This is a genomic window from Bradyrhizobium sp. CIR48 (assembly GCF_014198315.1).
Taxonomy (GTDB): Bacteria; Pseudomonadota; Alphaproteobacteria; order Rhizobiales; family Xanthobacteraceae; genus Bradyrhizobium.
The window spans coordinates 111016-166905 of the sequence record NZ_JACIHG010000009.1 but is presented as its reverse complement, the minus strand read 5'-3'; the positions used below and the strand labels follow the sequence as shown (position 1 = coordinate 166905).

Here is a 55890-nt window from a genome sequence, read left to right as displayed (position 1 = left end):
GCCCGGCGCGATCTCCTGATCGCGGCGGAAGCCAAGCGCCTGACCGCACATCCCTATGGGCCCGTGATCGCAGCGGGCTCGACCGGCTCGATGCCGGCCACCGCGAAATTCCTGCACGCGGTCGCCTCGTTGCCGCATGGCGCAGTGGTGCTGCCGGGCCTCGACACCGATCTCGACGACGACGCCTGGCGCAGCATCGGCGGCGTGCGCGACTCGCTCGGCAAGTTCGCGGAGCATCCGGCGTCGAACCATCCGCAATACGCGATGAACGCACTGCTGGATCGTTTTGGCATCAAGCGCAGCGACGTCGAGATCCTCCAGCCGCCGGCGGACGGCGGCCGCGATCTGCTCGCATCGGAATCGATGCGGCCGTCGGCCAAGACGGAAGTCTGGCACGATCGGCTGAAGCAGCCGGACGTCGCGGCGAAGATCGCCGGTGGCATGAAGAATCTCGCTGTCGTCGAAGCACCCAATCCTGAAATGGAAGCGCTCGCCATTGCCATCGCCATGCGCGAAGCACGGCATCTCGACAAATCGGCAGCGCTGGTGACGCCGGACCGCGCGCTGGCGCGGCGGGTGATGGCCGCGCTGACCCGATGGGATCTCGCCTTCGATGATTCCGGCGGCGACGTGCTGATGGAAACATCCGCCGGCGTCTTTGCGCGTCTCACGGCGGAAGCCGCGACCAAGGGACTGGAGCCACCGACGCTGCTGGCGATGCTGAAGCATCCGCTGTGCCGGCTCGGCCGGCTGCCTGGCGCATGGAAGGCGGCGATCGAAGATCTCGAGCTTGCAGTCCTGCGCGGCACGCGCCCGCCCGCGGGCACCGGCGGCCTGCTGCGCGAATTCAACCGCTTTCGCGACGAGCTGACAAAGCTGTGGCGCAGCGAGGTCTCCGCGCTTCACAAGGCCGAGCCCCGTGCGCGTCTCAAGGTCGAAAATATCGACCGCATCCAGACGCTGATCGACACCTTGCAGAAGGCGCTGGCGCCGATCGAGAATCTGGTGTCGGCCAAGCCATATGACTTTGCCGAACTCGCGCACCGGCATCGCGAGATCATGATCGAGCTGTCGCGCGACGAGCAGGGCATCCCGCTCGCCTTCGAGGAGCGCGAAGGCCTCGCGCTCGCCGGCGCCTTCGACGATCTCCTGCGCGGCGGCACGATCAGCGGATTGATGGTGACGCTGCCTGATTATGCCGACGTCTTCCAGACCGCTTTCAGCGATCGCGCCGTGAGGCGGCGAGACAAGCCGGGCGCGCGGCTGCAGATCTACGGCCCGCTGGAATCGCGCCTGATGCAGGCTGACCGCATCATCGTCGGCGGCCTGATCGAAGGCGTCTGGCCACCGGCTCCGCGCATCGACCCCTGGCTCAGCCGGCCGATGCGGCACGAGCTCGGTCTCGATCTGCCGGAGCGCCGCATCGGCCTCTCCGCCCACGATTTTGCTCAGCTGCTCGGCGGCGACGAGGTGATCCTCACCCATTCCGCCAAGGCCGGCGGCGCACCTGCGGTGGCTTCGCGCTTCCTTCATCGGCTGGAGGCGGTTGCGGGCGACGATCATTGGAAGGCGGCCGTTCGCGCCGGCGAGAAATATGTGCAGTTCGCGGGCGCGCTCGACCAACCGGACGAGGTCAGGCCGATCAAGCAGCCGGAGCCGCGGCCGCCGCGCGCGACGCGGCCCCTCAGGATGTCGGTGACCGCGATCGAAGACTGGCTGCGCGATCCCTACACGATCTACGCCAAACACATTTTGCGGCTCGATGCGCTCGATCCCGTCGACATGCCGCTGTCGGCCGCCGATCGTGGCTCGGCGATCCACGATGCGATCGGCGAGTTCACCGAGAGCTATGCGGCGAAGTTGCCCGACGATCCCGCCCGCGTGCTGCGCACGATCGGCGAGAAACATTTCGCGCCGCTGATGGAGCGGCCTGAGGCGCGGGCGCTGTGGTGGCCGCGTTTCCAGCGCATCGCGCGCTGGTTCGGCGAATGGGAGACCGCGCGCCGCGACGCGATCGAGGCCATCGTCGCGGAGACCCGCGGCGAGATTTCAATCATGCTCGACAGCGCGCGCAGCTTCCGCCTTTCCGCGCGCGCCGACCGCATCGAGCGGCGCCAGGGCGGCGGTTACGCCATCCTCGACTACAAGACCGGTCAGCCGCCGACCGGCAAGCAGGTCCGCATGGGCCTGTCGCCGCAGCTCACGCTGGAGGCCGCGATCCTGCGCGAGGGTGGCTTTCCCGATATCGACGCCGGCGCGTCGGTGAGCCAGCTCGTCTATGTGCGCCTGAGCGGCAACAATCCGCCGGGCGAGGAGCGCATCCTCGAGCTCAAGTACAAACCCGGCGATGAGCCGCAGCCGCCGGACACAGCAGCCGCCGAAGCGCGCGCCAAGCTTGAAGCCCTGATCCGTGCCTTCGACGACGAAAACCAGCCCTACACCTCGCTGAACCTGCCGATGTGGTCCAACCGCTACGGCACCTATGACGATCTCGCCCGGATCAAGGAATGGTCTGCGGCCGGCGGTTTGGGGATCGAGGAATGGTGAAGCTGCCACGCCCCATTCCCGACGAGGTGCGCGCGCGGCAGGCGCGTGCGTCCGATCCGACCGCGTCGGCGTTCGTGTCGGCCAATGCCGGCTCGGGCAAGACCCATGTGCTGGTGCAGCGGGTGATCCGCCTGCTGCTGTCGGGCGTGCCCCCGGAAAAGATCCTCTGCATCACCTTTACCAAAGCCGCCGCCGCCAACATGGCCGAGCGCGTGTTCACCACGCTTGGTCATTGGGTGACGCTGGATGATACCGGGCTCGACGCAGCGATCCGCGCTGTCGGCATTCCGCATCCCAGCGCGAAAATTCGGCGCAACGCGCGAAAACTGTTCGCCTGCGCGCTGGAAACGCCGGGCGGGCTGAAGGTGCAGACCATCCACGCGTTGTGCACGCGCCTGCTCCAGCAATTTCCGTTCGAGGCCAACGTGCCCGCGCGCTTTGCCGTGATCGACGAGCGCGACCAGACCGACATGATGGAGCGCGCCAATCTGAAGGTGCTGCTGGAGGCAGCCCGCGATCCCGAGAGCGTCACCGGCCGCGCATTGCTGACCGCAATGGCGAGCGCCGCCGACGTCACCTTCAAGGAGGTCGTGCGCGAGGCGTGCCTGAGCCGCGATCACTTCATGGCCTGGACGGATGAGGCCGGCAACGCCGAAGCCGCGGCGGCACAGATGGCGGCGGCGCTGGGCGTTGATGCGAGCGACCGCATCGAGGACGTCGAGACGGAGATTCTCGATGGACCCTATCTGCCGCGATCGCGCTGGGACGACATCGCCTTTGCGCTGGAGGACGGCAGCAAGTCCGACAACGACCAGGCCAGCCGGCTCCGCGAGGCCAAGGCGTTCTCCGGCAGCGCGCAGGTCGATGCCTATCTCTGCGTCTTCCTCACCGACGAAAAGCTGCCGCGCAAGGCCGTGCTGACCAAGAAATTTGGCGACCACAATCCGTCCGTCGCCCGCCTGTTCGAGTATGAGGCGCAGCGCATCAGCGGCTTGATCGAGAAGCGCCGCGCCGTGACCATGCGCGACCGCACTGCGGCCCTGCTGCATATCGCGACCGCGGCTGCCGCCAACTACCGCCGCGAGAAGCAGGAGCGCGGTCTGCTCGACTACGACGATCTCATCGACAAGACGCTGGCGATGCTGAACCGCGTCTCGTCGGGCTGGGTGCATTACAAGCTCGACCGCGGCGTCGATCACGTCCTGATCGACGAAGCCCAGGACACCAGCCCGCGACAATGGGACATCGTCGCGCACATCATCTCCGAATTTACCGCCGGCGAAGGCGCACGCGAAGGGCTGAACCGCACGGTGTTCGCGGTCGGCGACGAGAAGCAGTCGATCTTCTCGTTCCAGGGTGCAGCCCCGCACGAATTCGATGCGCGCCGGCGAGAGCTGCACCGCAAGTTCACCGCCGCCGGGCTGAAGTTCGACCCCGTGGCCTTCACCTATTCGTTCCGCTCGGGCGCCGCGATCCTGCACTCGGTCGACCACGTCTTCCGCGAGCAGGAGATCTACAAGAGCATCCATTCGGTCGAGATCGGCCATCCCCTGCACAACGCGCTCGCCGATGCAGGCCCTAGCGTGATCGAGCTGTGGGATCTGGCTGTCGCCGACGACCGCCAGGAGATCGAAGGCTGGCGCGCGCCGTTCGACGGCGTCGCTGTCACCAGCCCAGAAGTCAAGCTGGCGCGCCGCATCCAGGCCGAGATCAAGCGGCTGGTCGAGAGTGGCACGCTGACCGGGCACGAGGGCGAGCGCCGACCGCTGCGCTATGGCGACATGCTGATCCTGGTGCGCCGCCGCGGCAATGCCTTCGATGCCGTGATCCAGGCGCTGAAGCACGCTGGCGTTCCGGTGGCCGGCGCCGACAGGCTCAAGCTGACCGAGCACATCGCGATCATCGACCTGATGAACCTCGCTGATGCCCTGCTGCTGCCGCAGGACGATCTGGCGCTGGCGGTGGCGCTGAAGAGCCCGCTGTTCGGCCTCGATGACGACGATCTGTTCCAGCTTGCCCACGACCGCAAGGGATCGCTGCGCCGCGCACTCGGCGAGCATGCGAAGGGAAGCGAGAAGTTTGCGGCCGTGCTGCGGCGTCTGGAAGCCTGCGAGATTCGCGCGCGCGAGGAGACGCCGTTCGCCTTCTACGCCTGGCTGTTAGGGGGCGACGGTGGCCGCGCCCGTATTCTGCGCCGGCTCGGCTTTGAAGCCAACGACGCGCTCGACGAATTCCTGGAGCTGGCGCTGAGCTGTGAGCGCAAGGCGCCGGCGTCGCTGCAAGGCTTCATGGCCTGGCTGCGCTCGGCCGACACCGAGGTGAAGCGCGACATGGAGATCTCGCGCGACGAGGTGCGGGTGATGACCGTGCACGGCGCCAAGGGCCTGGAGGCCTCGGTCGTGTTCATGGTCGACACCACATCGTCGCCCGCGGACTCGCAGCGGGTCCGGCTGATCCACGTGCCGCGCGGCAATGGCGGCGAGGTCGTGGTCTGGGCTGGCCGCAAGGCGGACGATCCAAAGCCGGTCGCCGACGCGCGCAAGGCCATGCTCGAGGAGACCGAGGACGAGTATCGCCGCCTGCTCTACGTCGCGATGACGCGCGCGGCCGACCGCCTGATCGTCGGCGGTTGCATGCCCGGCAACATGAAGACGGTGCGCAAGCTGAGCTGGTACGACCTGGTCGACACTGGTCTCGCCGGCTCGGGCCTGGACAAGCAGACGATCGAGACGCCGCTCGGCAAGGTGACCCGATTCGCCCGACCGGAGGACGTCGCCGCGCTGGGCACGCCTGCGGCAGCAGTGGACCAGACGATCACATTGCCGGACTGGCTGCGAACACCGGCGCCGCACGAGACCGTTGACGACGATCTGGTGCGTCCGTCCGGCCAGTCAGCTGAGGAAGGCCGCAGCGTGCGGACAGGCGAATCGGTGCAATCGCGCGCGCTGGCGCTGCAGCGCGGCACGCTGGTGCACCGGCTGCTGCAATCCCTACCTGATATCGCTGCGGAGCGCCGGCGCGAGGCCGCGCTCGGCTTCATGGCGCGCAATGCCTCCGACTGGACCGAGGCCGACCGCGCCGCGTTGGCCGACAAGGTGCTGGCTTTGATCACTCAACCGCGCTTTGCGCCGGTGTTTGCCGCCGGCAGCCGGGCCGAGGTGGCCATCGCCGGCCGGCTAGAGCGGCCGGGCCGTGCGCCAGCGCTGGTGTCGGGGCAGATCGACCGGCTGGTCGTTCGTCCAGAGGAGGTTTTGATCGTCGATTTCAAGACCAACCAGGCGGCGCCCAAGAACGCGGCCGCAGCGCCCGCCGCCTATGTCCGGCAGCTTGCGCTGTACCGGGCGGTGCTGGCACAGCTTTATCCCCAAAAGCCTATCCGCGCCGTCCTGCTCTGGACAGAGGCCCTTGAATATATGGAGATTTCAGCCCCCGCGCTGGACGCGGCGCTGGCATCCCTTCATCTCGGTGTGAGCATCCTTGACCCGGCAAGGAGCCGTTCATAGGTTGACCCCATGATCCCGGGCGCGATTCCCATGCGCGCCGATTCTTTCAACGAGTGAGGTACTCCAATGGCCGTTAGCAAGGTTTCCGACGCCGATTTCGAAGCCGAAGTGCTCAAGGCGAACGGCCCCGTGGTCGTCGATTTCTGGGCCGAGTGGTGCGGCCCCTGCCGCATGATCGCGCCCGCTCTCGACGAGATCGCCGGCGCGATGGGCGACAAGGTCAAGATCGTCAAGCTGAACGTCGACGAGAGCCCGAAGACGGCGTCGAAGTACGGCGTGATGTCGATCCCGACCCTGATGATCTTCAAGGGTGGCGAGATGGCCTCCCGCCAGGTCGGCGCAGCGCCGAAGGCGAAGCTGCAGCAGTGGATCACCTCCGCGGTCTGATCCGCCTCGCACAAGTTTATTTTCGACAACGGCCGGCGAAATGCCGGCCGTTTGCGTTGACGGGACGTGTTCAGCGTATGACGAGTCCCGGCCCTTGCCTGCCCCTCCCACAAAGCGCGCGCGAAGATCGACCTCTCTCGTTGCCATGGAGGCGCGGTCGGTCGACGAAATTCCACGCGGCAAGGAATGGCAATACGAGCCGAAATGGGATGGCTTTCGCTGCCTGCTGTCGCGCGACGGCGGCCATGTCGATCTGCGCTCCAAATCCGGCGAGGATCTCGCCCGCTATTTCCCGGAAGTGGTCGCTGCCGCGCTGAAGCTGAAGGCCGACCGCTTCACGCTCGACGGCGAGATCGTCGTACCGCACGGCAAGAGCTTCTCATTCGACGCGCTGCTGCAACGCATTCACCCGGCTGCCAGCCGCGTGACGAAGCTCTCGCAGGAGACACCGGCGCTCTATCTCACCTTCGATCTTCTCGCGACTGCCCGGGAGAAGCAGCTTGCCAGCAAACCGCTCAGCGAACGCCGACCAGTACTGGAGGCTTTTGCGAAGGCCAATCTGACGGGGAGCCTCTTCCGCCTGTCACCGGCGACGACGAGCTACGCCACCGCGAAAAAATGGCTGGCGCAATCCGGCGGCGGCTCGGACGGCGTCATCGCCAAGCGCGTCGACCTGCCCTATCAGGCCGGCAATCGCGACGGCATGCAGAAGATCAAGAAATTCCGCAGCGCCGATTGCGTGGTCGGCGGCTTCCGCTACGCCACCAACAAGATCGCCGGGCGAAAGGTGGTCGGCTCGCTGCTGCTCGGGCTCTACGACGATGGTGGCTTGCTGCACCATGTCGGCTTCACATCCGCGATCAAGGCAGACCAGAAGCCCGCGCTGACCGACCGGGTGGAGGCGCTGATCGCAGAGCCCGGCTTCACCGGCAACGCGCCGGGCGGGCCGAGCCGCTGGTCCACCGAGCGCTCGGCAATATGGTGTCCGCTCAAACCGAAGCTGGTGATCGAAGTCTGCTACGACCATTTCAGCGGCGAACGCTTCCGCCACGGCACCTCGATTCTGCGCTGGCGCCCCGACAAGGCGCCGCGGCAATGCAGCTTCGAGCAGTTGAAGCAGAAGGCCGCGGATCCGATGAAGCTGCTGAAGTGAGCAGCCCGTGCCGTCTTAATTGATCCATCCCGTCGCCAGCGCGTTCGCCAGCTCCGGCTGGCCGTTGCGGCGCGCCAACGCCGCCATGGCCTCGTGATCATACGCGACGTGGCGGAATGTCACCTGCCAGGCACCATTAGCCAGTTCGAGAAACGCATAACGCGCATGCGGCGTGCCGGCTTCCACCACATGCGGATAAGGACGCTTGTCGCGATACCCGGGACTGCCGACGCTGCCGGGATTGACGATCAGCCGGCCATCGCGAAGTCGTACCGCGCGGGCGAGATGGGTGTGGGCGCAGAGGATCAGGGACTGACTGACGCCCAGTGCGAATTGCTCGATCCGGTCGAGCGGCGACAGCGCCACCGTGCCGTCGGGATGCACGGTATCAAGCCAATAGACTTCGTCGTTCTCGGGCGTCGCGTGGCAGAGGAACACCTGCTCGCGAAACACCCGCGTCATCGGCTGCGCGCGGAGCCAGTCCAGTTGCGCTGTATCAAGCGCTGCGTGGGCGGGACGATCCCACGAGCCCATTTTCTCCGGCGGACGATCCAGCAGGTAGCGGTCATGATTGCCGAGCACGTGCACGGCGTCGAGCTGCATCAGGATCTCGATGGTGCGGCGCGCATCGAGCGGCCCGCTCAGCATGTCGCCGAGATTGACGATGTCAGTGATGCCGTGGGCCCGGATGTCGGCGAGCACCGCCTCCAGCGCGAGATAGTTTCCGTGGACGTCGGCGATGGCGGCAAAGCGCATTGAAGCCTCATGCAGGAGGCGTGCCGTTGATCGCCAGCACGTGGCCGGCCAGATACAGCGAGCCTGATATCAGGATGCGCGGCGGCACCTCGTAGGCGAGCTTCGACAGGCCACGCAGTGCGGCTTCGACGCCCGAGACGGTCTCGACGCGCATGCCGAGGCTGCGCGCGGCGTCGGCGAGGCGATCGACCGGCATCGCGTTCTCGGTGTCGGGGATCGGCACCGCAATGATGTGACGGGTGAGACCGGCGAAATTGGCGAGGAAGCCCTGTGCATCCTTGTTGGCCATCATGCCGGCGATGACGACCAGCGGCCGCGACACCCGCTCCTCGAGATCGCCAAGCGCGGCGGCTGCCACACGGCCGCCTTCGGCATTGTGCCCGCCATCGAGCCAGATCTCCGAGCCCTGCGGTCCGAGAGCGAGCAGCTCGCCCGAGGTGATGCGCTGCATCCGCGCCGGCCATTCGGCACCGACGATGCCGGCCTCAAACGCCGCCTGATTGATCCCAAAGTTCGGAATCGCCCGCAGCGTCGCGATCGCAAGGCCGGCATTGTCGAACTGGTGGCGGCCGAACAACCGCGGCGCGGTGAGATCCATCAGGCCGCGATCGTCGGAATAGACCAGGCGGCCGTGCTCGACATTGACGTGCCAGCTCTCGTTCGCCGCAAACAGCGGCGCGCGCATGCGCCTGGCCTGCGCCTCGATCACCGCCATGGCTTCGCCCGCCTGCTCCGCGGAGATCACTGGCACGCCGCGCTTGATGATCGCCGCCTTCTCGCCCGCGATCAAAGTCAGGGTGTCCCCGAGAAAATCCATGTGGTCCATGCTGACGGGCGTGATCACGCAGGCCGCGGGCGTATCGACCACATTGGTCGAATCGAGCCGGCCGCCGAGGCCGACTTCGAGCAGCACCACGTCGGCCGGGTTCTGTGCAAACAGATGGAAGGCAGCCGCTGTTTTCAGCTCGAACAATGTCGCGGCTTCGCCGGCATTGACGCGCTCGACCTCTTCCAGGGCCGCGCGCAACTCGTCGTCACCGACCAGCACGCCGCCGCCAACGCGGCCGAGTCGGAAGCACTCGTTGATCCTGACGAGATAGGGCGAGGTGTAGGCGTGGACGCGCAGGCCTGCGGCCTCCAGCGTCGCGCGCAGGTAGGCGAGCGTCGATCCCTTGCCATTGGTGCCGGCGATGTGGATCACCGGCGGCAGCTTGCGTTCGGGGTGGCCGAGCCGTTCGAGCAGGCGGTGCATCCGCTCGAGCCCGAGATCGATGCGCTTCTGATGCAGGACCGACAGCCGCCCGATCAATTCACCGAGCGGCGTCTTCGCGCTGTCAGAGGACGCGTTCACGCGTGCGGCGCAGCCGGCGCCGTCTCGGCGGCCGATACGATCTGTGCCGGGCTGAGTACCGGCTGCATCGGCTTCGACGCGGTCTCCAGCGCCGGCGCCTTGGTCAGCAGGCGGCAGAGCCGCGCCAGGGTCGGACGCAGCTCGTGGCGATGCACGACCATGTCGACCATGCCGTGCTCTTTCAGATACTCGGCGCGCTGGAAACCTTCAGGCAGCTTCTCGCGGATGGTCTGCTCGATCACGCGGGCGCCGGCAAAGCCGATCAGCGCGCCGGGCTCGGCGATCTGCACGTCGCCGAGCATCGCATAGGACGCGGTGACACCGCCGGTGGTCGGGTTGGTCAGCACGACAATATAGGGCTGCTTGGCCTCACGCAGCATCTGCACCGCGACCGTCGTACGCGGCATCTGCATCAGCGACAAGATGCCTTCCTGCATGCGTGCGCCGCCGGATGCGGCGAACACGATGAACGGCGACCTCTTCTCGACTGCGAGCTCGAGCCCGCGGACGATGGCTTCGCCCGCGGCCATGCCGAGCGAACCGCCCATGAAATCGAAATCCTGCACGGCGACGACCACGGCGGAGCCTTCGAGCTTGCCGTAACCGACCTTGATCGCATCATTCAGATTCGTTCGGGCGCGCGCGTCCTTGATGCGGTCGACGTATTTCTTCTCATCGCGGAACTTGAGCGGGTCGGGCGTGACGTCGGGCAACGCGACGTCGAACCAGGTCTCGTTGTCGAAGATCGACTTCAAGCGCGCCACCGCGCCCATGCGCATGTGGTAGTTCGAACCGGGGATGACGAACTGGTTGGCCTCGACGTCCTTGTAGAACACGAGCTGCCCGGAATCCGGGCACTTGATCCACAGATTCTCCGGCGTCTCCCGCCGCAGCATGTTGCGGATCTTCGGCCGGACCACGTTGGTAAGCCAGTTCATGGTTTGCTCCGATGTGCGATGCCGCCTCGCGGATCGCCTGAAGGGATATATGGCGACCAGGCCGTTGCCCGGCAAGCCGCCGTGTCGTCCGCCTTAGAGCATGATCCGGAAAAGTGTGAAGCGGTTTTCCGACAAGATCATGCTCAAACTCAAGAGCTAAAGCGGAATTATGGCCTATTCCGCCGCCTGCTGCGCGCCCTTGACGCCTTGGGCCAGGGCGGCCGTCAGCTCGGCCACGGCGTTAACGGTTTTGCCGGTCGCCCGTCCCTCGGCGTCGAGGCTGTTCTTGAGCGCATCGACCAGCGCGGTGCCGACCACCGAACCATTGGCCTTCTCGGCAATGGCGCGCGCCGCCTCCGGCGTGCGGATGCCAAAACCAACGCATATCGGCAGCTTGGTATGCCGCTTGATGCGCGCGACGGCTTCACCGACGGCATTCGCGTCCGCCGCCGCTGCACCGGTGATGCCGGCAATCGAGACGTAATAGACAAAGCCGGATGTATTCGCGAGCACCGCCGGGAGGCGCTCGTCGTCGGTGGTCGGGGTCGCCAGGCGAATGAAGTTCAGGCCCGCCTTCAGCGCGGGAATGCAGAGCTCGTCGTCTTCCTCCGGCGGCAAATCGACGATGATGAGACCGTCGACGCCGGCCGTCTTGGCGTCAGCCAAAAACTTGTCGACGCCGTAAATGTAGATCGGATTGTAATAGCCCATCAGCACCAGCGGCGTGATGTTGTCGTCCTTGCGGAAGTCGCGCACCAGATTGAGCGTCTTCTTCAAGGTCATGCCTGCCTTGAGCGCACGCAGACCTGCAGCCTGGATCGAAGGACCATCGGCCATCGGATCGGTGAAGGGAATGCCGAGCTCGATGACGTCGGCGCCTGCCTTGGGCAGCGCCCTGACGATCTCGAGCGACGTCGCGAGATCGGGATCACCGGCCATCACATAGGTCACAAAGGCCGCGCGGCCCTCTTTCTTCAATTCGGCGAAACGGGTGTCGATACGCGTGGTCACTTCTTGCCCCTCAGGATATCGCCGACCTGCGGGACGTCCTTGTCGCCGCGGCCGGAGAGGTTGACGACCATCAGGTGATCTCTCGGCCGCTTCGGCGCGAGCTCCATCACCTTGGCGATGGCGTGCGCGGGCTCGAGCGCGGGGATGATGCCTTCGAGGCGCGACAGCAGCTGGAACGCGGCGAGCGCCTCGTCATCAGTCGCGGAGAGATAGTTCACGCGGCCGATCTCGTGCAGCCAGGAATGCTCGGGGCCGATGCCGGGATAGTCGAGGCCGGCCGAGATCGAGTGCGCATCCTGGATCTGGCCGTCGGCATCCATCAAGAGATAGGTGCGGTTGCCGTGCAGCACACCGGGACGGCCGCCCGCGATCGACGCCGCATGCAATTGCGTCAGGCCATGGCCCGCGGCTTCGACGCCGAATATCTCGACGGAGGGATCATCGAGGAACGGGTGAAACAGGCCCATCGCGTTGGAGCCGCCGCCGATGCAGGCGACCAGCGAATCCGGCAGGCGACCCTCGACTTCCTGCATCTGCGCCTTGGTCTCGTTGCCGATGATCGACTGGAAGTCACGCACCAGCGTCGGATAGGGATGCGGGCCGGCCACCGTGCCGATGCAGTAGAAGGTGTTGTGCACGTTGGTGACCCAGTCGCGCAGGGCCTCGTTCATGGCGTCCTTCAGCGTGCGCGTGCCCGACTGCACCGGGACCACCGTCGCACCCAGCATCTCCATGCGGATCACGTTGGGCTGCTGCCGCTCAACGTCGACGGCGCCCATATAGACCACGCATTCGAGCCCGAAGCGTGCGCACAGCGTCGCGGTGGCGACGCCGTGCTGGCCCGCGCCGGTCTCGGCGATGATGCGCTTCTTGCCCATGCGCCGCGCCAGCATGATCTGGCCGAGCACGTTGTTCACCTTGTGCGAACCGGTGTGGTTGAGCTCTTCGCGCTTCAGGTAAATCTTGGCGCCGCCGAGATGCTCGGTCAGGCGCTCGGCGAAATAGAGCGGCGAGGGCCGGCCGACATAATGCGTGAGGTAGCCGTTCATCTCGGCCTGGAAGGCCGGATCGGCCTTGGCCTCGGTGTAGGCCTTCTCCAGATCGAGGATCAGCGGCATCAGGGTTTCGGCGACAAAGCGGCCGCCGAAGATGCCGAAATGGCCGCGATCGTCAGGACCGCTGCGATAGGAATTGGGTTTGGCGACGTTCATCGAACACTCAACTCTTGGCTGGACTCTTGACGGGGCTCTTGGCTGGCGCGCGCGGCGCGAATGAAGGCCTTGATCATCTCGGGATCCTTGACCCCAGGGGCGCTCTCGACGCCGGAGGAGACGTCGACGCCGCCGGCGCGGGTGACGCGGAGAGCTTCCGCGAGGTTATCGGCATGAAGCCCGCCCGAGACCATGTAGGGTAGCTTCAGGTCGAGGTTTTCGAGCAGGTGCCAGTCGAAGGGCTCCCCGAGGCCGCCGGGCCGGGTCGCATCCTTCGGCGCGCGGGCATCGAACAGGATGCGGTCGGCGATCGCGGCATAGCCGGGCAACACGGCGAGATCCGCCGCGGTCGCGACCGGGACCGCCTTCATCACCGGGCGGCCGAACCGCTGCTTGATGTCGCGCAGCCGCGCCACGCTCTCCTTGCCGTGCAGCTGGAAAATGTCCGGCGACAGCGCGTCCATGATGTTGTCGAGCGTCGCATCGTCGGCATCGACCGTGAGCGCCACCTTGAGCGCACGCCCCTTCACCTGGCGGCCGAGATCGCGACCAAGCTCCAGGGACAGGTGCCGCGGCGAAGGCGGGAAGAACACGAATCCCACCATATCCGCACCCGCCTCGAGCGCCGTTTGAAGCGTCTCGCGCGTGGACAGGCCGCAGATCTTGACGAGCAGGGACATGGTCTCAAAGCAAATGGAGGCCGCAAGGTGCGGCCGGAAAACAGGGTTTTCGGTCGGGGCCGCTTCTACAACGTCGCGCGCTGCTTGTCTCGCCCGATGGGCCCGTAAAGCCCGACCCCGGAGGGAACGGGCAGGCGCTGCGAGCCGGGCTTTGCCGCGGCCGCCTGGGCCCGCAAATCGGCCAGTTCGGCCCTGGCGACCCGTGAATCCGCCTCGTGCCGGCGCGCCGCGCGGCGCCAGTGCCGCTGGCCGAGCCAGACGGCGGAGCCGCCGGCGAAGACGCCGAGGGCGGCGACCAGGATCAGGAGCAGGAACAGCGGCAGCGTGACCGACAATGACGGGTCGTTCGCAATGAACGGGTCGAACGAGACCGTGACGAAGTGCCGGTTGGCAACGGCGAAGGCCACCAGGATCAGGCCCAGCGGAATCACGATCAGCGCGGTCAGGAACTTTCGCATCGCGATCGCTCGTCTTGAATCAAGCTTGCGGCCGCATCATGCGGCTATCAGGTTAAACCCCGACGACGACAGCCTCAGTCGGGCGCGCCGGGATCCGGATGGTCGCGGTTCAGCCGCTCGCGCATTTCCTTGCCGGTCTTGAAGAACGGAACGCTCTTCTGATCGACGGGCACATGCGCGCCGGTGCGTGGATTGCGCCCGGCGCGTGCGGGGCGGTGCTTGACCGAGAAGGCACCGAAGCCGCGCAACTCGACGCGGTCACCGCGCGCGAGGGCCGCTACGATCTCTTCGAGAATCGCATTCACAATGTTCTCGACATCCCGCTGGTACAGATGCGGGTTGTGCTCGGCGATACGCTGAACAAGTTCGGATTTGATCATCGAGAGATAGGACCCGGAAGCGTGCGGATGACCATTTCCGTGAAAATACCTTGATCTGTCAAGACGCTAAATCAAGGTTGAGCGTCGTGAAAATGCGTGACAAATGCCGAAAAAGCGGGCTGGCCCGACGCCCGTCAGACGGGAAAACCCTCAGGCGCTCGCCCAACCCCCTCAATTTGAGGCGGCCGGTTGCCACAGGGCCAGCATTCCATCCATTCCGAACCGATCGACCGCCTGCGCGACGCCGGTTTGCCCGATTTGATGCGCAATCGAGCCCAAACCAAGCGCTTCCAGCGTGACGGCGGCCGCCGTCTTGAGGAATGGCAGATCGCCAAAGCGCGGCTGGAGCTTGTAGTCGCGCACGGAGAGCCCCTTCTTGACACCCTTCTGCTCGACCAGCCAGGTCACCGCCGTCTTCTCGTCACCGATCTGATCGATCAGCTTGAGATCGATCGCCTGGCGCCCGGTGAAGACGCGGCCATCAGCCACTTTCTCGAGCTGCGTGTCATCCATGCCACGCCGCTCCTTCACCAATCCCCTGAACCAGGCATAGGAATCCCTCACCAGCGCATCGAGCGCGGCCCGTGCTTCCGGGCTGGTCGGCTCAAAACCGTTGGGCGCAGCCTTCAGCGGCGACGACTTCACCTCCTCGACCTTGACGCCGATGGTCTTCAGGAGCTCGCTGACGTTGGGATATTGGAACAGCACACCGATCGACCCGACCAGCGAGCTCTGCTGCGCGATGATGTGGTCGCTGGCAATCGCCGTGATGTAGCCCCCGGACGCAGCCAGGCCCTCAACCACCACGACGAGCGGCTTCTTCGCCTTCAGCCGGACAAGCGAATCGTAGAGCTGCTCGGAGCCGGCGGTGGTGCCGCCCGGCGAGTTGATGTGAATGATGACGGCGGCGGCCTGCGAATTCTCCAGCCGCTCCAGCGCCTGCGTGCGATCGGAATCGCTGCGGATCAGGCCCTCGATCTGGACCCGCGCGATCGAGCCGGCGGATGCGAACGTGCCCCGCGTACCCGGTGTCACGACCAGCGCAAAGCCCGCAATCGCCGCAATCGCGATCAGCGCAGCCACCACGCGCCAGAACGTTAGCTTGCGGCGGATCCTGCGGCGATCGACGATGATGTCCGAATCGAGCGACATCTAGATATCTCCAAATGAAAGGCCGGACGCGTTGTGCCCTCACAGCGTGACCAACGCCCTATCTGGATACATCAATTGCGGCGCAATTTGAAGAAAACAAGGCTGTGAGCGCGGTGGGGCCCGGTACCCCGCCACACCCTCGCTGTCGTCCCTGCGAACGCAGAGACCCATAACCACAGGGAGAAGTTGTCGTGCAAAGCTCGCACTCCGGGTCTTCGCCAAACTCAATCCGGTGGTCTGCGCTGAGACTTGTCCGGGACGACAGCGGAGCTTGTGGAGACAGCAAACAAAAAAGCCCCGGCTCACGCCGGGGCTTTGATGCAGCGAAACGAACGTCTCGCTTACTTGCTGTCGCGGTTCTTGAGCGCGGTGCCGAGGATGTCGCCGAGCGTTGCTCCCGAATCGGAGGAGCCGTACTGCGCGATGGCTTCCTTTTCTTCGGCGACCTCGAGCGCCTTGATCGACACCTGGACCTTGCGGGCCTTCTTGTCGAACTGGATCACGCGGGCATCGACCTTCTCACCGACGGCAAAGCGTTCGGCGCGCTGGTCGTTGCGGTCACGGGCGAGCTCGGAGCGCTTGATGAAGGTCGAGAAGTCGGTACCGGTGATCTTCACCTCGATGCCGCTTTCCTTCACTTCGAGCACTTCGCAGGTCACGACCGCGCCCTTCTTGACATCGCCCGGCTCGGCGAAGGGGTCGCCTTCGAGCTGCTTGATGCCGAGCGAGATACGCTCCTTCTCGACGTCCACATCGAGCACCACGGCCTTCACCATGTCGCCCTTCTTGTAGTTGTCGATCACCTGCTCGCCCGGAAGCTTCCAGTCGAGGTCGGAGAGATGGACCATGCCGTCGACGTCGCCCTCGAGACCCAGGAACAGACCGAACTCGGTCTTGTTCTTGACCTCGCCCTCGACGGTCGAACCGGTCGGGTGACCTTCAACGAAGACCTCCCAGGGGTTGCGCATGGTCTGCTTGAGGCCGAGCGAGATGCGGCGCTTGACGGAATCGACTTCCAGCACCTGCACTTCGACTTCCTGCGAGGTCGAAACGATCTTGCCGGGGTGCATGTTCTTCTTGGTCCACGACATCTCCGAGACGTGGATCAGGCCTTCGATGCCCGGCTCGAGCTCGACGAACGCACCGTAGTCGGTGATGTTGGTGACGCGGCCGGTGAAGCGGGCACCCAGCGGGTACTTGGCTTCGATGCCCTGCCACGGATCGTCCAGCAGCTGCTTCATGCCCAGCGAGATGCGGTGCGTCTCGTGGTTGATCTTGATGATCTTGACCTTCACGGTCTGGCCGATCGAGAGCACCTCGGTCGGGTGGTTGACGCGGCGCCACGCGATGTCGGTGACGTGCAGCAGGCCGTCGATGCCGCCGAGATCAACGAACGCACCGTAATCGGTGATGTTCTTGACCACGCCGTCGATGACCTGACCCTCTTCGAGGTTCTGCACCAGCTCCTGACGCTGCTCGGCGCGGGTCTCTTCGAGAACCGTGCGGCGAGACACGACGATGTTGCCGCGGCGGCGATCCATCTTCAGGATCTGGAACGGCTGCGAGTTGTTCATCAGCGGCGCAACGTCGCGGATCGGACGGATGTCGACCTGCGAGCGCGGCAGGAAGGCCACGGCACCGTCGAGGTCGACGGTGAAGCCGCCCTTGACCTGGTTGAAGATGACGCCGTTGACCTTCTCGTTGTTCTGGAACGCCTTCTCGAGCTTGCCCCAGCTCTCCTCGCGGCGGGCCTTGTCGCGCGACAGCACGGCTTCGCCGAGCGCGTTCTCGATGCGATCGAGGAACACTTCAACCTCGTCGCCGACCTTCAGTTCACTGTCACGGCCGGGGCCGGAAAATTCGCGCAGGGCGACGCGGCCCTCGGTCTTCAGGCCGACGTCGATGACGGCCATGTCCTTTTCAATTGCAACAACCTTGCCCTTGACGACGGAGCTCTCCTGCAGGTTGCCACCTGCGAAGGACTCGTCGAGCATCGCGGCGAAATCGTCGCGCGACGGGCTATAGGTATCAGCAGAAGTCGAAGCCATTTGTTCTCCAGTTGCGGATGTCGTGCCGGCCGTTGGGTTCATGGGCGCATCGCACGCGCAGTGTCGGAAGGTCCGCAAGACCTTCGAGCGACCGCTCGCTGCTCCGGCCTGAGAGGCGGAACAGCGGAAGCGGGCCGGCTGAGGCCCGCGCGTTCGATACGTGGAAATCTTGTGTCCGGAGCCTGGATCGCGTCGGCCCCAAACAGGGGACCGAGGTATCGACCTCAAAGAGCGGGAGCGGGCACTTCCTCCAATGACGGCGGCGGCTTAACCCCGCGACCGGCCCGCTCGGACGGCCTCGATAATGTCGATGGCGGCCCGGACGCCGCCTTCTATATCCAGTTGGGAGTTATCTAGCAAGTAAGCATCGGCGGCCGGTTTCAGGGGGGCAATCGGCCGGTTCTTGTCTCGTTCGTCGCGCTGGATGATGTCGGCCAGCACGGCGGCCTCGTCGGCCTCCTCGCCCCTCGCCTTGGCCTCCATGGTCCGGCGGCGGGCCCGGACTTTTGGGTCGGCGACGACGAAAATCTTCACGTCGGCATGCGGGCAGATCACGGTTCCAATGTCCCGGCCGTCCAGCACCGCTCCAGGTGGATCGGCGGCGAATTGCCGCTGAAAATTGACCAGGACCTCGCGAACCCTCGGGATCGCCGAGACGATGGAGGCGCCCTCTCCGGCCTTCTGGGTCTTCAGGGCCGGATTGCCGAACTTCTCGGGATCGAGTTCCAGCGCCGCGGCGACCGCAGCCGCCTCGTCCCGGAGATCGTGACCGGACTGCATCAGGGCATAGGCCACCGCGCGATAGATCACGCCGGTATCGAGATGACGGTAGCCGTAATGGTGGGCGAGACGCTTGCCGAGCGTCCCCTTGCCCGAGGCCGCGGGTCCGTCGATGGCGATGATCATGAAAACTCGGCCCCTAGCGAACGCATCATCGGAATGAAGTCCGGGAAACTGGTGGCGATGAAGGTGGTATCGTCGACGGTCACCGGCTGATCGGAGGCGCAGCCCATCACCAAGGCAGACATCGCGATGCGATGGTCCATGTGGGTCGCGACTGTGCCGCCACCGGGGACGTGACCGCGGCCTTCGACGATCAGATCATCGCCGGAGACCTCGACCTTCACGCCATTGACGCGGAGCATGGCGGCCGTGGCCTCAAGGCGATCCGATTCCTTGACGCGCAGCTCCTGCAGGCCGCGCATGATCGTCGTGCCCTCGGCGAAGGCGGCTGCCACCGCCAGCACGAGATATTCATCGATCATCGAGGGCGCGCGCTCCGGCGGCACCACGACGCCGCGCAGCTTCGAGGCGCGCACGCGCAGCTTCGCCATCGGCTCGCCGGCGTCCCCGCGAACTTCGCTCTCCTCGATCGAGGCGCCCATTTCGCGCAGTGTGGTGAACAGGCCGGTGCGCAGCGGATTGGTCATGACATCCGACAGGGTGACATCGGAGCCCTCGACGATCAGCGCTGCGACCACCGGGAAGGCCGCCGAGGAGGGATCGGCCGGCACCACCACATTGGCGCCGTGCAGCTCGGGCTGGCCTTTGAGCGTGATACGGCGGCCGTGCACGCCCTCCCGTGCCGAGGTGATGTCGGCACCAAAATGCTTCAGCATCAATTCGGTGTGGTCGCGGCTGGCCTCGGTCTCGATAACCGTCGTGGTGCCAGGGGCGGCGAGGCCCGCCAGCAGCACCGCCGATTTGATCTGGGCCGAGGCGACGGGGGTCTTGTAAGTGATCGGCAGTGGATCGCGCGCGCCCTGGAGGGTCAGGGGCAGACGGCCGCCTTCACTGCCGGAGATAACCTTGGCGCCCATCTTTTCCAGGGGATCGAGGATCCGGCGCATCGGGCGGCTGCGCAGCGAGGCGTCACCGTCGAAAACCGCCGAGATCGGGCAGCCGGCGACGGCGCCCATCACCAGCCGGCAGCCGGTGCCGGAGTTCCCGAAATCCAGCGCTTCCTTGGGCTGGGCGAAGCCCGCGACGCCGACGCCCTGCACTTTCCAGGCAAAATCGCCGGTCCGCTCCACGGTGGCGCCCAGCGCCTGCATCGATTTGGCGGTGTTGAGGACGTCCTCGCCCTCCAGCAGGCCCGAAATCCTGGTCTCGCCGACAGCGAGCGCGCCGAGGATGAGGGCACGGTGGGAGATCGATTTGTCCCCGGGCACCCGTACTTTCCCGGTCAGGGGCCCGCTGGCGCGTGCCTGGAGCGGCCTCGTTTGGTCGGAATGGGTCACGATTGTGTCCTTGGATGCGCCCTCGAGGGGGCTGGGGGCAGGTACCACATGGTCTGCGCCCCGTCACGGGCATGTCGTTCTCCCGTAATGCGCTATTGACAGCGGGCCGCCAACTAGCCAAGTGAAACACCGCTTTTCAGACATTCCCAGGATTCCTGCCGTGGCCAAGTCCGAACTCGGAACCAAACGTATTTGCCCAACCACGGGCAAGAAGTTCTATGACCTCAACAAGAATCCGGTGATCTCGCCCTATACCGGCGAAGTCGTGCCGATCGCCCCGGTCGCGCCCGCGCGCATGCCCCGCGGCGCCGAAGCCCGGCACGCAGCGACGGCGGACGCCACGCCTGAGCCGGCAGAAGTCGAGGAGGTCTCGCTCGAGGAGGCCGACGCCGAGGAGAACACCGGCAAGGTCAAGGCCGCCGTGCCCGAATCCGAGGACGATATCGAGGTCGATGAGACCCTCGATGACGACGATGACGATGATTCGACCTTCATTGCCGACGAAGAAGAGGGCGATGAGGACGTGACCGACATCATTGGTGATGTCGGAGGTGATGAAGAGACTTGAGATCAGCCCTGATCTGTGAAAAAGGGTGCACCGCGCGAGTCACCAGGACTCGCCGGTGCGGGTGATCCACCAGGATCCCCGCAAGGACTAAAGGGGCCATAGCTCAGCTGGGAGAGCGCTTGCATGGCATGCAAGAGGTCGGCGGTTCGATCCCGCCTGGCTCCACCAGCCTTCGCTCGCTTCGCGAGCTTCGGCTAGGCAAGCCTGGGGAAGTCTCTCGTAGCGAAGTGAGCGAAGGCTGCCCCGCCATAGCCCGAAGGGCGTCGGCGGGCTCAAGCTGATATCCACGCTGCATCGAAGCAACACGCTAAACGTGCCTTGAAGCTGCTATCCTACCCTCCGGGGAGGAAGCAGAATGAAATACGTCTATATCCTCGAAAGTCTCGATTCCGAGCACTTCTATGTCGGCATCACGGATGATTTGCGGGCACGCTTGGCGAAGCACAACGCAGGCGAAGTACCGCACACCTCCAAATTTGGACCTTGGCGAGTTAGGACCTATTCGCCTTCGACGACGCTGCACGCGCTGTTGCGTTCGAGCGATATCTGAAATCTGGCTCAGGACGCGCTTTCGCAAAGAAGCATTTCTGATCGCCGAACCCCCTACTCCCCGATCACCGCATTCAGCCGGTCCCGTAGCGCGACGATCTCGTCCTTCATCGACACCAGTTCCGACACCGAGCAGTCCGACGCCGCCAGGATCGACTGCGGCACGCTGCGGGCTTTTTCCTTCAGTGCATGGCCCTGCGCCGTCAGCGCGATCAGGACCTGACGCTCGTCTTCGCTCGAGCGGGTGCGCTTGACGAGATGGGCGGCCTCGAGCCGCTTGAGCAGCGGCGTCAGCGTGCCCGAATCCAGGAACAGCCGCTCGCCGATGTCCTTGACCGGCACGTCGTCGCGCTCCCACAGCACCAGCATCACCAGATATTGCGGATAGGTCAGGCCGAGCCGATCCAGCAGCGGCTTGTAGACGCGGTTGAAGGCGTGCGCGGCCGAATAGACCGCGAAGCAGATCTGGTTGTCGAGGCGTTGCGGATCGAGGGTCGATAGCTTCCGGGGCATGGAGAATCTCACGGGATTTCCTCCCATTCTGGGGCCGGCGGGCGGCATATTCAATTGCGAACAATTAAATGTGAGCCATGCTAATTTCAATTGCGCGCAATCAAATTGTTTGCGATACAGAGCGCACCCCAACCGGAAGACCCGAGGAGACGACAATGTCCGTGAATGTCCTCTACAAGACCAGCGCCAAGGCCACCGGCGGCCGTGATGGCCATGCTGCAACGCTCGACGGCGCGCTCGACGTCAAGCTCACCACGCCGAAGGAGCTCGGCGGCGGCGGCGGCGCCGGCAACAATCCCGAGCAGCTGTTCGCGGCCGGCTATGCCGCCTGCTTCATCGGCGCGATGAAGTTCGTGTCGTCGCAGGGCGGGCCGAAGGTTCCGGCCGATGCCTCCGTCACCTCGACCGTCGGCATCGGCCCGCGCTCCGAGGGCGGCTTCGGTCTCGACATCGATCTCGCCGTCTCGCTGCCGGGCCTCGCCCGCGCGGAAGCCGAGGCGCTGGTCGAGAAGGCGCACCAGGTGTGCCCGTACTCCAATGCCACGCGCGGCAATGTCGACGTTCGCCTGACGGTCGTCTGATCGCGACGGCGGATTGGCTGGCCCGGGATCCCCCTCGGGCCGGCCGCTTCCGTTGATCTGCCAATCCTGATTTGCCACGCCGCGGCATGCGGCCGGCAGTGCATACGCCCCTACGCAACAGGCCATTGCTGGCTTGTGCGAACCTCGCTAGGCCTGTGACCAAATATCGACACAGGGGAAGCGAAGGCATGAGTTCTGAAGCCGCCAGTTCTGAAGCCGCATTGGGCGCAATGAGCGGATTGCGCGTCATCGATCTCACGCGCGTGCTCGGCGGTCCCTACTGCACCCAGATCCTCGCCGACCACGGCGCCGACGTGATCAAGGTCGAGCCGCCCGCGGGCGACGAGGTGCGTGAATGGGGCCCTCCCTTCCACGAGGAGGACGCGGCCTATTTCGTCGGCATCAACCGCAACAAGCGCTCGATCGGCCTCGACCTCGCCTCCGAGGGCGGACGTGCCGTGCTGCTCAAGATGCTTGAGACAGCCGACGTCCTGATTGAGAATTTCAAGCCGGGCACGCTGGAGAAATGGGGCATCGGCAACGACGTGCTCAGCAAGAAATTTCCGCGCCTCGTGCATTGCCGGATCTGCGGCTTCGGCGCCGACGGCCCGCGCGGCGGCAATCCCGGCTATGACGCCATCATCCAGGCCATGACCGGCATGATCGCCGCGACCGGCTCGCCCGAGAGCGGACCGATGCGGATCGGCGTGCCCTTGGTCGACATCACCACCGGACTTTATGCCGCGATCGGCATCCTGATGGCGCTGTCGGAGCGGCAGCGTTCCGGCAAGGGCCAATTCCTGGAGACGACGCTGTACGAGACCGGCCTTGCCATCATGCATCCGCACACCGCGAATTATTTCATGCATGGCAAGCCGCCGAGCCTCACCGGCAACGAGCATCCGAACCTCGTGCCTTACGCGATCTTCCCGACCAAGACCGACAACATCTTTATCGGCGTCGGCAATGACGGCACCTTCCGCAAGCTCGCCAAGGAGATCGGCAAGCCCGAGCTCGGCACCGATTCGCGCTTCGCCCGCAACAAGGACCGCATCGCCAACCGCGAGGCGCTGCGCGCCGAGCTTGCTGCCGTGTTCAGCCAGCACGAGGCCGAGCCGCTGTGCAATCGCCTGCTCGCCGCGGGCCTGCCCGCAGGGCCCGTGCAGAAGATCGACCAGGCGTTGACCAACCCGCACACGATCGCCCGCGGCGATATTCTCGAGAAGGACTGGTACAAGGGCGTCGCATCGCCGATCCGGCTCGACCGCAGCAAGCCGAGCCTGCGCCGGCTGCCGCCGAAATTCAGCCAGCACTCCCAGGAGGTGCTGGGCGAGTTCGGCTACTCCAAGGCCGAGATCGACGCGATGGTCGAGAAGGGCACCGTCTGCGGTCCCGAGCGCAAGCGCTAGAGGCGACCACCTCCGTCCAACGAATGATGCCGCACTGCGGCGCGGGGCACGATAGTGCACCGCGAACGGAGGAGGCTGCCCGCTCCGTCTTCGCCTATTTGCCGGCTTCCCTTTTCCAGCGCTTGCCGCTTTCGTTTCGGCCGCTTACACAGTCATGTGAACGTCATATGGCGCTGCTAGCGCAAGCGCTTCTTTTGACGGCCAAGGGAGGTTTACTTGATGGCTCTTCGACACTTTGGGGCGGCTGCCGCATTTGCACTCACGGTTGGCATGACGGCCTCGCCGGCGCTGGCCGTGACGGAAATCCAGTGGTGGCACGCGATGACCGGCGCCAACAACGACGTCATCGTCAAGCTCGCCAACGACTTCAACGCGTCGCAGAGCGACTTCAAGGTCGTTCCGACCTACAAGGGCAATTACGCCGACACCATGAACGCGGGCATCGCGGCGTTCCGTGCCGGCAACGCGCCGCACATCATGCAGGTGTTCGAGGTCGGCACCGCCACCATGATGGCTGCGACCGGCGCCGTGAAGCCCGTCTACAAGCTGATGGCCGAGGCCGGCGAGAAGTTCGATCCCAAGATCTACCTGCCCGCCATCACCGGCTACTACTCGACCTCGAAGGGCGAGATGCTGTCGTTCCCCTTCAACTCGTCGTCCACCGTCATGTGGGTCAATCTCGACGAGCTGAAGAAGGCCAATGTCGCGATCCCGAAGACCTGGCCCGAAACGTTCGAGGCAGCCAAGAAGCTGAAGGCTGCCGGTCATGACACCTGCGGCTTCTCCGGCTCGTGGGTCACCTGGGTCAATCTCGAGCAGCTCTCCGCCTGGCACAACGTGCCGCTCGCCAGCAAGGCCAACGGCCTCGACGGCTTCGACACCAAGCTCGAGTTCAACGGGCCGCTCCAGGTCAAGCATCTCGAAAACCTGGTCGAGCTCCAGAAGACCAAGGTCTACGACTATGCCGGCCGCACCAACACCGGCGAAGGCCGCTTCACCTCGGGCGAATGCCCGATCTACCTGACCTCGTCGGCCTTCTTCGGCAACGTCAAGGCCCAGGCCAAGTTCAACTTCACCGCTGTGCCGATGCCGTATTATCCGGAGGCAAAGGGTGCGCCGCAGAACTCGATCATCGGCGGCGCTTCGCTCTGGGTCATGGGCGGCAAGCCGGCCGACGAATACAAGGGCGTCGCAAAATTCCTGACCTTCCTCTCGGACACCGATCGTCAGGTCTACATCCACAAGGCCTCGGGCTATCTGCCGATCACCAAGGCGGCCTATGAGAAGGCCAAGGCCGAGGGCTTCTACAAGGACCAGCCCTATCTCGAGACCCCGCTGCTCGAGCTGACCAACAAGGAGCCGACCGAGAACTCGCGCGGTCTGCGCCTCGGCAACATGGTCCAGCTGCGTGACGTCTGGTCGGAAGAGATCGAGCAGGCGCTGGCCGGCAAGAAGACAGCCAAGCAGGCGCTGGATGCCGCCGTCGAGCGCGGCAACACGATGCTGCGGCAGTTCGAAAAGACCGCCGTCAAGTGAGGCGATGACGGCAGGCCGGTCCCCCGGCCTGCCGCTTTCGGCGGGCACCATGCAAAAGCAAGCCATTTTCCAATCCAAGCTATTGCCTTACGTGCTGGTTGCGCCGCAGCTCGCGATCGTCCTGCTATTCTTCTACTGGCCGGCCCTGCAGGCGGTGATCCAGTCCTTCCTGCTCCAGGACGCCTTCGGCCTGTCGACGAGCTTCGTCTGGTTCGAGAACTATCTCGATCTGTTCAGGGAGCCCGCCTATTTCGAGGCGATCCTCCGCACCTTCTTCTTCTCGTTCGCCATCGCGGTCTCGTCGTTGTCCTTTGCGCTGCTGCTCGCCGTCATGGCAGACAAGCCCCTGCGCGGCTCGATGCTCTACCGCACCCTCTTGATCTGGCCCTATGCGGTGGCGCCACCGGTCGTCGGCGTGCTCTGGATCTTCATGCTGCATCCCTCGCTGGGCGTTATCGCGCGCTACCTGCGCGCGCTCGGGATCGACTGGAATCCGCTGCTCGACGGTGACCAGGCGGCAACGCTGATCATCCTCGCCGCCGCCTGGAAGCAGATCTCCTACAATTTCCTGTTCTTCCTCGCCGGCCTGCAGAGCATCCCAAGAAGCGTGCTCGAAGCCGCCGCGATCGACGGTGCGCGCCCGATGCGCCGGTTCTGGACCGTGACCTTCCCGCTGCTGTCGCCGACCATCTTCTTCCTGCTGGTCGTCAACATCGTCTACGCCTTCTTCGACACGTTCGGCATCATCGACACCATGACCCGCGGCGGACCCGGCAAGTCGACGGAAACGCTGGTCTACAAGGTCTATTCCGACGGCCTGCTCGGCGGCAATCTCGGCAGCTCCGCGGCGCAATCGGTGATCCTGATGGTCATGGTCATCGTGCTGACGGGCATCCAGTTCCGCTTCGTCGAACGCAAGGTGACCTACTGATGGTCGAGGAAGAGGGCTTTCGGCGCTACGTCGCGCACATCATTCTCTGGATCGGGATCGCGATCGTCGCCTTCCCGGTCTACATCGCGTTCGTCGCCTCGACCCAGGACAACGCGCTGATCGCGAACGGGCAGATGTCGCTGCTGCCGGGCGGTCATTTCTTCGAGACCTATTATCAAACCATCTTCGTCGGCACGAGCGGCTCGACCCGCGAGCCTGTCGGCAACATGATGCTGAACTCGCTGGTGATGGCGCTGCTGATCGCGGTCGGCAAGATCGCGATCTCGATCATCTCGGCCTATGCGATCGTGTATTTCCGCTTTCCGTTCCGGATGCCGATCTTCTGGATCATCTTCATCACCCTGATGCTGCCGGTCGAGGTCCGAATCTATCCGACCTACAAGATCGTCGCCGATCTGCACATGCTCGACAGCTACGCGGGCCTCGCGCTGCCGCTGATCGCCTCGGCCACCGCGACGCTGCTGTTCCGACAGTTCTTCATGACGGTGCCGGACGAGCTCCTGGAAGCCTCCCGCATCGATGGCGCCGGCCCCTTGCGCTTCTTCTGGGATACACTGCTGCCGCTGTCGCGCACCAACATGGCGGCGCTGTTCGTGATCCTGTTCATCCTCGGCTGGAATCAATATCTCTGGCCGCTGCTCATCACCACCCGCGACGACATGCAGACCATCCAGGTCGGCATCCGCAAGATGATCACCACCACCGACGCGCTGACCGAATGGCCGATCGTGATGGCGACCGCCATGCTGGCCATGCTGCCGCCGGTGTTCGTCGTCGTCGCCATGCAGAAATTGTTCGTGCGCGGCCTGGTCGAGACGGAAAAGTGAAGATGGCGAATGGTGAATGGCGAGTAGCGAATGGGGTCGCTGCGTCAGCCTTGCGTGTCAACCAATCCCCATTCGCCATTCCCTACTCGCTACTCGCCGGTGCAATCCATGGCTAACGTCACCCTGCGCAACGTCCGCAAGACCTATCTCGGCGGCTTCGAGGCCATCAAGGGCGTCAACGTCGATGTCGGCGACGGACAGTTCTGCGTGCTGGTCGGCCCCTCCGGCTGCGGCAAGTCCACCTTGCTGCGCATGGTCGCGGGCCTCGAGACCGTCACCGGCGGCGAGATCGACATCGGCGGCCGCGTGGTCAACCAGGTCGAGCCCGCCGATCGCGACATCGCGATGGTGTTCCAGAACTACGCGCTCTATCCGCATATGAGCGTCTACAACAACATGGCCTACGGCCTGCGCAACCGCGGCATGGCGGAAGCCGAGATCAAGACCCGCGTCGAGGAAGCCGCGCGCGTGCTCGAGCTGTCACCGATGCTGGAACGCAAGCCGCGCCAGCTCTCCGGCGGCCAGCGCCAGCGCGTCGCCATGGGCCGCGCCATCGTGCGCCAGCCGAAGGTGTTTTTGTTCGACGAGCCGCTGTCGAATCTCGATGCGAAACTGCGCATCGCGATGCGGGTCGAAATCCGCAAATTGCAGCGCCGGCTCAACACCACGTCGATCTACGTCACCCACGACCAGCTCGAAGCCATGACGCTCGCCGACGTTCTCGTCGTGATGAATGGCGGCCAGGTCGAGCAGGTCGGCAATCCCCTCGCGATCTACGAAAAGCCGGCGACCACCTTCGTCGCCTCCTTCATCGGGGCACCGCCGATGAATTTGATGTCGACGCGCCCCGAGGAGATCAGATCGCAGCTCGCCGGCAGCGCGGCGGCGGACGCCGGCATCCTCGGCATCCGCCCGGAAGACTTCGTCATCACCGACCAGACCCCGGCCGGCGGCGTCGCATTGCCGCTGACGGTGGAAGCGATCGAGCGCGTCGGCGCCGAGACCTTCGTCTATGGCTCGCGCGAGCAGGAAGAGCAGCGTGTCGCCGCCACGCCGGGCGAGCTGCCGCCCGGCGAGATCATCGTCCGCATTCCCGGAACCGAGGCCCCAGCGATCGGCGCGAAAATCCGGGTGGCGGCGGTGCGGACGAAGCTGCATTTGTTCAGCGGCGACGGGCGGACGCGGCTGGAGGCCTGATCCGTTCCGAGGGGCCGGAAACCACAAAACGCAAAAACAACCCCATGCACAGTAGAAGGGGGTCTGTTTTTGTTGAGATAAATCGCCAGCTGAATTCGTCATGCCCGGGCTCGTCCCAGTCATGACGGCTGGAGATGGCCAATCCACAGCTCCCCGGCTACCTGCTTGAACCAGCACGGGAACATGCCCATATTGCTGATCAAGGGGCGCCTCTACGGGCCCTGATGCACCAAAGTCGCTTCTGCGAGGACTTTGTAAACTATGTCTCGTGTTCCCACGTTATCCAGTCCGTTCCTTCTGGGCTTCGACGAGATTGAGCGCGTGCTCGATCGCGTCGTCAAAGGCGCCGACGGCTATCCTCCCTACAATATCGAGAGGTGTGGCGGCGCGGACGGCCAGCCCGAGCGGTTGCGTATCACGCTGGCGGTCGCCGGATTTACGCGCGACCAACTCGATGTAACCATTGAGGAAAACCAGCTCGTGATCCGCGGGCGGCAGCAGGACGACAAGTCCCGGCAATACATCCATCGCGGCATCGCCGCGCGCCACTTCCAGCGCACCTTCGTGCTGGCGGAGGGGATGCTGGTGCTGGGTGCGGATCTGAAGAACGGGTTGTTGTCGATCGATCTGGCCCGGCCTGAACCGGAGAGGATCGTTAAGACAATCGCTATCAATGAGCACGAATAATGGAACGAGTAGCGGACTCGACCGCTTAGTGTTCCAGAGGAGTCGAGACCATGAGTGAAGGTCACGTTGCGTTCGAATACGAAGCCAAGAACGTCTCACCCGAGACCCTGGCAACCCTTGGCGAAGGCCATATCGCCTATGTGAAGCAGATCCGCTCCGAGGACGTGCCGGGCCTGTTTCCCGAAGCACCGAAAATCGCGCCGGGCTTAAAACTCTTCGCGCTCCACGCTGCCGACGGCACGCCGATCATGCTGACCGACAGCCGCGAAGCCGCGATCGCCAATGCCTGGAGCAACGAGCTGCAAGCCGTCAGCGTGCACTGAGCGCACGTCGCACGAACAGAGTTTCCAGCGGGCATGCCTTCTTGCGAAGGCGTGCCCGTTTTCATTTTGACACGATGACGCTCCTCGCAATGACGGTGCGTGAGGCCGCAGTGGGCTCGACTCTCGATCCCGAACGCGCGCTTCAACGCACCGCCGGGATCAACGCCCGCAGGATGTCCGGCTTCCAGGTTTGACGCGCGCTGTCGAAGGCCGCGAAATCATGGTCGAACTGCCAATAGGCCCATGCCCAGCCAAGCCGATCCGCAGTCCGCGCCACGAACGACAGATATCGCGTCCGGGCGTCCGTCGGAGCGCGCTCGTACACGCCGAACTCGCCGAGATAGATCGGGCGCTTTTCCTTTTCGGACCAGATACGAATCTTGTCGAAATCGGCGAGTGCCTTCCGTTCGTCCTCCGGAGTGCCCCAATCGAGTGGCCCGAGCCGCGAAAACGTTGGGGACCACGGCGCACCCTGATGCGTGAAACGTATCGGCGCGTAATAGTGAAACGTCACGATGAGATTTCTGTCATCTGATGGCAGGGCCAGTTCCTCGACCGGCATGTCATCGACGTTGAAAACGGCAGCAATGACCGTCCGTCCGGGGTTGCTGGTGCGGATGATGCCGAGACACTCGTTCAGAAGGGCGTTCCAGCTGGTCGACGTCATCTGCCCGCCGGGCTCATTGAGGACCTCGAAGACAAGCTTCGGATATCTTCCGGCATAGCGCCCGGCGATTTGCGTCCAGAATGCCTTCAGCTTCTCGGCGCATCCGGACACGTCGCGCTGGCAAGTATCCGTATCGTGCTCGTCCAGAATGGGGATGAGCTTCCGGGCGAGCACCTCTTCGATCACGGCATCAAGCCGTTTCAAGACGATTTCATCGAGCAGATTCCCTTCGCCCATGAACTTGAAGCCGAAGAAATTGATCCGAACGTGCGAGAACCCGGCCTTTCGGATGGCCGTGAGGTTGTCCAGACGAAATGGCGCGTTCCGACCTCCTTCCCAGATGCCGTCGTAGCCGAGGATGTTGATGCCGCGCCCCAACTCTCCTGGGGAGCGCGCGGTGCCCTGCTTGGCTGCGTCGGCCCGAGAGCAGATCGCGAGCATGGCGATCGCCAAGGTGAGACAGAAGGTCACCAACCAGCGGGCGCAGATGGCATTCATGCTGCTTTCTCCATCATCGCAGCAGGGATTGCTGCGGCACCGGCCTGCACACCGCGAAGAAGAACGCGACGAGAAGTACCGACGTGAACATCGTCGAGCGGAGGAACATCGTCTCCGTGAAATTCGATTGAAAGCTCAGGACGACAAATCCGATGATGAGAGCGCAATGGGAACGATCGATCGACCGGGTGGCGATCAAGTACAAGACCTTTTCCGAAAACAGATAGACGCTCGCGACGAACAGCAAATATCCCAGAAATCCCGTTTCAATCGCCACCGCGATGTAACCGCTATGATAATTGTCGAGCACCCAGCCATGGTTCTGGTTGAAGTAGTCGTAAATCGAAGGGCGCGTCCAGAATCCGTTGATGCCAAAGCCCAGCAGGGGCGCGTCGTTGAAATGGCTGATGGCGTACTGCCAAATGAAAGTCCGCTCGGTCAAGTCGATGGTCGATTCGCCGCCGAGATGAAAGGAATCGTACCCCGTCAGATAGAAATACAGAAACAGCAGGGCGGCCAGAATGCACATGATGAATGGCAGCACCGCATAGACTCTCATGCAGCGGATCGACCACATCGAGGTGACGAGCAGCCCACACGCGGCAACGGCAACGGCGCCGGCACCACGGGATTCCGAGGCGATGACGCACGTCGACGCCAGGAGAAACGTCGCGAGAAAAGCGATCCATCCCTGCCCGGTCATCTTCTGATAGCAGGCAAAGAACATCAGATATGCGCTGATGAAACCGAGCGTCTGCTTCGATTCGTAGATTCCCTGCCACTGGCCATTGTGCATCCAGCTCTGGTCGACGCCGATCTCGGGCACGAAGACGGCACACAAGGCCGAGGCGGCGACCAGAATGAAGAACCCGAGTGCCGTCGATCCGACGATCTCGTTCACGTCGATACGGGTAATGAGGCAGTACGCACCGAAGGTCGTCACCACAAGAGCCGCGCTCTTCATGATCGCCGCAACGGCGAGACTGGTCCAGAGAACGGAAATGGCAGCGAGGGAATAGAATGCCACCAGCGCGATGAGATCGGGATTCGGCTGCACGCGTACGCGTGGACGCACGAAGACACTGGCGTAGATCAGGATGACCCACATCACGAGCGCAACGGCCTGTTGCAGATTGCTCCACTCTGCGGGAAGCAGCGCGGGTTGGAAGACCCCCATCGACGCGACCACGTTGACGGTGATCGAACCGCGGATCACGTTTCTGGCAAGCTTCTCCACACCGACGCTGCGCGCTTTCCAGATCGCGCTTTCGTATGCCTCGGAATCCGAACCGATTTGTGGGCTGGCCCTGAGCTGACCTTCCTGAAGCACGGCCGATGTCCCCTACCGCGCGTCGCGACCGCCTTCGCGCGGTCGACATTCCCGGGACTTGCGCCGCGAGCGGGCCTCGATTGGCCCGGACATCAATTCGAGCAAAAGCGCAGCCTGAACCCAACGATATCGATGATTGGCGGTTTGTCGCCGGCTCCAACGCCGGCACCGAGGGGATCTCCTGGGCGTCTTGCCAGGCGGGTAGCTTCTGGACGATACGCCGGGCATCCGCCGGCCGAGGCCCGGTTCCCCGCGCCGTTCTCCCCCGCCGCGCCAATGCGCAACGACGCATTTCCATTCCAAATCACGTCCGCTCAGTCCACAGCTTCGAACGACTGTTAGCGGATTTTGACGCCGCCCAATATGCCGTGCGTCTCAAGCGGGAAAATTTTCGGAGCGTCTACCTGCAGATCCCCAGGGCAGGGCGCGACGCCGGCAATGCCGGGCGATCCGGGAGGCCAGAGTCGATCCGGCCTTTGACCGCGAAGTTACGCCGCGGTGGCCGGCGGCAGTGCCAGCACAGAGTAAATCGCCTGGGCATCGCGCGAAGCGCGCAGCTTCTTGGCGATGTCCTGGTCGCGCAACAGGCGGGCGATGCGGGCGAGGGCCTTGAGGTGATCGGCGCCGGCGCCTTCGGGGGCGAGCAGCAGGAAGACGAGATCGACCGGCTGGCCGTCCATCGCCTCGAAATCGATCGGACGGTCGAGACGTGCGAACAGGCCAAAAATCTTTTCGAGCTTGGGCAGCTTGCCGTGCGGAATGGCAACGCCATAGCCGACCGCGGTGGTGCCGAGCTTCTCCCGCTGCAGCAGCACCTCGAACACGGAGCGCTCGTTCTGCCCGGTCAGCTCGGCGGCCTTCGCCGCGAGCTCCTGCAGGGCCTGCTTTTTGCTGTTGACCTTCAATGCCGGGAGAATCGCCTCGGGTGCGACCAGATCGGTAATCGGCATGGAGGGTTTCCGAGGTGAATTAAACCGTCAGGTTCCGAATTGGCCGGCTTGGAGAGAAACCACGCCGGGCCGGCGTCAAGAAGGTCAAGCAGGAGGAGGACTTAGCCCAAATCCCGTTAAGTCCTGATGTGGGGCGCTTCTACTCCAACGCAATCCCGGTGCCAACTCCCGCGTGCGGCTTTGCCCCGGTCATTATTAAGGCCTGCGGATGGTACGGGGCCGGGCTTTTGCCTATCCCCCGGCCGCGCTGTTCCCCTTGCCATCCGCGCCGGCATCCGTTTTGGCTCCGGGCGGGTCGATCCAGCCCACATTGCCGTCGGCCCGGCGGTAAATGATGTTCACCCGGCCGCTGGAACCGTGCTGAAAGACCAGGCAGGGAGCCCCGCTCAGGTCGAGTTCCATGACGGCCTCGCTGACCGACAGCGGCTTCAGCGAAGTGGTGGCCTCGGCGATGATGACGGGGCTGTAGCCGGTGACCTCGTCCTCGCCCTCCGGCGCCTCGAGCACGTAGCTGGTGGCATCGAGCGCAGCCATTGCTTCGGAGGCGACATGGGCCTTGCGGGCGGAGCGGTCCTTGAGCCGGTTCTTGTAGCGACGCAGCCGCTTCTCGATCATCAGCAGCGCCTGGTCGGCGCTGGCATAGGCATCCGGCGCGTTCGAATCGGCCTCCAGCGTGATTCCGGAATCGAGATGCAGGGCGCAATCGGTGCGGAAGCCGAAGCCGTCCTTGCTGAGCGTGATGTGGCCGGAATAATTGCCGTCGAAATATTTGCGCAGCACCTCGTCGGTGCGGTCGGAAACGCGGCCACGCAGGGCCTCGCCGACGCTGATGCTCTTTCCCGAGATTCTGAGAGTCATGTGATGCCTCGCTTGGTTCACGTGCTCGCGGTGCGATGCCACGTCATCGCACCTTTGGAAGATTTCCTGCGCATGCTCTCCCCGCAAACGCCTTTGGCGTTTGTCGGGAAGGAAAACCGCTGGACACTTTTCCGGATCATGCGCGTGCTTGGATCCGTCTCGACGGGGGGGCGAGAGTAGCGCGATTTCGCGCCAGCGCAATCAGGCCGGTTCGGTGTTGCGGGAGCGATCGGACAAGGCGGTGGTGAGGACGTTACCAAGAGCGCTCTGCTTGTCGCGGCGACGTTGCACCGAGGAAGGAATGCGCATGGCTTCGCGGTACTTCGCGACCGTGCGGCGGGCAATATCAATGCCCGAGGCGCGCAAGCGTTCCACGATGGTGTCGTCCGACAGGATCGCCGCGGGCTCCTCCGAATCGATCAGCTGCTTGATGTGGTGGCGGACGGCTTCGGCGGAATGCGCCTCGCCGCCGTCGGCCGAGGCGATCGAGGCCGTGAAGAAATATTTCAGCTCGAACGTGCCGCGATTGGTCGCCATGTACTTGTTGGCGGTGACACGCGACACCGTGGATTCATGCATCTGGATGGCGTCGGCCACGGCCTTCAGATTGAGCGGCCGCAAATGCGCCACGCCATGGGTGAAGAAGCCGTCCTGCTGGCGCACGATCTCGGTTGCAACTTTCAGGATGGTGCGGGCGCGCTGGTCGAGCGCGCGCACCAGCCAGGTCGCGTTCTGCAGCGCGTCGGTGAAATAGGACTTATCGCCGTCCTTGCCGATCTTCTTCGACAGCTCGGAATAGTAGGTCTGGTTGACCAGCACGCGCGGCAAGGTGTCGCTGTTGAGCTCGACATGCCAGCCGCCGTCGGGACCCGGGCGGACATAGACGTCGGGCACCATGGTCTGCAGACGCGCCGAGCCGAACTTCATGCCGGGCTTGGGATTGAGACGGCGGATCTCGCCGATCATGTCGGCGATGTCCTCGTCATCGACGCCGCAGATCTTGCGCAGGGCCACGATGTCGCGCTTGGCCAGGAGATCGAGATGCTCGACCAGAGCCTGCATCGCGGGGTCGTAGCGGTCGAGCTCGCGGAGCTGGATCGCCAGGCATTCGCTCAAATTGCGCGCACAGACGCCGGGCGGATCGAATTTTTGCAGCACGGCAAGGACGCCCTCGACTTCGGCTTGCGTCGCGCCAAGGCGCTCGGCGGCCTGGCCGAGATCGCCCGGCAGATAGCCGGCCTCGTCGACGAGGTCGATCAAATACTGGCCGATCATGCGCTGGGCAGGCGCGGTGAAGGCCACCGAGAGCTGCTCGGCGAGATGGTCCGAGAGCGTCAACTCGGCCGCGACAAAGGCCTCGAGATTGTAGTCCTCGTCGCCGGAGGCGCCGCCGCCCCATTCCGTATAGGTGGTCGGCGCGGCATCCTGGGCGTTGCGCGCCGCGGCCTCGGCCGGTTCCTCGGAGAAGACGTTGTCGAGGCCCGTGTCGAGGGTCTGCTCGATCTCGGCGCGGGTGCCGAGATCCTTGCTCATCCATTCTTCCTGGCCCGGCTCGAACGCGTCGCCGCCGCCAAAGCCGTCATCGCCCAGGCCATCGCCTTGGCCGCCGGACTCCTCGCCATCGCTGTACTGGCCGGCCTCGGCCGGGCCCTCGCCCGCGGGGGCCTCGTCACTGGCCCGTTCCAGCAGGGGGTTACGCTCGAGCTCCTCTTCCACGAAGGTCGTGAGATCGAGATTGGACAATTGCAGCAGCTTGATCGCCTGCATCAACTGCGGCGTCATGACCAGCGACTGCGATTGCCGGAACTCTAATCTCTGCGTGAGCGCCATGAAGCAAGAACCGTTCCCAAAAATTGGTCCGATTTTTGCTTATCTTAGTCCGAGCCCGATGTACACGCCTTGACGAACGCAAAAACGGGCTAGAGGCGGAATTCCTCGCCAAGGTAAAGGCGGCGTACGTCCGGATCGGCGACGATCTCATCCGGGCTCCCCTCGGTCAAGATTTCGCCGGCATAGACGATGTAGGCGCGGTCGGTGAGGCCGAGCGTCTCGCGGACATTGTGGTCGGTGATGAGGACGCCGATGCCGCGATTGGTGAGATGGCGGACGAGGTCCTGGATGTCGCCGACCGCGATCGGGTCGATGCCGGCGAAGGGCTCGTCGAGCAGCATGTAATTCGGCCGCGTCGCCAGGGCGCGCGCGATCTCGACGCGGCGGCGCTCGCCGCCCGACAGAGCGATTGAGGGCGATTTCCTGAGCCGCGTGATGTTGAACTCGTCGAGCAGCGAATCGAGCTGCTGCTCGCGCTTCTTGCGCGAGGGCTCCACCACTTCGAGCACGGCGCGGATGTTCTGCTCGACGGTGAGGCCGCGGAAGATCGAGGCTTCCTGCGGCAAATAGCCGATGCCGAGCCGCGCGCGCTGATACATCGGGAGCTTGGTGACGTCGTGGCCGTCGAGCTCGATGGCGCCGCGGTCGGCCTTGATCAGGCCGGTGATCATGTAGAACACGGTGGTCTTGCCGGCGCCGTTCGGACCGAGCAGGCCGACGGCTTCGCCGCGGCGCACATAGATGCTGACGCCGCGCACCACCTGGCGGCTGCCGAAGGCCTTTTCCACGCTATGCACAGCCAGGAAGCCGGGCCGCTTCAGGAGCTGCGGCCCACCGCCGTTCGGCTTGGCGGCGGCCCTGACGGGGTGAACTGCCGGCTGACGCGGCGCCTCGGCTTGATAGTCGCCTTGATAGTCACCCTGGAACTGATCGGGCGCATGGATCGCCTGGTCGCGGGCCATCGGCGCGTCCCGGATCGGGCTCGTCACGAGCCCGCCGACGCCGTCACCAAGCGCGGTGATGTCCTGACGCGCAAATCCTGGCCGGCCGCGCTTGGCGGGGCGCCGACGGAACATGCTGAAGAGATCGACCATCCCCGCCTTCTAAGCCTTTCGCGACGATCCTGCGCGAATTCGCGCGATCTGCCGCACCGGCCGTTCGACTGGCCGATGCAGCATGAGTGAAGGGATGTCTCATGCCCAGTGAAACACGCCCGAAAAGCGGCGGACCCCGCTTCGAAAGCCCTGCGCGCTAGATACAGTCTCGCCGGCCAAGCTTCAACCTCGGATCGGGAGCAACGGATCCAAGTCGTTGAATTCATTTCGATTTAGTTCCGCCGGGCAATTGCAAAGGCGGCGCCCCACCGGGCTTGCCCGAACCGCAATCGTTGCCGCCGCCCTGCGGCAGCAGGGCCTGAACCCGGCCGTTGTCGGATTCCACCCGCGACACGCCCGTCGTCATGTCGACCATCAAACGGTCGCCGCGCAGCACGTTCTTGCACTGCGTCAGGACGACTTGGCCGCCGCCTCCCAGCATGGTGATGAGATTGGTTCTGGTGTCGAACACGGCGGTCTCGCCGGTCACCACCTGGTCCTTCTGGGTGACCACGACATTGCCGCGCGCCTCCAGCCGTTTGATCGAGGAACTGCCGCCGGGGCCCGGCTGCGCCGACTGCATCGGCGCGCCCTTGGTCGCCTTGGCCGCAGGCTGGGGCGTGGCGGGCTTGTCGCCGCCCGATTCGTAGAACACCACCAGCGTCTTCGAGGTCATGGTGGTGTCGCCTTGGATGACCTTCACATTGCCGGCGAAGGTCGCCTCCTTCTTCTTGTCGCGCATCTCGAGCGAGGCCGCCTCGATCTGGATCGGCTGATCGCGGTTCTGCGAGAAACCCTGCATCGCGTTCGGCACGCCCTGCATCGTGCTCTGCGCAAAAGTGGCGCCGGTTGCCGCAAGCACGACAGTGGCGGCGAGCGCAGCTGCACTGACGATGGCATTGCGCGTGTGGTTGCGCGGAAAAGTCCTGATCATGAAATCACTTTGAATTGGCAGATTTGTTCTTTGACTTGGCCGGCGGCGCCGCCGGCGCGGGCTCGGCTGGCGCAGGCTGAGCGGCGGCGGGGTCATCCAGCTTGTCCAGATGCATCACCACATTGCCCTCGAAACGGATGACGTCGCCGCCTTCCGTAATGCGCAGCTTGTCCGCGGACAGCGTGCCGTTGGTCAGCTTGACGTCGACACGCTCGTCCGAGGAGACCGTGCCCTTGCCCATGTCGACGAAGGCCGAGTTCAGCCGCGCCTCGTAGCCGGTCGAGGTGCGCAGGAAGATGTCCTTGTGCAGATCGAGCTGCTGCTGCTTGTTGTCGAAGCGGCCGGTGCGGGCATCGAGGAACAGGGTCGATTGATCCTCCATCAGCACCTTCGCGCGCAGATCGGAGAGATCGACATGATCGGGATCGGTGATGTCCTGCGTCGCGGTCTTGGCCCAGAGCTCGTAGGGCCGCTGGTCCGGCGTGTAGCCCGCCAGATGCGGCGATTCCATCGTGATCTTGGTGCCCGACACCACCAGGTTTCCGGAATCGAGCGGCAGCTTCGGCATCAGCATGCGGAACGGATTGAAGACCGAGACGCCGACGATGGCGGCCATCGACAACAGCACGGCAGCCGGCACCGCGAGGCGCAGAATCCGCACCAGACGGCTGTGGCGCGCCGCGCTGGCAAACTTCGCCGCAAGCGCGGCGTCGTAGGTGGGATTGTGGGCCGAATTCACCTGAGCTCCTGAGGTGCCGCTCGCCAGGCCGGGTTGCAGGCCGCTCCATTGTACCCGTCAGCGCCGCAATATGCAGCCTTGTACATATCAGCCTTGGACATATCAGGCTCGGACAGGCCGCACGAAAGTGTCCGAAACGGGGCGCAGCCCGAAGTCTAACCGGCGGTCGAGGGCTCAGGAATGCGCGAAAATGTCCTCCTCCGCCCAGCCCTGGAGGTCGAGCAGGGCGCGGGTCGGCAGGAAGTCGAAACAGGCTTTGGCCAGCGCGGTGCGGCCCTCCCGCACCAGCATGGCATCTAACCGTTCGCGCAAAGCATGCAGGTGCAGCACGTCCGAGGCGGCATAAGCGAGCTGCGGCTCGGTCAGGCTGTCGGAACCCCAATCGCTGGATTGCTGCTGCTTGGAGAGATCGACATTGAGCACCTCGCGCACGAGGTCTTTCAAGCCGTGGCGATCGGTGTAGGTGCGGGTCAGGCGCGAGGCAATCTTGGTGCAATAAATCGGGCCGGTCATGACGCCGAAGGTCTGGTACAGCACCGCGACGTCGAACCGCGCGAAGTGGAAGATCTTGGTGATGGCGGGATTGGCCAGCAGCGCCTTCAGGTTCGGCGCGTCGGTGTGGCCCTTGGGGATCTGGACCACGTCGGCGCTGCCGTCGCCGGGCGAGAGCTGCACCACGCAGAGCCGGTCGCGGTGCGGATTCAGCCCCATGGTCTCGGTGTCGATCGCCACCGCTCCGGTGTAGCGGGACAGGTCGGGCAGGTCGCCGCGATGCAGGCGTACGGTCATGGCGTTTCAAAACCTCGGGTCTAATCGGTGCGTCGGCACAATAGCGAATTCGGATTGCCCGCGATGTAGCCATTGCAGGCGGGCCGCGCAAGCACGGGCTTCGCTCAGATCGCCGCCAGCATGATGCAGATCATCGCCGCAACCGCAATGCGGCTGGGGCCGTCGCGGAAGGCGTACAGAATCGGGTCATCGGGCATCTCGCGGCGATGCGCCATCATCAGGGCGCGGCCGAACCAGTAGAGCAGCAGCGGATTGAGCAGCCACAGCATCCAGGGACGGCTGTACAGCGGCGTCACCGCGGTCGAGGAGACGTAGAGCGAGAACACGGTCACCGCGTTCATCGCGCTCGCCGCCGCCATCGCGGCGATGATTTGCAGGTCGGTGACGCGATAGTCGCGGTTGGAGGGATCGGCAAGGCCGGCGCTCTCGCGCATGCTGAGCTCGCTGAAGCGCTTGATCAGTGCCAGCGAGGTGAACACGAACAGCGAGAAGATCAGCAGCCATTCCGACAGCACCACGCCGACGCCGACCGCGCCGGCGACGATGCGAAGCGTGTAGAGACCGGCGAGCGTGACAATGTCGACCAGCATCTTGCGCTTCAGCGCGAGCGAGTAGGCGATGGTGGTGACGAGATAGGCGCCGAGCACGCCGAGAAACAGCGGCGAAATGCAGAGACCCGCCACGACCGCGAACAGCCACAACGCAGGAATCGCTGATAGCGCGGACGAGATCGGCAAATCTCCGGCCGCCAGCGCGCGATGGCGCTTGGTCGGATGCTGCCGGTCCGCTGCGAGATCCAGGAGATCATTCATCAGATAGGCGCCAGACGCACAGGCCGAGAACGCCAGGAACGCCAGCAGCGCGGAGCCGAAGCTGGCAAAATTCAGCTGATGCGCGGTGATGACAGGCACGAACACCAGCGTGTTCTTGGCGTATTGATAGACGCGCAGCGCCTTGGCCCAGATCTTGAGGCTCGCACGCTTGCTGCTGCGCGCGGCGATGCGCTCGATAGCGCCTGGATCGAACGGCAGCTTTTCGCCTGCAGCCAGATCAGCCGGCGCAACGACGCCGTCAAAGCCGAGATGTGCGGCAACGCCGGCGGCATGGTGGGTGAACCGGCCGGCCACCAGATAGATCTTCGCGCCCCGCGCCCGCGCCGCGAGAGCCCGGTTCAGCACGTCGGGCTCGTAGGGCAGATGGGCGTAGTCGATCTCGGCGCGCGCCAGGATATCCGTGAGTGCCGCCATGCCCGGACGTCCGCCAGCGCCGAAGCGGGCGAGCATGCGGCCGGGGCTGGAGAACAGCGCCTCCATCAGCAGCTCGGACCGCAGCAGGCCGCCTTCGAGATCGATGACGAGCGTCCGCGTAGCCGCCGCCGTGACCAACGGCTCGGGCACGCCAGGATCATACTGCCGGGCAGGCTGCTCCATCCGAATACGCTCTGACTTGCCGCAAACTGACCGGCTCAGGGCCGGGGAGCAGGGAAATGGACGGTCATGACACTAGGGGAGCATTCGCTAAGGGCGGCTTAATCGGGCTGCCGGAAGCCGCGAGAACAGGGCTGTTGCACGGAACCCACAGCGGCGCGCGAACTGCCCGTTTCGGCGGAGCCTGTGGCGCGCGGCCCGTGGAAATCGTGCGGGCCCACCCCATCTGTCAGTTTCCCTCCCCGCGACCCATGAATCGAGATCCATGACCGAACAGACGCTCGCCGCGCCGATCGACGACCCGTCAGAACGCCAACGCGGCTTCTCGCGCTACCAGGCGCTTCTGATCGCGCTGCTCGCGTTCACGCAGTTCACGATCATCCTCGACTTCATCATCATGTCGCCGCTCGGCGCCATCCTGATGCCGGCACTCAACATCACGGCCGCCCAGTTTGGCGTGGCGGTGTCGGCCTACGCGTTCAGCGCGGGCATTTCGGGGGTGCTGGCCGCCGGCTTTGCCGATCGCTTCGATCGCAAGCGCCTGCTGCTGTTCTTCTATGTCGGCTTCACGCTCGGGACCCTGCTCTGCGCGATCGCGCCGAATTATCACGTGCTGCTGATCGGCCGGATCGTGACCGGATTGTTCGGCGGCGTGATCGGCTCGGTGGTGCTGGCCATCATCACCGATTTGTTCGCGCTGCATCTGCGCGGCCGCGTGATGGGCTTCGTGCAGACCGCGTTTGCAGCAAGCCAGGTGCTCGGCATTCCCGCCGGCCTGTTTCTCGCCAATCACTGGAGCTGGCACGTCTGCTTCATTGCGATCGTCGTGGTGTCGATCGCGGCGATCGCAATCATCGCCTTCGCCATGGAGCCGGTCGACACGCATCTGAAGCGGAAACAGGACAAGAACCCGTTCCACCATCTGATCTCGACCGTCGGGCAGCCGCGCTACACGCTGGCCTTCTTCGTCACGACGCTGCTGGCGACCGGCGGCTACATGCTGATGCCGTTCTCCAGCGCCTTCACCGTGCACAATCTCGGCATCGACATCACGCATCTGCCGACGATCTATCTCGTCTCAGGCCTGTTCAGCATCGTCACGGGGCCGCTGGTCGGCAGGGCGAGCGATGCGTTCGGCAAATACCCGACCTTCGTGTTCGGCAGCGTGGTGTCCGTCATCATGGTGCTGATCTACACCCATCTCGGCCACGTGGCGCTGACGACCGCGATCCTCGTCAACGTGCTGATGTTCGTCGGCATCTTCTCGCGCATGATCCCGTCGCAGGCCCTGATGTCCGCAATCCCGGATCCCGACCAGCGCGGCTCCTTCAGCGCGATCAGCGCCTCGCTGCAACAGCTCTCCGGCGGCCTCGGCTCGGTGCTCGCGGGCGCGATCATCGCGGAAGGACCAGATGGCGCGCTGCTCCATTTCGACCGGATCGGCTACGTCGTCGTAGCATCGGCGATCGTCTCGCTGGTAGCTATGTACTTTGTGCAGAAGGCGGTGGCGGAGCGGACGGGGAAAAGGGTGGTGTGAGGGGGCCTATTCATTCGCTGATCGGAAAATCGCCGCCCAGCTGGTGCGCAAGGCTCGAAGCAACTTCGGCCACGACGTGGCTACGAACGGCGTTGCCAAACCATGGGATCGCGGCTCGTGTGAAAGACCGCAACGACGTAGACCACATCGTTCAGTTCTCGAAATACGACAATGTAAGGGAACCGACGTAGCAGAGCGCGACGTGTGTCTTTGTAGGCCGGCGGAAATTGCTTGGGATGTTCCGCAATCCGGATCAGCGCGGAGCGCAAAGCGTCGCGAAATTGCGGCACAACATGCGGAGCGTGACTGTCGTACCAGCTGACAGCACCGACGAGGTCGGCGCGGGCCGCCTGGGTAAAAAGAAGTCGAGCCACTTATCGCGACCGACGATCGAGCTCAGCGTCAATATCCTCCCAAGGGACTGCGTCGCGGAGGTCCACGTCGAAACTCGCCAGCCGCCGTTCGAGTTCGGCCTCGTGCGCCGGGGTCAAGGGCACGTCAGCAGGGGAGAGGCTGTCCCAAAGCTCACCGATGAGGTCGAGCCGCTCTCTGGGCGTCAAACGGCTGATGTCGAGCGTTGCCATGATCCGAACCCTTGGCCCTTTTGCCAACGAAATCACAACCTTCGCAGTCTCGTCGAGGAAAATATCGTGATTACGACGCCCCGCGGAAAGGGGCAGGATCCCACGATCCCGGAGTAATTTCCCAACATTGGACCGGATCGGATTACCCGCCGTCCCCCGCCTTGAGTTTCGAAGGGAATCCGGACGGGATAAATGGTGCCCAGGAAAGGACTCGAACCTTCACGGCCGTTAAGCCACTGGCACCTGAAGCCAGCGCGTCTACCAATTCCACCACCTGGGCATGCCGTTTGGGGCACGGAGGCGGTTACTACGGTTCGGTGACGCCGTTGTCAATTCATGCGTGACCCGGGTTTGGGGATGCCGATTGCGCATCGCAAACCGGCCCGATACAAGCCTGACAAGACGCACTCTTTTCCGCAGGAACGGCTCCCATGGCATCGAATCTGGACACGCTCGTCACGGTTTTCGGCGGATCGGGGTTTTTGGGCCGGAATGTCGTCCGCGCGCTGTGCAAGCGGGATTACCGGGTCCGGGTCGCGGTGCGGCGGCCGGAACTCGCCGGATATCTCCAGCCCTCCGGCAAGGTCGGGCAGGTCCATACCGTGCAGGCGAATTTGCGCTATCCGGCCTCGGTCGAGGCGGCGCTGCGTGATTCGCACGTCGTCATCAACCTCGTAGGCGTCCTGACCGAGAGCGGCGCGCAGACCTTTGACGCGGTCCAGGCCAAGGGCGCCGAAACCGTCGCCAAGGCGGCGGCCGCGGCCGGCGCCAGCCTGGTGCATGTCTCGGCGATCGGGGCCGATGCCGAATCGCCCTCGCGATATGCCAAGGCCAAGGCGGCCGGCGAAGCCGCGGTGAGGGCAGCGGTGCCGTCGGCGACGATCTTCCGCCCCTCCCTGATGTTCGGCCCCGAGGACCAGTTCACCAACCGTTTTGCCGCGCTGGCCCGGATGTCGCCGGTGCTGCCGCTGATCGGCGGCGAGACCAGGATGCAGCCGGTCTATGTTGGCGACGTCGCCACCGCGATCGCGGACGCCGTCGACGGCAAGGCCAAGGCGGGCGCGACCTACGAGCTCGGCGGGCCGGAAGTGCTGACCATGCGCGAGATCATCGAGGCCATCCTCGAGATCACCGCGCGCAAGCCGGCGCTGATCCCGCTGCCGTTCGGCCTCGCCCGCTTCCAGGCGAACTTCCTGCAATTCGCGCCGGGCGCCTTCAAGCTGACGCCGGACCAGGTCACGATGCTCGAGCGCGACAATGTGGTGTCGGACGCGGCCAAGGTCGCCGGGCTCACGCTGGAAGGGCTCGGCATTACGCCGGATTCGCTGGAAGCGATTGCCCCGCAATATCTCTGGCGCTTCCGCGCCGCCGGTCAGTTCCAGCGTATGAGCGTGTGAGGGTGGTTCACCTCTCCCGCTTGCGGGAGAGGTCGATCGCGAAGCGATCGGGTGAGGGCTCTCTCCTCTTGGGGTTCTCGGCCGCGGAGAGACCCCCTCACCAACCCTCCCCCGCAAGCGGAAGAGGGAGCGCACCGCCGGCGCGGCCGGCGACTTAGAACTTCAGTTTCTTGAACACCGCTTCCGGCAGCGTCTTGATGATCAGCATCACGAGGCGCCATTTTCCGCTGACATAGACGACGTCGGCCTTGTTCTCGACGGCGCTGAGGATCGCATCGCCGACCACCGGCGCTTCGACGGTGAGCGGGCCGATCAGCTTCATGCCTTCCGTCATCTTGGTGCGGACGAAGCCAGGCTTGACGGTGACGACATGCACGCCGCCACGGCTGGCGCGGGCGCGCAGGCCGGAGAGGAAAGCGGAGAAGCCAGCCTTGGCCGAGCCATAGACATAGTTCGAGGCCCGGCCGCGGTCGCCGGCGACGGAGGACACGCCGACAAGCGTGCCGCTGCCGCGGCCTAAGAATTTTTCGGCGAACAGGCCGAGGATCAGCGACGGACCTTCGTAGTTCGAGCGCATGATCGCGGTGGCGTGAGCGAGATCGCTCTCGGCATTTTGCTGCATACCGAGCAGGCCGACGATCGAGATGACGACATCGGGCAATGCCGGCAGGCCGTTCACAAAGCTTTCGAACGTGCCGGTGTCGAGCACATCGAATTTGTAGAGACCGACGTCTACATTGTAACGCGCGCGCAGATCGGCCGCGTCAGGCTCCAGCGCGGCGACGTCGCGGCCTGCGAGGCCGACATCGTAGCCGGCTTTGGCAAAGGCGCGCGCGGCGGCGCGACCCATGTCGGAGGAGCCGCCGAGCACCAATACGGATTTGCGTGACGTCACGGCCTAGACCTCATCAAACAGACGCTGTGAAAGTTTCGAGCGGATGTTGCCGGCGGGATCGAGCGATTTGCGGATCGCGTTGAAACGCTGCAAGGCAGGGTAACCCGCCGCGAAGGTCGCACGCGACTGGCGTGCGTCTTTCGCCAGATACAGCCGGCCGCCGGCGGCGACGACGAGCCGATCGATCTCGTCGAGGAAATTCAGGATGTCGCCCTTCACCGGGAAATCCAGCGCGAGCGTGTAGCCGGGCAGCGGGAACGACAGGATGCCGTCGCCCTGTCCGAGCTTCTTGAGCACGGCGAGGAAGGAGGCATCGCCGCGCCGTGCGACGCGATCGAGGATATCGCCGAGCACGGCGCGCGCGCCGGCTTGCGGGATCACGCATTGATGCTGCAGGAAGCCGCGCTTGCCATAGATGCGATTCCACTCACCGACGCTGTCGAGCGGAAAGAAATACGGATAGAGCGAGACCACGTGGCTGCCGCCGGCGCGCCGCGCGCCCATGCGATAGTAAAGCTCGTTGAAGGCGCGGACGCTGGTGCGGTTCAGCGCCATCGACGGCAGGTCGACCGGCACGCTGAGGCGAGACTCCTTGCCGACCGGAAATGCATCGACGCCTTCCGCCAGTTCGCCCCTGCCCGCGTGCTCGCCGAGATAGATCAGCGAACGGCCGAGATCGCGCCCGCGTGCCGCGCAATCGATCCAGGCCACCGAATAGGTCGCGGCATCCCCCGCCTCGAGCGCGCGCATCGCGGCATCGAGATCGGACGCGGAGATCACCCGCTCGCGGATCCACCCGGTCTCGACCCGGCGCAGCCGCATCGTCGCTTCGAGGATGATGCCGGTCAGGCCCATGCCGCCGACGCTCGCGAAGAAGGCGTCGGAGTTCTGTTCGCGCGAGGCCTCGATGACCTCGCCCTGCCCGGTGCGCAGCAGGAGGCTGTCGACATAGCGGCCGAAGCCGCCCTCGCAATGATGGTTCTTGCCGTGGACGTCGGCGGCAATGGCGCCGCCGATCGAGACGAAGCGGGTGCCGGGCACGACGAAGGGCAGGAAGCCGCGCGGGCCAAAGGTGTCGATCAGGTCCGACAGGAGAACCCCGGCTTCCAGGCGGATGCGCCCGGTTGCCGGATCGAACGACCTGACCCGGTCGAAGCCGGTCATCGTGACGGTTCTCGTGGCGCCGATCGCGGCATCGCCATAGGCGCGGCCATTGCCGCGCGCGACGGTGCCGGCCGAGACAGCCTCGCCGACCGCCGCGAACGAGCGCGGGCGCAGCACGTCGCTATCGACGACCGGGAAGCGCCCCCAGCCGCTGACGAGGGTCATGGCTCAGCTCCTGTGCCGGGCGCGCGCCGCCCGGCGTTGGAACTGACTACCGATCAAAAGCTTATTTTGCGTTGAAGGCCTGGTGGAGTCGTAGCCCGGATGGAGCGCAGCGCAATCCGGGGATCCTGCCACAAGGAACGCTGGCCCCGGATTACGCTGCGCTTCATCCGGGCTACAGGCCTACATCTACCGCCCCAGCGCCAGCGCGATCAGGCCGAGCGTGCCGACGATGACGCGCCACCAGGCGAACACCACGAAGCCGTGCCGGGTGACATATTCCAGGAACGTCTTGACCACGATGATCGCGGTGATGAACGACACCACGAAGCCGATCGCGACGATGCCCATATGGTCCATCGTCATCTCGGAGCGGCTCTTGTAGAAGTCGTAGGCGAACGCACCGATCATGGTGGGGATGGCGAGGAAGAACGAGAACTCCGCCGCCGCGCGCTTGTCGGCGCCGAGGAACATCGCGGCGACGATGCTCGCGCCGGAACGCGACACGCCCGGGATCATCGCCACGCACTGCGCGATGCCGATATAGAGATACATCAGCAGCGGAAACCTCGTGGCGTCATGCTCGCGCGGCTTGAGATCGAGCTTGTCGACCCAGAGCAGGATGGCGCCGCCGACGATCAGCGTGAAGCACACGACCCAGGGATTGAACAGCACGCTCTTGATGTATTTGCCGGCGACGAGGCCGACGATCACAGCGGGCAGGAACGCGACCAGCACGCCGAGCACGAAGCGGCGCGAATAGGTGTCGCCCGTGAAGAAGCCGATCACGACATCCCAGAGCTTCTTGAAGTACAGCCCGACGATCGCGAGGATCGCGCCGAGCTGGATCAAAACCGTAAACGAATCCCAGAAGGCGCCTTCGCCGAGATGGAAGAAGCGTTCCGCGAGCAGCAAATGGCCGGTCGAGGATACGGGAAGGAACTCGGTCACACCCTCGATGATGCCGAGGATCACTGCCCGTATTGCGTCTGACATATTTACGGTCCATTTCGGCTGGAAAAGCGGGGCCCTTCTCGCCTATTCGTCCCCATGCCGCAATCGCAAAATGCGAAATCACGCCCTTGCCTCGCGGTTTTGAAGGACTAGTGTGGCGCCGCACAAACATTGATGGAATCTTAAGCACCATCAAATAGTCAAAGGCTTCATGTTTACGCTGTTTCATCATCCGTTCTGTCCGCATTCGCGTTTCATCCGCCTGATCGCGGGCGAATACGGGCTCGACCTCAAGCTGGTCGAGGAGCGCAGCTGGGAGCGGCGCGAGGCGTTTCTGTTGCTCAATGCGGCAGGCACGACGCCTGTGATGGTGGACGACGAGCAGCCGCCGATCCCCGGCGCTGCGATCGTCGCCGAATATGTCGACGAGGCCTATGGCGCCGAGATGGGACCCAAGCGCCTGATGCCGGAATCCATCGGCGAGCGCGTCGAGGTTCGCCGGCTGATGGCCTGGTTCAACGAAAAATTTTTCGAGGAGGTCTCGCATCCTCTCGTCACCGAGCGCATCTACAAGCGCTTCATGAGCGAGGAGAACGGCGGCGGGCCCCCTTCGGCCGACGTAATGCGCGCCGCCAAGGCCAATGTGCGCTATCATCTGGCCTATATCGGCTGGCTGGCGCAGACCCGTAATTTCCTCGCCGGCGACCGGCTCACTTACGCGGATCTCGCCGCCGCGGCGCATCTCTCGGCGATCGACTATCTGGGCGACGTGCCATGGAGCGAGGACGACGCAGCAAAGGCGTGGTACGCGCGGGTGAAGTCCCGCCCGTCGTTCCGTCCGCTGCTGAGCGAATGGCTGGCCGGCGTGCCGGCATCGCGGACCTACGTGGACCTGGATTTCTGAACTCCGATCCGACTGAACTGAAGGCGGCGCTCACGCGCGAGGCGCGCGCGCTCGGCTTCGACTGCATCGGCATCACGAAGCCAGGCACGATCGAGACCGCCGGCAAATACTTCCTGGAATTCATTGCCTCCGGCGGTCATGGCGACATGGACTGGCTCGCCGCGCAGCCGGAGCGTCGTGTCGATCCGCGCGGGCTGTGGGCTGACGTGCGCTCGGTGATCATGCTCGGGGTCAATTACGGCCCGGACCAGGATCCGCTCGCGATTCTCGAGCAGCGCGCGCGCGCGGCGATCTCGGTTTATGCGCAGGGCGACGACTATCACGATCTCATCAAGAAGCGGCTGAAGGCGCTGGCGCGCTGGCTGGTCGCGACCGCGCCGTCGGACGTGAAGGTGTTCGTCGACACCGCCGCGGTGATGGAGAAGCCGCTGGCGCAGACCGCGGGTCTCGGCTGGCAGGGCAAGCACACCAACCTCGTCTCGCGCGAATTCGGCTCGTGGCTGTTCCTCGGCGCGATCTACACCACGCTGGAGCTGCCGCGCGACGCTGCCGAGATCGATCATTGCGGCTCGTGCCAGGCCTGTCTCGACATCTGCCCGACGGCGGCGTTTCCCGCGCCCTACAAGCTCGATGCGCGGCGCTGCATTTCCTATCTCACCATCGAGAACAAGGGACCGATCCCGCACGAGTTTCGCAAAGCCATCGGCAACCGCATCTATGGCTGCGACGATTGCCTCGCGGCGTGTCCCTGGAACAAGTTCGCGCAGGAGGGGCGCGAGGCCAAGCTCGCCGCGCGCAGCGAATTGCGCGCGCCTGGTCTCGCCGAGCTCGCACGCCTCGACGACGCCGCGTTCCGCGCGCTGTTCACGAAGTCGCCGGTCAAGCGCATCGGCCGCGATCGGTTCTTGCGGAACGTGCTGATCGCGATCGGTAACTCGGGCGAGGCGGCGCTGGCCGAGGAAGCGCGGCGATTGCTGGAGGATGCGAGCCCGCTGGTGCGTGGCGCTGCGGTGTGGGCGCTGGGGCAGTTGCTAGGACGGGAAGAGTTTGAGGCGATGAAGGGCGCTGCATTAGATCACGAACGCGACGACAGCGTGCGTGAGGAGTGGCAGACCGTCGCCTAATCCTCGGTGTCATTCCCCGCGAAGGCGGGGAATCCAGTACGCCGCGGCTTCTCGACTCAATCACCGCGGTCTCGGAGTACTGGATCGCCCGCCTTCGCGGGCGATGACACCTGTTGTTGTGGCGATAGCTTGCGCGGCCTGACTCTCACGACGGCACCACCACCCTTGATTTCCCCGCGCGTTTCTTCAATCTCGCGCGCATGACAAACTTGCCTTTCTTCACCCGCAACAGCGATACATTCCATCCGACGGAAGCCGCCAACGGTCCGTGGGATCCGAAATCGCTGCACGGGCGCGTCGTCGTCGGGCTGCTCGGCTTCGCCATCGAGGAGCGCCATTCGGGTCCCGAATTGGTGCCGGCGCGGCTCACCGTCGACATGTTTCGGCTGCCGACCATCGACAAGCCGATCGAGGTAACGACGCGCCTCGTGCGTGACGGCCTGCGCATCCGCGTGGTCGAAGCGGAATTCGTCTCCGGCGGCGTCAGCATGGCGCGGGCCTCGTGCCAGCTGCTGCGCAAGACGCAAAATCCTGATGGCAATGTCTGGTCGCCGCCGAACTGGGACGTGCCGAAGCCGGCCGACATTCCAAAACCCACCGATCCCAGGCTCGGCATGAACGGCAAATGGACGACGCGCCCCATTGTCGGTCATATGGGCTCGCTCGGTCCGCGAAAACTCTGGATGAGCGAGGTGCGCGAGCTCGTCGCGGGCGTGCCGATGACGCCGTTCGTCCACGTTGCCACCGGCGCCGATTTCGCCAGCCCCTTTGCCAACGCCGGCGACAACGGGCTCGGCTACATCAACAGCGACGTGACGATCTATCTGCACCGCCTGCCGGTGACGAACTGGATCGGCTTCGAGGTGGTGAACCATCACGCCACCGACGGCGTCGCGATCGGCGAATGCTGGCTTTATGACGAACAGGGTCCGATCGGCACCGCGACGGTGGCCGCGCTAGCGCAGCGCAAGCCGATGGCCAATCCTTCGAAGCGATAGGAGCTTTCTTCATTCGTCATTCCCGGGCACGCGAAGCGTGAGCCCGAAATGACAAGAGGAGAGAGTTGCGCCTCTACTTCAAATGCCGCTGCATCTCCGGCCGCGCCTTCAGCGCCGCGCCCTGCTTGGCGACGATCTTGGCAATCCGCTCGGGTGCGAACTTCAGGTCGATGAATGCCGGCGCGGTATTGGCGACCTCGTGATAGCTCACGATCTTGCCGCCGTTCAGCGTCATGATCGCAACGCCCTCGAACATCGCCCGCGCACCGCCAGCTTCCGGCAAGATCGAGCGATAGCTGAAGGTGTAGCGCGCATAGAGCGTGGTGCCGTCGGTGACGGGATCGTGCATGTCCCAGCGGAAATCGGTCGCCGTGCGATAGAACCAGTCGTCGATCAGCTCGGCGATCTTCTCGCGGCCTGCGAAGGCGCCGTAGAACACGTCGTGATAGACGCCGTCCTCGGTGAACAGCTCGGCGAACGCTTTGCCGTTGCGCTGCTCGACAGCATCGCAGAAGTCGCGCAGCATGGCGGTGGTGGTCATTGATTGCCTCCTGAAGGAAGAAGGCACTTCACCCGATCTCAGCCACCGCGGCAAGAATGCGCGCGATGTCTTGCGGGCGCGAGAGGCGGTGATCGCCGTCCTGGATCATGGTCAGCACGACGTCGTCGGCCGGCAGGCGATGCGTCAGCGCAAAAGCGTGCTGCCAGGGGACATCAGGATCCTTCGCACCTTGCAGGATGCGGACCGGGCAGCCGAGATCGATGGCGCTGCCGAGCACGAGATGATTGCGGCCTTCCTCGATCAGGTTCCGCGTGATCGGATAGGGCGAGCCGTCGCCATATTCGGATGGCCGCAGCCAGAGACCCTTGGTCTCGATCTCCTGCTTCACCGCTGGCGAAAAATTCTTCCACATCAGCTCTTCGGTGAAGTCCGGCGCCGGCGCGATCAGCACGAGGCCTGCCAGCGATCCCTTGCTGGATCGCTTCCTGATCTCGCGCGCGAGCAGCAACGCCATCCAGCCGCCCATGGAGGAGCCGATCAGGACCTGCGGGCCGTCGCAGAACCGTTCGAACACCGCCACGCACTCCTCCAGCCAGCGTCCGATGGTTCCATCGGCGAAATCGCCGCCGGATTCGCCGTGACCGGAATAGTCGAACCGGACCATGGCGCGGCCGTGGTCTCGGGCCCAGGCGTCCAGTGCCAGGGCCTTGCTGCCCTGCATGTCCGATTTGAATCCGCCGAGCCAGACCAGCCCGGGCCCCTGCCCGCGCCGGCTGCGCACCGCGATCCTGCGTGCTGACGGGCCCTCACCCACGTCGATGGTATCGAGTACGGCATCGGGAATTGCATGGCTCATGGAACGTTTAACCTGGCTGCGCGGTTTGAACTGTCGGGTCGTCTTCCGCAGCGCCGGAGACCGGCATTGTCCCTTTGGGACGCTTGCGGAACGGAAGCAAGGTGTCTATGTCGGTCAGCGTGCCCAGGCGTGGCCGAAATACCTCGCATTTGAGGGTTTTTCGTTTCGCGCAGGAGCGAATTGCTTGCCGGCAAACGCATCTTCCTGCAAAATAGCAGCCTCTTTCACAACTTTGGAGAACCACCCATTCGCCGTCCCAATAAAGCCCCGCCCGTCGCCAGCAAAGATGGGCCGCGCATCAATGATGATATTCGCAATGCGCAGATCCAGCTGATCGATCAGGCCGGTGACAACAAAGGCACGGTCGAGACCGTCATGGCCATCCGGATGGCCCAGGAAGCCGGCATGGATCTGGTCGAGATCTCGCCGAACGTCAGCCCTCCCGTCTGCAAGATCATGGACTACGGGAAGTATAAGTATTCGGCCCAGAAAAAAGCCGCCGAAGCCCGCAAGCGGCAGAAGATCGTCGAGATCAAGGAGATCAAGCTCCGCCCGATGATCGACGACCACGATTACGACGTGAAGATGCGCGCGATGCAGCGGTTCTTCGAAGAGGGCGACAAGGTCAAGATCACGCTGCGCTATCGCGGCCGCGAAATGGCGCACCAGGAGATCGGCACCAAGTTGCTCGACAAGATCAAGACCGACGTCGCCGAGCTCGCCAAGGTCGAGCAGGACGCCAGGTTCGAGGGCCGTCAGGTCGTCATGGTTCTGGCGCCGCGCTGACGCCGGTTGTTTGGAACTCAAGAGTTCAACGGCCCGTCCGGATCTCCGGCGGGCCGTTTTGTTTTCACCTCCCTGCAGGCAGGGAGGTGCGCAGCAGCTTTCCCGGCGACAGCTACGTCCGTGTCGCCTGCCAGGTGCCGCTGCACTGGTCACCGGAAATGACACCTCTCCACGAGCCGGCTCCGTTCACGCCGGCGAGCCGGCCGCCGCCGCTGGCATGGGACGCGCCGACCGAGACCTGGACCGCAACGGCACCGCCGCGATTGACCTTGCCGGAGACCCGGCCGCCGCCGGCGGATGACACCCGGCTGCCGGTCACCGTGAAGGGGACGCTGTAGCCGGAGCTGCAATTGCCCCGCGTGGTGGCGAAGGTGACATTCCAGACGCCGTCATAGCCGCCGACGCGGGCATCCGCCGTCGATGGCAGCGCGGCCGTGGCGAGCACGGCCAGAAGCGCCAGATGGCGCGGACGGAAGAAAGCACTCAACGAGGGAAGCGATCGGGAAAAATGGGCCATTTTGGTCCTGCTCCAGGCGACAGGCTTGGACGTGAGGGTCGCAATTCCGAATAGTCGCCAGGCTGGTTCTGCCGGTTCATCGTTGCCAATCGGCCTGTCCTCTGTCATAAGCCCAGCCTTCATCGCCCGGCTGATTAAGGGCTGCCGTGGCGGTGTTTCGTGCGGGTTTCGCGCTTGTTCGTAAAAACCTGAGCACAATCAACGCTCTAACGAGCATTTTTGACGGCCAGCCGCCTTCGCGGGCGGAACTCTGTGGCCATTAGGAGAGCCAAATGCCCAAGCTGAAGACCAAATCGGGCGCTAAAAAGCGCTTCAAGGTGACTGCCACCGGCAAAGTGATGTTCGCCCATCGCGGCAAGCGTCACGGCATGATCAAGCGGACGAAGAAGCAGATCCGTCAGCTGCGCGGCACCGCGGTGCTGTTCAAGACCGACGGCGACAACGTCAAGAAGTACTTCTTGCCGAACGCCTGATCGCGTCCACGATCATTGCCAACCGTGCCGCGTCTTGCGCGGCAATCCGATAACCAAAGTCACCTCTGAAGGATTTTGTCATGTCTCGCGTCAAACGCGGTGTGACCGCCCACGCCAAGCACAAGAAAGTCTACAAGGCCGCCAAGGGTTTCTACGGCCGCCGCAAGAACACCATCCGCGCCGCCAAGCCGGCCGTGGAAAAGGCCCAGCAGTACGCGTTCCGTGATCGCAAGCGCAAGAAGCGGACCTTCCGCGCGCTCTGGATCCAGCGCATCAACGCTGCCGTCCGTCCGTTCGGCCTGACCTACAGCCGATTTATCGACGGCATGGCCAAGTCCGGGATCACCGTGGACCGCAAGGTGCTGTCGGATCTCGCGATCAGCGAGCCCGCGGCGTTCCAGGCGATCGCCGAGAAGGCCAAGGCTGCGCTCGCCGCCTGAGCCCTGCGGCGCTAGCGGCCGGCTTTGCCGGCCTTCAGCGCACGTTGCGAGTAGCGCTGGGCGACCTCCGCCCGGCAGAAGGCCGTGGCCGAGATATACATGGTGCCGGACTTGCTCCGGTACTTCTGGTCGCAGACCCGCAACTCGCGTTGGTAGCTGAGCTTCTGTGGCGGCTGCAGCTGACCGATGAAATCGGCCTCGCACTTCTTCTCGACCACCTCACCGAACTGTACGTCGCCGCTGGCGCCGTATGCGCAGGCTTCGAACTGCTTCATGGCACGCTCGCAGCCCGGCGCCGCGTTCAGGGCCACGATGATGTCATCCATCGACGTGGATTTGGCCTGGCATTCTTCGGCGGCGAGAGCTGCGCCTCCCAGAAAGCCTTGCAAGAGAACCAGGGCCAGGCCGGCCACGCAGGATCGCAAACGCATCGTCCCCTCCTTCGCGTTCAGGTTGGTGCCAGCCATGCCTTTACGGTTCAAATGCCCCGCATTTACGACGTCCATTCGGCTTGACGTTCCGCCCCGGCTGCGGCCACAACCCGGCAGCCTTTTGCAAGTTTGAGGGATCCGACCGTGTCCGACCTCGCCAGTCTCGTTCAATCCATCCTCGCGCAGATCAGTGCTGCCGGCGACGAAGCGGCCCTCGAAGCCGTCCGCGTTGCCTCGCTCGGCAAGAAGGGCTCGATCTCAGCCTTGCTTGCAACGCTCGGCAAGATGTCGCCGGACGAGCGCAAGACGCAAGGCGCTGCGATCAACCAGGCCAAGGACGAGGTCACCCAGGCGCTCGCCGCCCGGCGCGACGTGCTGAAATCGGCCGCGCTCGATGCGCGGCTCGCCTCCGAGACCGTCGACGTCACACTGCCGCTGCGCGATGCGCCGACGGAAGCCGGCCGCATTCATCCGCTGAGCCAGGTCTGGGACGAGCTGACCACCATCTTCGCCGACATGGGATTCTCGGTTGCCGAAGGCCCCGACATCGAGACCGACGATTACAACTTCACCAAGCTGAATTTTCCGGAAGGCCATCCGGCGCGCGAGATGCACGACACCTTCTTCTTCCATCCGAAGGAGGACGGCTCGCGCATGCTGCTGCGAACCCACACCTCGCCGGTGCAGGTGCGCACGATGCTGAGCCAGAAGCCGCCGATCCGCGTGATCTGCCCGGGCCGCACCTACCGCATCGATTCGGACGCGACCCACACGCCGCAATTCCACCAGGTCGAAGGCCTCGTCATCGACAAGACTTCGCATCTCGGCCACCTCAAGTGGATCCTGCACGAGTTCTGCAAGGCGTTCTTCGAGGTCGACCACATCAACATGCGCTTCCGACCGTCGTTCTTCCCGTTCACCGAGCCGTCGCTGGAAGTCGACATCCAGTGCCGCCGCGACAAGGGCGAGATCCGCTTCGGCGAGGGCGAGGACTGGCTGGAGATTCTCGGCTGCGGCATGGTGCACCCGAACGTGCTGCGCGCCTGCGGCATCGACCCCGACGAGTATCAGGGCTTCGCCTGGGGCATGGGCATCGACCGCATCGCCATGCTGAAATACGGCATCGCCGACCTCCGTCAGCTGTTCGACAGCGACGTCCGCTGGCTGAGCCACTACGGCTTCAAGCCGCTGGAGGTGCCGACGCTGGCTGGGGGTCTGAGCTCGTGATGGCGATGATCGGGCATTCGACTCTCTCCGTTCCCTCCCCCCTTGTGGGGGAGGGTCAGGGAGGGGGGGTAGCCGCGGATGCCGCACGCAGTTGTGAACGAGCGTCAGCGCAGCCGGGCGAAACAGCTTCGCCGGGCGATGACGCGCGCCGAAACACTGCTGTGGCGCTACTTGAAGGCTAACCGCATGGATGGTGTTGGCATTCGTCGTCAAACGCCAATCGGAAACTACATCGCCGATTTCGTGTGCTTCTCCTCGAAGCTCATCATCGAGCTCGATGGAGAGTCCCACGATTTCGAGCAACGTCAGAGGAAGGATGAGCGTCGCGACGCTTTCTTCGCAGCCGAGGGCTTTCAGGTTCTGCGCTTCACCAACGATCAGGTGATGTCGAACCTTGAGGGAGTTGTTGAGGCAATTCGCCAGGCAACTTCAGCCGGAGCCCGCGGCTCACCCCCCTCCCTGACCCTCCCCCACAAGGGGGGAGGGAACACTAGCACCGACCAATGTAACTCCACCTACAAGAGCCGAGGCACACAGCCATGAAATTCACCCTCTCCTGGCTGAAGGATCATCTCGAGACCGACGAGCCGCTCGACAAGCTCGCCGAGAAGCTCACCATGATCGGGCTCGAGGTCGAGAACATCGAGGACAAGGCGAAGGCGCTGAAGCCTTTCACGATTGCGAAGGTGATCTCCGCCGAGCAGCATCCGAATGCGGATCGCCTGCGCGTCTGCATGGTCGATACCGGTGACGGCGGCGCGCCGGTGCAGGTCGTCTGCGGCGCGCCGAATGCGCGTGCGGGTCTCGTCAGCGTGTTCTCGCCGCCCGGCACCTACATTCCCGGCAAGGACATCACGCTGGGCGTC

At 64.4% G+C, this 55890-nt stretch carries 56 protein-coding genes, 2 tRNA genes and 1 pseudogene (2 of these 59 cut by a window edge); 26 read left to right on the top strand and 33 right to left on the bottom strand.

What is annotated here, in order from left to right; genetic code table 11:
- From addB to GGD66_RS26895, 4 genes are all read left to right on the top strand, one after another.
- On the top strand, positions 1-2547 hold the 3' portion of the coding sequence (gene addB, locus GGD66_RS26910) for a double-strand break repair protein AddB (protein ID WP_183259497.1). It extends 600 nt beyond the left edge of the window; only the last 2547 of its 3147 coding nucleotides appear in the window; the start codon falls outside the window, past its left edge; it ends in the stop codon at positions 2545-2547.
- The gene (addA, locus tag GGD66_RS26905) at positions 2541-6050 is read left to right on the top strand and encodes a double-strand break repair helicase AddA (RefSeq protein WP_183259496.1); all 3510 of its coding nucleotides are present in this window, start codon (positions 2541-2543) and stop codon (positions 6048-6050) included. The genes addB and addA overlap by 7 nt, the downstream gene beginning before the upstream one ends.
- A gap of 66 nt (positions 6051-6116) precedes the next feature.
- Positions 6117-6437 carry a thioredoxin gene (gene trxA / locus GGD66_RS26900; protein ID WP_008540017.1) on the top strand — a complete coding sequence of 107 codons (321 nt, stop codon included), beginning with the start codon at positions 6117-6119 and terminating at the stop codon, positions 6435-6437.
- Positions 6438-6582: 145 nt separating this feature from the next.
- Positions 6583-7590, top strand: coding sequence for an ATP-dependent DNA ligase (locus GGD66_RS26895; protein ID WP_183259619.1), 1008 nt, complete (start codon positions 6583-6585; stop codon positions 7588-7590).
- Positions 7591-7605: 15 nt separating this feature from the next.
- Here the strand turns inward: GGD66_RS26895 and GGD66_RS26890 are convergent, their stop codons facing one another.
- The 12 genes from GGD66_RS26890 to aroA form a co-directional block, all read right to left on the bottom strand.
- The gene (locus GGD66_RS26890) at positions 7606-8346 is read right to left on the bottom strand and encodes a metallophosphoesterase (RefSeq protein WP_183259495.1); all 741 of its coding nucleotides are present in this window, start codon (positions 8344-8346) and stop codon (positions 7606-7608) included.
- 7 nt (positions 8347-8353) lie between these two features.
- Complete coding sequence (locus GGD66_RS26885; protein WP_183259494.1) at positions 8354-9697, bottom strand: folylpolyglutamate synthase/dihydrofolate synthase family protein; 1344 nt, start codon at positions 9695-9697, stop codon at positions 8354-8356.
- Positions 9694-10635, bottom strand: a complete 942-nt coding sequence (gene accD, locus GGD66_RS26880; RefSeq protein WP_183259493.1) for an acetyl-CoA carboxylase, carboxyltransferase subunit beta — start codon at positions 10633-10635, stop codon at positions 9694-9696. The genes GGD66_RS26885 and accD overlap by 4 nt, the downstream gene beginning before the upstream one ends.
- 174 nt (positions 10636-10809) lie before the next feature.
- Positions 10810-11646: a tryptophan synthase subunit alpha gene (gene trpA, locus GGD66_RS26875; protein WP_183259492.1), complete on the bottom strand. Its 837-nt coding sequence runs from the start codon at positions 11644-11646 to the stop codon at positions 10810-10812.
- Positions 11643-12857 (bottom strand): tryptophan synthase subunit beta, encoded by a 1215-nt coding sequence (gene trpB / locus GGD66_RS26870; RefSeq protein WP_092251428.1) that lies wholly within the window; start codon positions 12855-12857, stop codon positions 11643-11645. Before trpB ends, trpA begins: the two co-directional genes overlap by 4 nt.
- Positions 12854-13537 carry a phosphoribosylanthranilate isomerase gene (locus GGD66_RS26865; RefSeq protein ID WP_092251427.1) on the bottom strand — a complete coding sequence of 228 codons (684 nt, stop codon included), beginning with the start codon at positions 13535-13537 and terminating at the stop codon, positions 12854-12856. The genes trpB and GGD66_RS26865 overlap by 4 nt, the downstream gene beginning before the upstream one ends.
- A 65-nt stretch (positions 13538-13602) precedes the next feature.
- The gene (locus GGD66_RS26860; RefSeq protein WP_183259491.1) at positions 13603-13995 is read right to left on the bottom strand and encodes a DUF1049 domain-containing protein; all 393 of its coding nucleotides are present in this window, start codon (positions 13993-13995) and stop codon (positions 13603-13605) included.
- 74 nt (positions 13996-14069) lie between these two features.
- Positions 14070-14375: an integration host factor subunit beta gene (locus tag GGD66_RS26855; RefSeq protein ID WP_007598410.1), complete on the bottom strand. Its 306-nt coding sequence runs from the start codon at positions 14373-14375 to the stop codon at positions 14070-14072.
- A 171-nt stretch (positions 14376-14546) separates the two neighbouring features.
- On the bottom strand, positions 14547-15527 hold the full coding sequence (gene sppA / locus GGD66_RS26850; protein ID WP_179732576.1) for a signal peptide peptidase SppA: 981 nt from the start codon (positions 15525-15527) through the stop codon (positions 14547-14549).
- Between the two features lie 341 nt (positions 15528-15868).
- Complete coding sequence (rpsA, locus tag GGD66_RS26845; RefSeq protein ID WP_028139473.1) at positions 15869-17575, bottom strand: 30S ribosomal protein S1; 1707 nt, start codon at positions 17573-17575, stop codon at positions 15869-15871.
- A 267-nt stretch (positions 17576-17842) separates the two neighbouring features.
- Positions 17843-18481 carry a (d)CMP kinase gene (cmk, locus tag GGD66_RS26840; RefSeq protein ID WP_018323431.1) on the bottom strand — a complete coding sequence of 213 codons (639 nt, stop codon included), beginning with the start codon at positions 18479-18481 and terminating at the stop codon, positions 17843-17845.
- Positions 18478-19815, bottom strand: a complete 1338-nt coding sequence (gene aroA / locus GGD66_RS26835) for a 3-phosphoshikimate 1-carboxyvinyltransferase (RefSeq protein ID WP_183259490.1) — start codon at positions 19813-19815, stop codon at positions 18478-18480. Before aroA ends, cmk begins: the two co-directional genes overlap by 4 nt.
- A 160-nt stretch (positions 19816-19975) precedes the next feature.
- Here aroA and GGD66_RS26830 point away from each other — a divergent pair, with 160 nt between their 5' ends.
- The 3 genes and pseudogenes from GGD66_RS26830 to GGD66_RS26820 all read left to right on the top strand — a co-directional run bounded on the left by GGD66_RS26830 (position 19976) and on the right by GGD66_RS26820 (position 20974).
- Entirely contained in the window at positions 19976-20383 is a 408-nt protein-coding gene (locus GGD66_RS26830) for a TIGR02300 family protein (RefSeq protein WP_018323433.1), read from the top strand.
- A 92-nt stretch (positions 20384-20475) separates the two neighbouring features.
- Positions 20476-20551 (top strand) — tRNA-Ala (locus GGD66_RS26825).
- Between the two features lie 187 nt (positions 20552-20738).
- Positions 20739-20974, top strand: a pseudogene (locus GGD66_RS26820) (GIY-YIG nuclease family protein).
- A 12-nt stretch (positions 20975-20986) separates the two neighbouring features.
- Here GGD66_RS26820 and GGD66_RS26815 read toward each other — a convergent pair.
- Positions 20987-21445 (bottom strand): MarR family winged helix-turn-helix transcriptional regulator, encoded by a 459-nt coding sequence (locus GGD66_RS26815; RefSeq protein WP_179732572.1) that lies wholly within the window; start codon positions 21443-21445, stop codon positions 20987-20989.
- A gap of 155 nt (positions 21446-21600) precedes the next feature.
- Between GGD66_RS26815 and GGD66_RS26810 the strand changes: the two genes are divergently transcribed.
- The 8 genes from GGD66_RS26810 (at position 21601) to GGD66_RS26775 (ending at position 28957) form a co-directional block, all read left to right on the top strand.
- Positions 21601-22026, top strand: coding sequence for an organic hydroperoxide resistance protein (locus tag GGD66_RS26810; RefSeq protein WP_018323436.1), 426 nt, complete (start codon positions 21601-21603; stop codon positions 22024-22026).
- Between the two features lie 188 nt (positions 22027-22214).
- A complete protein-coding gene (locus GGD66_RS26805; RefSeq protein ID WP_246788985.1) occupies positions 22215-23435 on the top strand; it encodes a CaiB/BaiF CoA-transferase family protein in 1221 nt (406 codons plus the stop codon).
- Between the two features lie 219 nt (positions 23436-23654).
- Positions 23655-24971, top strand: a complete 1317-nt coding sequence (gene ugpB, locus GGD66_RS26800) for a sn-glycerol-3-phosphate ABC transporter substrate-binding protein UgpB (RefSeq protein ID WP_018323438.1) — start codon at positions 23655-23657, stop codon at positions 24969-24971.
- Positions 24972-25020: 49 nt separating this feature from the next.
- Positions 25021-25902, top strand: coding sequence for a sn-glycerol-3-phosphate ABC transporter permease UgpA (gene ugpA, locus GGD66_RS26795; protein WP_018323439.1), 882 nt, complete (start codon positions 25021-25023; stop codon positions 25900-25902).
- Positions 25902-26750, top strand: coding sequence for a sn-glycerol-3-phosphate ABC transporter permease UgpE (gene ugpE / locus GGD66_RS26790; protein WP_092251420.1), 849 nt, complete (start codon positions 25902-25904; stop codon positions 26748-26750). The genes ugpA and ugpE overlap by 1 nt, the downstream gene beginning before the upstream one ends.
- Positions 26751-26858: 108 nt before the next feature.
- Positions 26859-27947, top strand: a complete 1089-nt coding sequence (locus GGD66_RS26785; RefSeq protein WP_183259489.1) for a sn-glycerol-3-phosphate import ATP-binding protein UgpC — start codon at positions 26859-26861, stop codon at positions 27945-27947.
- 261 nt (positions 27948-28208) lie between these two features.
- Positions 28209-28634: an Hsp20 family protein gene (locus tag GGD66_RS26780; protein ID WP_018323442.1), complete on the top strand. Its 426-nt coding sequence runs from the start codon at positions 28209-28211 to the stop codon at positions 28632-28634.
- A 50-nt stretch (positions 28635-28684) separates the two neighbouring features.
- The gene (locus GGD66_RS26775; protein WP_007598581.1) at positions 28685-28957 is read left to right on the top strand and encodes a DUF1150 domain-containing protein; all 273 of its coding nucleotides are present in this window, start codon (positions 28685-28687) and stop codon (positions 28955-28957) included.
- A gap of 142 nt (positions 28958-29099) precedes the next feature.
- Here GGD66_RS26775 and GGD66_RS26770 read toward each other — a convergent pair whose 3' ends face one another.
- From GGD66_RS26770 to GGD66_RS26725, 10 genes are all read right to left on the bottom strand, one after another.
- Positions 29100-30122 carry a glycoside hydrolase family 5 protein gene (locus GGD66_RS26770; protein WP_183259488.1) on the bottom strand — a complete coding sequence of 341 codons (1023 nt, stop codon included), beginning with the start codon at positions 30120-30122 and terminating at the stop codon, positions 29100-29102.
- A 13-nt stretch (positions 30123-30135) separates the two neighbouring features.
- Positions 30136-31452 carry an O-antigen ligase family protein gene (locus GGD66_RS26765; RefSeq protein WP_312014188.1) on the bottom strand — a complete coding sequence of 439 codons (1317 nt, stop codon included), beginning with the start codon at positions 31450-31452 and terminating at the stop codon, positions 30136-30138.
- A gap of 488 nt (positions 31453-31940) precedes the next feature.
- Positions 31941-32402, bottom strand: a complete 462-nt coding sequence (ptsN, locus tag GGD66_RS26760) for a PTS IIA-like nitrogen regulatory protein PtsN (protein WP_008141251.1) — start codon at positions 32400-32402, stop codon at positions 31941-31943.
- A 231-nt stretch (positions 32403-32633) separates the two neighbouring features.
- Positions 32634-33260: a ribosome hibernation-promoting factor, HPF/YfiA family gene (gene hpf, locus GGD66_RS26755; protein WP_018323447.1), complete on the bottom strand. Its 627-nt coding sequence runs from the start codon at positions 33258-33260 to the stop codon at positions 32634-32636.
- Positions 33261-33461: 201 nt separating this feature from the next.
- Positions 33462-35090: an RNA polymerase factor sigma-54 gene (gene rpoN, locus GGD66_RS26750; RefSeq protein WP_183259487.1), complete on the bottom strand. Its 1629-nt coding sequence runs from the start codon at positions 35088-35090 to the stop codon at positions 33462-33464.
- An 89-nt stretch (positions 35091-35179) separates the two neighbouring features.
- Positions 35180-36184, bottom strand: coding sequence for an LPS export ABC transporter ATP-binding protein (gene lptB, locus GGD66_RS26745; RefSeq protein WP_092251416.1), 1005 nt, complete (start codon positions 36182-36184; stop codon positions 35180-35182).
- A 223-nt stretch (positions 36185-36407) separates the two neighbouring features.
- Positions 36408-37118 carry an LptA/OstA family protein gene (locus GGD66_RS26740; RefSeq protein ID WP_183259486.1) on the bottom strand — a complete coding sequence of 237 codons (711 nt, stop codon included), beginning with the start codon at positions 37116-37118 and terminating at the stop codon, positions 36408-36410.
- A gap of 4 nt (positions 37119-37122) precedes the next feature.
- The gene (gene lptC, locus GGD66_RS26735; RefSeq protein WP_018323451.1) at positions 37123-37857 is read right to left on the bottom strand and encodes an LPS export ABC transporter periplasmic protein LptC; all 735 of its coding nucleotides are present in this window, start codon (positions 37855-37857) and stop codon (positions 37123-37125) included.
- A gap of 174 nt (positions 37858-38031) precedes the next feature.
- The gene (locus tag GGD66_RS26730) at positions 38032-38646 is read right to left on the bottom strand and encodes a ribonuclease D (RefSeq protein WP_018323452.1); all 615 of its coding nucleotides are present in this window, start codon (positions 38644-38646) and stop codon (positions 38032-38034) included.
- Positions 38647-38750: 104 nt separating this feature from the next.
- Positions 38751-40043, bottom strand: a complete 1293-nt coding sequence (locus GGD66_RS26725) for a UbiA family prenyltransferase (protein WP_312014187.1) — start codon at positions 40041-40043, stop codon at positions 38751-38753.
- A gap of 295 nt (positions 40044-40338) precedes the next feature.
- Between GGD66_RS26725 and GGD66_RS26720 the strand changes: the two genes are divergently transcribed.
- Positions 40339-41610, top strand: a complete 1272-nt coding sequence (locus GGD66_RS26720) for an MFS transporter (protein WP_183259484.1) — start codon at positions 40339-40341, stop codon at positions 41608-41610.
- An 80-nt stretch (positions 41611-41690) separates the two neighbouring features.
- Here the strand turns inward: GGD66_RS26720 and GGD66_RS42450 are convergent, their stop codons facing one another.
- The 3 genes from GGD66_RS42450 to GGD66_RS26705 form a co-directional block, all read right to left on the bottom strand.
- Positions 41691-41984 (bottom strand): type II toxin-antitoxin system RelE/ParE family toxin, encoded by a 294-nt coding sequence (locus GGD66_RS42450; RefSeq protein WP_183259483.1) that lies wholly within the window; start codon positions 41982-41984, stop codon positions 41691-41693.
- Positions 41985-42194 (bottom strand): addiction module protein, encoded by a 210-nt coding sequence (locus tag GGD66_RS26710; RefSeq protein ID WP_183259482.1) that lies wholly within the window; start codon positions 42192-42194, stop codon positions 41985-41987. It lies immediately after the preceding gene.
- A gap of 193 nt (positions 42195-42387) precedes the next feature.
- Positions 42388-42474, bottom strand: a tRNA-Leu gene (locus tag GGD66_RS26705).
- 151 nt (positions 42475-42625) lie between these two features.
- Between GGD66_RS26705 and GGD66_RS26700 the strand changes: the two genes are divergently transcribed.
- Positions 42626-43591: a complex I NDUFA9 subunit family protein gene (locus GGD66_RS26700; RefSeq protein WP_183259481.1), complete on the top strand. Its 966-nt coding sequence runs from the start codon at positions 42626-42628 to the stop codon at positions 43589-43591.
- A gap of 154 nt (positions 43592-43745) precedes the next feature.
- On the opposite strand, the gene GGD66_RS26695 is transcribed toward GGD66_RS26700, so the two are convergent.
- The 3 genes from GGD66_RS26695 to GGD66_RS26685 all read right to left on the bottom strand — a co-directional run bounded on the left by GGD66_RS26695 (position 43746) and on the right by GGD66_RS26685 (position 46808).
- Positions 43746-44486, bottom strand: coding sequence for an SDR family oxidoreductase (locus tag GGD66_RS26695; RefSeq protein ID WP_183259480.1), 741 nt, complete (start codon positions 44484-44486; stop codon positions 43746-43748).
- 3 nt (positions 44487-44489) lie between these two features.
- Positions 44490-45815 carry an FAD-binding oxidoreductase gene (locus GGD66_RS26690; RefSeq protein WP_183259479.1) on the bottom strand — a complete coding sequence of 442 codons (1326 nt, stop codon included), beginning with the start codon at positions 45813-45815 and terminating at the stop codon, positions 44490-44492.
- A 186-nt stretch (positions 45816-46001) separates the two neighbouring features.
- Positions 46002-46808 (bottom strand): undecaprenyl-diphosphate phosphatase, encoded by an 807-nt coding sequence (locus tag GGD66_RS26685; RefSeq protein ID WP_179732544.1) that lies wholly within the window; start codon positions 46806-46808, stop codon positions 46002-46004.
- A gap of 169 nt (positions 46809-46977) precedes the next feature.
- On the opposite strand from GGD66_RS26685, the gene GGD66_RS26680 reads away from it, so the two are divergent.
- The 3 genes from GGD66_RS26680 (at position 46978) to GGD66_RS26670 (ending at position 49792) form a co-directional block, all read left to right on the top strand.
- Positions 46978-47670, top strand: a complete 693-nt coding sequence (locus GGD66_RS26680) for a glutathione S-transferase family protein (RefSeq protein WP_183259478.1) — start codon at positions 46978-46980, stop codon at positions 47668-47670.
- Entirely contained in the window at positions 47619-48794 is a 1176-nt protein-coding gene (queG, locus tag GGD66_RS26675; RefSeq protein WP_183259477.1) for a tRNA epoxyqueuosine(34) reductase QueG, read from the top strand. Before GGD66_RS26680 ends, queG begins: the two co-directional genes overlap by 52 nt.
- 200 nt (positions 48795-48994) lie before the next feature.
- On the top strand, positions 48995-49792 hold the full coding sequence (locus GGD66_RS26670; protein ID WP_092251405.1) for an acyl-CoA thioesterase domain-containing protein: 798 nt from the start codon (positions 48995-48997) through the stop codon (positions 49790-49792).
- Between the two features lie 73 nt (positions 49793-49865).
- Here GGD66_RS26670 and GGD66_RS26665 read toward each other — a convergent pair whose 3' ends face one another.
- Positions 49866-50333 carry a nuclear transport factor 2 family protein gene (locus tag GGD66_RS26665; RefSeq protein WP_183259476.1) on the bottom strand — a complete coding sequence of 156 codons (468 nt, stop codon included), beginning with the start codon at positions 50331-50333 and terminating at the stop codon, positions 49866-49868.
- Between the two features lie 28 nt (positions 50334-50361).
- The gene (locus GGD66_RS26660) at positions 50362-51150 is read right to left on the bottom strand and encodes a carboxylesterase (protein ID WP_092251403.1); all 789 of its coding nucleotides are present in this window, start codon (positions 51148-51150) and stop codon (positions 50362-50364) included.
- A 246-nt stretch (positions 51151-51396) separates the two neighbouring features.
- Here GGD66_RS26660 and infC point away from each other — a divergent pair, with 246 nt between their 5' ends.
- The gene (gene infC / locus GGD66_RS26655; RefSeq protein ID WP_080670072.1) at positions 51397-51936 is read left to right on the top strand and encodes a translation initiation factor IF-3; all 540 of its coding nucleotides are present in this window, start codon (positions 51397-51399) and stop codon (positions 51934-51936) included.
- A 112-nt stretch (positions 51937-52048) separates the two neighbouring features.
- Here infC and GGD66_RS26650 read toward each other — a convergent pair whose 3' ends face one another.
- The gene (locus GGD66_RS26650) at positions 52049-52453 is read right to left on the bottom strand and encodes a hypothetical protein (protein WP_183259475.1); all 405 of its coding nucleotides are present in this window, start codon (positions 52451-52453) and stop codon (positions 52049-52051) included.
- 272 nt (positions 52454-52725) lie between these two features.
- Between GGD66_RS26650 and rpmI the strand changes: the two genes are divergently transcribed.
- Both rpmI and rplT read left to right on the top strand, forming a co-directional pair.
- Complete coding sequence (rpmI, locus tag GGD66_RS26645) at positions 52726-52926, top strand: 50S ribosomal protein L35 (RefSeq protein ID WP_008143958.1); 201 nt, start codon at positions 52726-52728, stop codon at positions 52924-52926.
- A gap of 80 nt (positions 52927-53006) precedes the next feature.
- On the top strand, positions 53007-53366 hold the full coding sequence (rplT, locus tag GGD66_RS26640; protein WP_027561620.1) for a 50S ribosomal protein L20: 360 nt from the start codon (positions 53007-53009) through the stop codon (positions 53364-53366).
- 11 nt (positions 53367-53377) lie between these two features.
- Here rplT and GGD66_RS26635 read toward each other — a convergent pair whose 3' ends face one another.
- On the bottom strand, positions 53378-53797 hold the full coding sequence (locus GGD66_RS26635; protein WP_183259616.1) for a hypothetical protein: 420 nt from the start codon (positions 53795-53797) through the stop codon (positions 53378-53380).
- 144 nt (positions 53798-53941) lie between these two features.
- Here GGD66_RS26635 and pheS point away from each other — a divergent pair, with 144 nt between their 5' ends.
- From pheS to pheT, 3 genes are all read left to right on the top strand, one after another.
- On the top strand, positions 53942-55024 hold the full coding sequence (gene pheS, locus GGD66_RS26630) for a phenylalanine--tRNA ligase subunit alpha (protein WP_179732533.1): 1083 nt from the start codon (positions 53942-53944) through the stop codon (positions 55022-55024).
- Between the two features lie 78 nt (positions 55025-55102).
- Complete coding sequence (locus tag GGD66_RS26625) at positions 55103-55567, top strand: endonuclease domain-containing protein (RefSeq protein WP_183259474.1); 465 nt, start codon at positions 55103-55105, stop codon at positions 55565-55567.
- On the top strand, positions 55564-55890 hold the 5' end (the start) of the coding sequence (gene pheT / locus GGD66_RS26620) for a phenylalanine--tRNA ligase subunit beta (protein WP_183259473.1). 2082 nt of this gene lie beyond the right edge of the window; only the first 327 of its 2409 coding nucleotides appear in the window; its start codon is at positions 55564-55566; the stop codon falls past the right edge of the window. The genes GGD66_RS26625 and pheT overlap by 4 nt, the downstream gene beginning before the upstream one ends.

What these genes read in the sequence shown, in the direction of transcription:
- addA (WP_183259496.1), top strand. Translation starts at nt 2,541, where the DNA reads ATGGTGAAGCTGCCACGCCCCATTCCCGACGAGGTGCGCGCGCGGCAG.
- trxA (WP_008540017.1), top strand. Translation starts at nt 6,117, where the DNA reads ATGGCCGTTAGCAAGGTTTCCGACGCCGATTTCGAAGCCGAAGTGCTC.
- GGD66_RS26895 (WP_183259619.1), top strand. Translation starts at nt 6,583, where the DNA reads ATGGAGGCGCGGTCGGTCGACGAAATTCCACGCGGCAAGGAATGGCAA.
- GGD66_RS26890 (WP_183259495.1), bottom strand. Translation starts at nt 8,346, where the DNA reads ATGCGCTTTGCCGCCATCGCCGACGTCCACGGAAACTATCTCGCGCTG.
- accD (WP_183259493.1), bottom strand. Translation starts at nt 10,635, where the DNA reads ATGAACTGGCTTACCAACGTGGTCCGGCCGAAGATCCGCAACATGCTG.
- trpB (WP_092251428.1), bottom strand. Translation starts at nt 12,857, where the DNA reads ATGAACGTCGCCAAACCCAATTCCTATCGCAGCGGTCCTGACGATCGC.
- GGD66_RS26865 (WP_092251427.1), bottom strand. Translation starts at nt 13,537, where the DNA reads ATGTCCCTGCTCGTCAAGATCTGCGGCCTGTCCACGCGCGAGACGCTT.
- GGD66_RS26860 (WP_183259491.1), bottom strand. Translation starts at nt 13,995, where the DNA reads ATGCGAAAGTTCCTGACCGCGCTGATCGTGATTCCGCTGGGCCTGATC.
- GGD66_RS26855 (WP_007598410.1), bottom strand. Translation starts at nt 14,375, where the DNA reads ATGATCAAATCCGAACTTGTTCAGCGTATCGCCGAGCACAACCCGCAT.
- sppA (WP_179732576.1), bottom strand. Translation starts at nt 15,527, where the DNA reads ATGTCGCTCGATTCGGACATCATCGTCGATCGCCGCAGGATCCGCCGC.
- rpsA (WP_028139473.1), bottom strand. Translation starts at nt 17,575, where the DNA reads ATGGCTTCGACTTCTGCTGATACCTATAGCCCGTCGCGCGACGATTTC.
- cmk (WP_018323431.1), bottom strand. Translation starts at nt 18,481, where the DNA reads ATGATCATCGCCATCGACGGACCCGCGGCCTCGGGCAAGGGGACGCTC.
- GGD66_RS26815 (WP_179732572.1), bottom strand. Translation starts at nt 21,445, where the DNA reads ATGCCCCGGAAGCTATCGACCCTCGATCCGCAACGCCTCGACAACCAG.
- GGD66_RS26810 (WP_018323436.1), top strand. Translation starts at nt 21,601, where the DNA reads ATGTCCGTGAATGTCCTCTACAAGACCAGCGCCAAGGCCACCGGCGGC.
- GGD66_RS26805 (WP_246788985.1), top strand. Translation starts at nt 22,215, where the DNA reads ATGAGTTCTGAAGCCGCCAGTTCTGAAGCCGCATTGGGCGCAATGAGC.
- ugpB (WP_018323438.1), top strand. Translation starts at nt 23,655, where the DNA reads ATGGCTCTTCGACACTTTGGGGCGGCTGCCGCATTTGCACTCACGGTT.
- ugpA (WP_018323439.1), top strand. Translation starts at nt 25,021, where the DNA reads ATGCAAAAGCAAGCCATTTTCCAATCCAAGCTATTGCCTTACGTGCTG.
- ugpE (WP_092251420.1), top strand. Translation starts at nt 25,902, where the DNA reads ATGGTCGAGGAAGAGGGCTTTCGGCGCTACGTCGCGCACATCATTCTC.
- GGD66_RS26785 (WP_183259489.1), top strand. Translation starts at nt 26,859, where the DNA reads ATGGCTAACGTCACCCTGCGCAACGTCCGCAAGACCTATCTCGGCGGC.
- GGD66_RS26780 (WP_018323442.1), top strand. Translation starts at nt 28,209, where the DNA reads ATGTCTCGTGTTCCCACGTTATCCAGTCCGTTCCTTCTGGGCTTCGAC.
- GGD66_RS26775 (WP_007598581.1), top strand. Translation starts at nt 28,685, where the DNA reads ATGAGTGAAGGTCACGTTGCGTTCGAATACGAAGCCAAGAACGTCTCA.
- GGD66_RS26770 (WP_183259488.1), bottom strand. Translation starts at nt 30,122, where the DNA reads ATGAATGCCATCTGCGCCCGCTGGTTGGTGACCTTCTGTCTCACCTTG.
- ptsN (WP_008141251.1), bottom strand. Translation starts at nt 32,402, where the DNA reads ATGCCGATTACCGATCTGGTCGCACCCGAGGCGATTCTCCCGGCATTG.
- hpf (WP_018323447.1), bottom strand. Translation starts at nt 33,260, where the DNA reads ATGACTCTCAGAATCTCGGGAAAGAGCATCAGCGTCGGCGAGGCCCTG.
- rpoN (WP_183259487.1), bottom strand. Translation starts at nt 35,090, where the DNA reads ATGGCGCTCACGCAGAGATTAGAGTTCCGGCAATCGCAGTCGCTGGTC.
- lptB (WP_092251416.1), bottom strand. Translation starts at nt 36,184, where the DNA reads ATGGTCGATCTCTTCAGCATGTTCCGTCGGCGCCCCGCCAAGCGCGGC.
- GGD66_RS26740 (WP_183259486.1), bottom strand. Translation starts at nt 37,118, where the DNA reads ATGATCAGGACTTTTCCGCGCAACCACACGCGCAATGCCATCGTCAGT.
- GGD66_RS26730 (WP_018323452.1), bottom strand. Translation starts at nt 38,646, where the DNA reads ATGACCGTACGCCTGCATCGCGGCGACCTGCCCGACCTGTCCCGCTAC.
- GGD66_RS26720 (WP_183259484.1), top strand. Translation starts at nt 40,339, where the DNA reads ATGACCGAACAGACGCTCGCCGCGCCGATCGACGACCCGTCAGAACGC.
- GGD66_RS26710 (WP_183259482.1), bottom strand. Translation starts at nt 42,194, where the DNA reads ATGGCAACGCTCGACATCAGCCGTTTGACGCCCAGAGAGCGGCTCGAC.
- GGD66_RS26700 (WP_183259481.1), top strand. Translation starts at nt 42,626, where the DNA reads ATGGCATCGAATCTGGACACGCTCGTCACGGTTTTCGGCGGATCGGGG.
- GGD66_RS26690 (WP_183259479.1), bottom strand. Translation starts at nt 45,815, where the DNA reads ATGACCCTCGTCAGCGGCTGGGGGCGCTTCCCGGTCGTCGATAGCGAC.
- GGD66_RS26685 (WP_179732544.1), bottom strand. Translation starts at nt 46,808, where the DNA reads ATGTCAGACGCAATACGGGCAGTGATCCTCGGCATCATCGAGGGTGTG.
- GGD66_RS26680 (WP_183259478.1), top strand. Translation starts at nt 46,978, where the DNA reads ATGTTTACGCTGTTTCATCATCCGTTCTGTCCGCATTCGCGTTTCATC.
- queG (WP_183259477.1), top strand. Translation starts at nt 47,619, where the DNA reads ATGGCTGGCCGGCGTGCCGGCATCGCGGACCTACGTGGACCTGGATTT.
- GGD66_RS26670 (WP_092251405.1), top strand. Translation starts at nt 48,995, where the DNA reads ATGACAAACTTGCCTTTCTTCACCCGCAACAGCGATACATTCCATCCG.
- GGD66_RS26665 (WP_183259476.1), bottom strand. Translation starts at nt 50,333, where the DNA reads ATGACCACCACCGCCATGCTGCGCGACTTCTGCGATGCTGTCGAGCAG.
- GGD66_RS26660 (WP_092251403.1), bottom strand. Translation starts at nt 51,150, where the DNA reads ATGAGCCATGCAATTCCCGATGCCGTACTCGATACCATCGACGTGGGT.
- GGD66_RS26650 (WP_183259475.1), bottom strand. Translation starts at nt 52,453, where the DNA reads ATGGCCCATTTTTCCCGATCGCTTCCCTCGTTGAGTGCTTTCTTCCGT.
- rpmI (WP_008143958.1), top strand. Translation starts at nt 52,726, where the DNA reads ATGCCCAAGCTGAAGACCAAATCGGGCGCTAAAAAGCGCTTCAAGGTG.
- rplT (WP_027561620.1), top strand. Translation starts at nt 53,007, where the DNA reads ATGTCTCGCGTCAAACGCGGTGTGACCGCCCACGCCAAGCACAAGAAA.
- GGD66_RS26635 (WP_183259616.1), bottom strand. Translation starts at nt 53,797, where the DNA reads ATGCGTTTGCGATCCTGCGTGGCCGGCCTGGCCCTGGTTCTCTTGCAA.
- GGD66_RS26625 (WP_183259474.1), top strand. Translation starts at nt 55,103, where the DNA reads ATGCCGCACGCAGTTGTGAACGAGCGTCAGCGCAGCCGGGCGAAACAG.